Annotated in this window: 50 protein-coding genes (1 of these 50 running past the window's edge); 25 read left to right on the top strand and 25 right to left on the bottom strand. The window is 54.1% G+C overall.

The window, feature by feature from the left end; translation table 11 throughout:
- A protein-coding gene (gene ctaD, locus HGO37_RS25275; RefSeq protein ID WP_250985850.1) for a cytochrome c oxidase subunit I crosses the window boundary here: on the top strand, positions 1-2,159 show its 3' portion. 337 nt of this gene lie to the left of the window's left edge; 2,159 of the gene's 2,496 nt are visible here — the last part of the coding sequence; its start codon lies beyond the left edge, outside the window; the stop codon is at positions 2,157-2,159.
- 2 nt (positions 2,160-2,161) lie between these two features.
- Positions 2,162-2,485: a hypothetical protein gene (locus tag HGO37_RS25270; RefSeq protein WP_192490239.1), complete on the top strand. Its 324-nt coding sequence runs from the start codon at positions 2,162-2,164 to the stop codon at positions 2,483-2,485.
- 126 nt (positions 2,486-2,611) lie between these two features.
- Here the strand turns inward: HGO37_RS25270 and HGO37_RS25265 are convergent, their stop codons facing one another.
- The 5 genes from HGO37_RS25265 to HGO37_RS25245 all read right to left on the bottom strand — a co-directional run bounded on the left by HGO37_RS25265 (position 2,612) and on the right by HGO37_RS25245 (position 10,145).
- On the bottom strand, positions 2,612-3,301 hold the full coding sequence (locus HGO37_RS25265; protein WP_250985782.1) for a superoxide dismutase: 690 nt from the start codon (positions 3,299-3,301) through the stop codon (positions 2,612-2,614).
- A gap of 214 nt (positions 3,302-3,515) precedes the next feature.
- Complete coding sequence (locus HGO37_RS25260; protein WP_250985781.1) at positions 3,516-6,011, bottom strand: membrane-bound PQQ-dependent dehydrogenase, glucose/quinate/shikimate family; 2,496 nt, start codon at positions 6,009-6,011, stop codon at positions 3,516-3,518.
- 905 nt (positions 6,012-6,916) lie between these two features.
- A complete protein-coding gene (locus HGO37_RS25255; protein WP_250985780.1) occupies positions 6,917-7,477 on the bottom strand; it encodes a DNA-3-methyladenine glycosylase in 561 nt (186 codons plus the stop codon).
- Between the two features lie 61 nt (positions 7,478-7,538).
- Positions 7,539-9,608: a glycogen debranching protein GlgX gene (gene glgX / locus HGO37_RS25250; protein WP_250985779.1), complete on the bottom strand. Its 2,070-nt coding sequence runs from the start codon at positions 9,606-9,608 to the stop codon at positions 7,539-7,541.
- Positions 9,609-9,755: 147 nt separating this feature from the next.
- On the bottom strand, positions 9,756-10,145 hold the full coding sequence (locus tag HGO37_RS25245) for a cupin domain-containing protein (protein WP_250985778.1): 390 nt from the start codon (positions 10,143-10,145) through the stop codon (positions 9,756-9,758).
- Between the two features lie 217 nt (positions 10,146-10,362).
- Here HGO37_RS25245 and HGO37_RS25240 point away from each other — a divergent pair, with 217 nt between their 5' ends.
- The 3 genes from HGO37_RS25240 to HGO37_RS25230 all read left to right on the top strand — a co-directional run bounded on the left by HGO37_RS25240 (position 10,363) and on the right by HGO37_RS25230 (position 12,305).
- Positions 10,363-11,112, top strand: a complete 750-nt coding sequence (locus tag HGO37_RS25240) for a hypothetical protein (RefSeq protein WP_250985777.1) — start codon at positions 10,363-10,365, stop codon at positions 11,110-11,112.
- A gap of 88 nt (positions 11,113-11,200) precedes the next feature.
- Positions 11,201-11,524 (top strand): hypothetical protein, encoded by a 324-nt coding sequence (locus HGO37_RS25235; protein ID WP_250985776.1) that lies wholly within the window; start codon positions 11,201-11,203, stop codon positions 11,522-11,524.
- A 118-nt stretch (positions 11,525-11,642) separates the two neighbouring features.
- A complete protein-coding gene (locus tag HGO37_RS25230; RefSeq protein WP_250985775.1) occupies positions 11,643-12,305 on the top strand; it encodes a TetR/AcrR family transcriptional regulator in 663 nt (220 codons plus the stop codon).
- Positions 12,306-12,361: 56 nt separating this feature from the next.
- On the opposite strand, the gene HGO37_RS25225 is transcribed toward HGO37_RS25230, so the two are convergent.
- Positions 12,362-12,832, bottom strand: coding sequence for a BA14K family protein (locus HGO37_RS25225; RefSeq protein WP_250985774.1), 471 nt, complete (start codon positions 12,830-12,832; stop codon positions 12,362-12,364).
- Positions 12,833-13,018: 186 nt separating this feature from the next.
- Between HGO37_RS25225 and HGO37_RS25220 the strand changes: the two genes are divergently transcribed.
- The 3 genes from HGO37_RS25220 to HGO37_RS25210 all read left to right on the top strand — a co-directional run bounded on the left by HGO37_RS25220 (position 13,019) and on the right by HGO37_RS25210 (position 15,200).
- On the top strand, positions 13,019-14,104 hold the full coding sequence (locus HGO37_RS25220) for an alpha/beta hydrolase (RefSeq protein WP_250985773.1): 1,086 nt from the start codon (positions 13,019-13,021) through the stop codon (positions 14,102-14,104).
- A 198-nt stretch (positions 14,105-14,302) separates the two neighbouring features.
- Positions 14,303-14,791 carry a cupin gene (locus HGO37_RS25215; protein ID WP_250985772.1) on the top strand — a complete coding sequence of 163 codons (489 nt, stop codon included), beginning with the start codon at positions 14,303-14,305 and terminating at the stop codon, positions 14,789-14,791.
- A gap of 148 nt (positions 14,792-14,939) precedes the next feature.
- Entirely contained in the window at positions 14,940-15,200 is a 261-nt protein-coding gene (locus HGO37_RS25210) for a DUF2188 domain-containing protein (RefSeq protein ID WP_250985771.1), read from the top strand.
- Positions 15,201-15,254: 54 nt separating this feature from the next.
- Here HGO37_RS25210 and HGO37_RS25205 read toward each other — a convergent pair whose 3' ends face one another.
- The 5 genes from HGO37_RS25205 to paoA are packed head-to-tail and all read right to left on the bottom strand — an operon-like array spanning position 15,255 to position 20,510.
- Positions 15,255-15,881 carry a nucleotidyltransferase family protein gene (locus HGO37_RS25205; RefSeq protein ID WP_250985770.1) on the bottom strand — a complete coding sequence of 209 codons (627 nt, stop codon included), beginning with the start codon at positions 15,879-15,881 and terminating at the stop codon, positions 15,255-15,257.
- Positions 15,878-16,795, bottom strand: coding sequence for an XdhC family protein (locus HGO37_RS25200; protein WP_250985769.1), 918 nt, complete (start codon positions 16,793-16,795; stop codon positions 15,878-15,880). The genes HGO37_RS25205 and HGO37_RS25200 overlap by 4 nt, the downstream gene beginning before the upstream one ends.
- 47 nt (positions 16,796-16,842) lie before the next feature.
- Positions 16,843-19,041, bottom strand: coding sequence for an aldehyde oxidoreductase molybdenum-binding subunit PaoC (paoC, locus tag HGO37_RS25195; protein WP_250985768.1), 2,199 nt, complete (start codon positions 19,039-19,041; stop codon positions 16,843-16,845).
- 3 nt (positions 19,042-19,044) lie between these two features.
- A complete protein-coding gene (locus HGO37_RS25190) occupies positions 19,045-19,995 on the bottom strand; it encodes an FAD binding domain-containing protein (RefSeq protein WP_250985767.1) in 951 nt (316 codons plus the stop codon).
- A complete protein-coding gene (paoA, locus tag HGO37_RS25185; RefSeq protein WP_285201276.1) occupies positions 19,992-20,510 on the bottom strand; it encodes an aldehyde dehydrogenase iron-sulfur subunit PaoA in 519 nt (172 codons plus the stop codon). The genes HGO37_RS25190 and paoA overlap by 4 nt, the downstream gene beginning before the upstream one ends.
- A 265-nt stretch (positions 20,511-20,775) precedes the next feature.
- On the opposite strand from paoA, the gene HGO37_RS25180 reads away from it, so the two are divergent.
- Both HGO37_RS25180 and gst read left to right on the top strand, forming a co-directional pair.
- Positions 20,776-20,958 carry a hypothetical protein gene (locus HGO37_RS25180; protein WP_250985766.1) on the top strand — a complete coding sequence of 61 codons (183 nt, stop codon included), beginning with the start codon at positions 20,776-20,778 and terminating at the stop codon, positions 20,956-20,958.
- Positions 20,959-21,063: 105 nt separating this feature from the next.
- Positions 21,064-21,762 (top strand): glutathione transferase, Atu5508 family, encoded by a 699-nt coding sequence (gst, locus tag HGO37_RS25175; protein WP_250985765.1) that lies wholly within the window; start codon positions 21,064-21,066, stop codon positions 21,760-21,762.
- 125 nt (positions 21,763-21,887) lie between these two features.
- Here the strand turns inward: gst and HGO37_RS25170 are convergent, their stop codons facing one another.
- From HGO37_RS25170 to HGO37_RS25160, 3 genes are all read right to left on the bottom strand, one after another.
- A complete protein-coding gene (locus HGO37_RS25170) occupies positions 21,888-25,031 on the bottom strand; it encodes a PAS domain-containing protein (RefSeq protein WP_250985764.1) in 3,144 nt (1,047 codons plus the stop codon).
- A 67-nt stretch (positions 25,032-25,098) separates the two neighbouring features.
- Positions 25,099-25,482 (bottom strand): response regulator, encoded by a 384-nt coding sequence (locus HGO37_RS25165; protein ID WP_250985763.1) that lies wholly within the window; start codon positions 25,480-25,482, stop codon positions 25,099-25,101.
- A gap of 635 nt (positions 25,483-26,117) precedes the next feature.
- Positions 26,118-27,353 (bottom strand): benzoate/H(+) symporter BenE family transporter, encoded by a 1,236-nt coding sequence (locus HGO37_RS25160; RefSeq protein WP_250985762.1) that lies wholly within the window; start codon positions 27,351-27,353, stop codon positions 26,118-26,120.
- A 63-nt stretch (positions 27,354-27,416) separates the two neighbouring features.
- Here HGO37_RS25160 and pdxR point away from each other — a divergent pair, with 63 nt between their 5' ends.
- Both pdxR and HGO37_RS25150 read left to right on the top strand, forming a co-directional pair.
- Positions 27,417-28,952 carry a MocR-like pyridoxine biosynthesis transcription factor PdxR gene (gene pdxR / locus HGO37_RS25155; protein ID WP_250985761.1) on the top strand — a complete coding sequence of 512 codons (1,536 nt, stop codon included), beginning with the start codon at positions 27,417-27,419 and terminating at the stop codon, positions 28,950-28,952.
- A gap of 423 nt (positions 28,953-29,375) precedes the next feature.
- Positions 29,376-30,509 (top strand): glucoamylase family protein, encoded by a 1,134-nt coding sequence (locus HGO37_RS25150; protein WP_250985848.1) that lies wholly within the window; start codon positions 29,376-29,378, stop codon positions 30,507-30,509.
- Positions 30,510-32,138: 1,629 nt separating this feature from the next.
- On the opposite strand, the gene HGO37_RS25145 is transcribed toward HGO37_RS25150, so the two are convergent.
- Together HGO37_RS25145 and HGO37_RS25135 are read right to left on the bottom strand one after the other, a co-directional pair.
- Positions 32,139-32,408, bottom strand: coding sequence for a DUF1488 family protein (locus tag HGO37_RS25145; protein WP_250985760.1), 270 nt, complete (start codon positions 32,406-32,408; stop codon positions 32,139-32,141).
- A 271-nt stretch (positions 32,409-32,679) separates the two neighbouring features.
- Positions 32,680-33,228, bottom strand: coding sequence for a hypothetical protein (locus HGO37_RS25135; RefSeq protein ID WP_250985758.1), 549 nt, complete (start codon positions 33,226-33,228; stop codon positions 32,680-32,682).
- Positions 33,229-33,277: 49 nt separating this feature from the next.
- On the opposite strand from HGO37_RS25135, the gene HGO37_RS25130 reads away from it, so the two are divergent.
- From HGO37_RS25130 to HGO37_RS25105, 6 genes are all read left to right on the top strand, one after another.
- Positions 33,278-33,487 carry a cold-shock protein gene (locus tag HGO37_RS25130; RefSeq protein WP_250985757.1) on the top strand — a complete coding sequence of 70 codons (210 nt, stop codon included), beginning with the start codon at positions 33,278-33,280 and terminating at the stop codon, positions 33,485-33,487.
- Positions 33,488-33,621: 134 nt separating this feature from the next.
- Positions 33,622-33,846, top strand: a complete 225-nt coding sequence (locus tag HGO37_RS25125) for a hypothetical protein (RefSeq protein ID WP_192490323.1) — start codon at positions 33,622-33,624, stop codon at positions 33,844-33,846.
- A 174-nt stretch (positions 33,847-34,020) separates the two neighbouring features.
- The gene (locus HGO37_RS25120) at positions 34,021-34,830 is read left to right on the top strand and encodes a transglutaminase-like domain-containing protein (protein WP_250985756.1); all 810 of its coding nucleotides are present in this window, start codon (positions 34,021-34,023) and stop codon (positions 34,828-34,830) included.
- 121 nt (positions 34,831-34,951) lie between these two features.
- Positions 34,952-36,025 carry an AI-2E family transporter gene (locus HGO37_RS25115; RefSeq protein WP_250985755.1) on the top strand — a complete coding sequence of 358 codons (1,074 nt, stop codon included), beginning with the start codon at positions 34,952-34,954 and terminating at the stop codon, positions 36,023-36,025.
- A 267-nt stretch (positions 36,026-36,292) separates the two neighbouring features.
- Positions 36,293-36,559: a hypothetical protein gene (locus tag HGO37_RS25110; RefSeq protein WP_192490211.1), complete on the top strand. Its 267-nt coding sequence runs from the start codon at positions 36,293-36,295 to the stop codon at positions 36,557-36,559.
- Positions 36,560-36,997: 438 nt separating this feature from the next.
- A complete protein-coding gene (locus tag HGO37_RS25105) occupies positions 36,998-38,989 on the top strand; it encodes a BCCT family transporter (protein ID WP_250985754.1) in 1,992 nt (663 codons plus the stop codon).
- A gap of 160 nt (positions 38,990-39,149) precedes the next feature.
- Here HGO37_RS25105 and HGO37_RS25100 read toward each other — a convergent pair whose 3' ends face one another.
- The 8 genes from HGO37_RS25100 to HGO37_RS25065 all read right to left on the bottom strand — a co-directional run bounded on the left by HGO37_RS25100 (position 39,150) and on the right by HGO37_RS25065 (position 50,170).
- Positions 39,150-40,412: a glycerate kinase type-2 family protein gene (locus HGO37_RS25100; protein WP_250985753.1), complete on the bottom strand. Its 1,263-nt coding sequence runs from the start codon at positions 40,410-40,412 to the stop codon at positions 39,150-39,152.
- Positions 40,413-40,448: 36 nt separating this feature from the next.
- Complete coding sequence (locus HGO37_RS25095) at positions 40,449-41,300, bottom strand: 2-hydroxy-3-oxopropionate reductase (protein WP_250985752.1); 852 nt, start codon at positions 41,298-41,300, stop codon at positions 40,449-40,451.
- A 13-nt stretch (positions 41,301-41,313) separates the two neighbouring features.
- On the bottom strand, positions 41,314-42,090 hold the full coding sequence (gene otnI, locus HGO37_RS25090; protein ID WP_250985751.1) for a 2-oxo-tetronate isomerase: 777 nt from the start codon (positions 42,088-42,090) through the stop codon (positions 41,314-41,316).
- 9 nt (positions 42,091-42,099) lie between these two features.
- Positions 42,100-43,812 carry an ABC transporter ATP-binding protein gene (locus tag HGO37_RS25085; protein WP_250985750.1) on the bottom strand — a complete coding sequence of 571 codons (1,713 nt, stop codon included), beginning with the start codon at positions 43,810-43,812 and terminating at the stop codon, positions 42,100-42,102.
- Between the two features lie 11 nt (positions 43,813-43,823).
- The gene (locus HGO37_RS25080; protein WP_250985749.1) at positions 43,824-44,999 is read right to left on the bottom strand and encodes an ABC transporter permease; all 1,176 of its coding nucleotides are present in this window, start codon (positions 44,997-44,999) and stop codon (positions 43,824-43,826) included.
- Between the two features lie 11 nt (positions 45,000-45,010).
- A complete protein-coding gene (locus HGO37_RS25075) occupies positions 45,011-45,997 on the bottom strand; it encodes an ABC transporter permease (RefSeq protein WP_192490204.1) in 987 nt (328 codons plus the stop codon).
- A gap of 26 nt (positions 45,998-46,023) precedes the next feature.
- The gene (locus tag HGO37_RS25070; RefSeq protein ID WP_250985748.1) at positions 46,024-48,138 is read right to left on the bottom strand and encodes a family 10 glycosylhydrolase; all 2,115 of its coding nucleotides are present in this window, start codon (positions 48,136-48,138) and stop codon (positions 46,024-46,026) included.
- Between the two features lie 106 nt (positions 48,139-48,244).
- Positions 48,245-50,170, bottom strand: a complete 1,926-nt coding sequence (locus HGO37_RS25065; protein ID WP_250985747.1) for an ABC transporter substrate-binding protein — start codon at positions 50,168-50,170, stop codon at positions 48,245-48,247.
- A gap of 195 nt (positions 50,171-50,365) precedes the next feature.
- Between HGO37_RS25065 and HGO37_RS25060 the strand changes: the two genes are divergently transcribed.
- Positions 50,366-51,379 carry a LacI family DNA-binding transcriptional regulator gene (locus tag HGO37_RS25060; RefSeq protein ID WP_192490201.1) on the top strand — a complete coding sequence of 338 codons (1,014 nt, stop codon included), beginning with the start codon at positions 50,366-50,368 and terminating at the stop codon, positions 51,377-51,379.
- Between the two features lie 126 nt (positions 51,380-51,505).
- On the opposite strand, the gene HGO37_RS25055 is transcribed toward HGO37_RS25060, so the two are convergent.
- Positions 51,506-51,778 carry a hypothetical protein gene (locus HGO37_RS25055; protein WP_250985746.1) on the bottom strand — a complete coding sequence of 91 codons (273 nt, stop codon included), beginning with the start codon at positions 51,776-51,778 and terminating at the stop codon, positions 51,506-51,508.
- A gap of 590 nt (positions 51,779-52,368) precedes the next feature.
- On the opposite strand from HGO37_RS25055, the gene HGO37_RS25050 reads away from it, so the two are divergent.
- From HGO37_RS25050 to HGO37_RS25025, 6 genes are all read left to right on the top strand, one after another.
- Entirely contained in the window at positions 52,369-52,671 is a 303-nt protein-coding gene (locus tag HGO37_RS25050; protein ID WP_285201279.1) for a PepSY domain-containing protein, read from the top strand.
- A 27-nt stretch (positions 52,672-52,698) separates the two neighbouring features.
- On the top strand, positions 52,699-53,307 hold the full coding sequence (locus tag HGO37_RS25045) for a general stress protein (protein ID WP_250985744.1): 609 nt from the start codon (positions 52,699-52,701) through the stop codon (positions 53,305-53,307).
- Between the two features lie 75 nt (positions 53,308-53,382).
- Complete coding sequence (locus tag HGO37_RS25040; RefSeq protein ID WP_250985743.1) at positions 53,383-53,889, top strand: YciE/YciF ferroxidase family protein; 507 nt, start codon at positions 53,383-53,385, stop codon at positions 53,887-53,889.
- Positions 53,890-53,984: 95 nt separating this feature from the next.
- On the top strand, positions 53,985-56,129 hold the full coding sequence (gene katE, locus HGO37_RS25035) for a catalase (RefSeq protein WP_250985742.1): 2,145 nt from the start codon (positions 53,985-53,987) through the stop codon (positions 56,127-56,129).
- Between the two features lie 175 nt (positions 56,130-56,304).
- A complete protein-coding gene (locus HGO37_RS25030) occupies positions 56,305-56,865 on the top strand; it encodes a DJ-1/PfpI family protein (protein ID WP_285201273.1) in 561 nt (186 codons plus the stop codon).
- 102 nt (positions 56,866-56,967) lie between these two features.
- The gene (locus HGO37_RS25025; RefSeq protein ID WP_250985741.1) at positions 56,968-57,330 is read left to right on the top strand and encodes a ribbon-helix-helix domain-containing protein; all 363 of its coding nucleotides are present in this window, start codon (positions 56,968-56,970) and stop codon (positions 57,328-57,330) included.
- Positions 57,331-57,671: the final 341 nt, after the last annotated feature.

Below are 57,671 nucleotides of genomic sequence, written 5' to 3'. Positions count from 1 at the left end.
GAGACCTCGCATTTCCCCGCCTGTCAGCATACGGCTACTGGTGTTACCTGTTTGGCGGCTCGATGCTTGTTCTTGCCCTGCTGGGTGGCGTGGCGCCATCGGGCGGTTGGTTCATGTACACACCGCTATCGTCGTCAAAGTTTAGTCCTGGCATCAATGCCGACATATGGCTACTGGGCATCACCTTCGTTGAAATCTCGGCAATCAGCGCCGCTATCGAAATCGTCGTGACCATCCTGCGCATGCGCGCGCCTGGCATGTCGCTGGTTCGAATGCCAATTTTCGCATGGTATATGCTGGTCGTTGGCGGCATGATGCTGGTTGGTTTTCCGCCACTTATTCTGGGCTCAATCCTGCTTGAGGCAGAGCGGGCATTTGATCTGCCATTTTTCGATCCAGACAGGGGTGGTGACCCCTTGTTATGGCAGCATCTGTTCTGGCTGTTCGGGCACCCCGAGGTCTATATCATATTCCTTCCGGCAGCCGGCGCACTGTCAACGATTATACCGGTTCTGGCCCGCACGACATTAACGGGCTACCACCTGATTGTTGCGTCTCTAATCGCCATGGCATTTCTTTCGTTCGGCCTGTGGGTACATCATATGTACACGGTGGGCATTCCGCACGTTGCCCTCTCGTTTTTTTCTGCCGCCAGCGCTTTGGTTACCATACCAACGGCCATTCAGATTTTCAGCTGGCTGGCGACACTTGCCCAGGGGCGCCCTCAACTCAACGTCCCGATGCTTCACGTCTTCGGGTTCTTTTTCGTCTTTATCATCGGCGGCTTGACCGGCGTCATGCTGGCAATGGTGCCGTTCGATCAACAGGCCCATGATACCCACTTTGTCGTGGCTCACCTGCATTATGTACTGGTTGGCGGATTCCTGTTTCCCATGCTTGCAGGCCTCTATTACTGGGTGCCCCACATGAGTGGTCGCCAACCCGTTCAGCACCTCTCTCGTGCGGCATTCTGGATGATATTTTCAGGTTTCAACCTGACATTTTTCATGATGCATCTGACCGGTCTGCTTGGCATGCCGCGCAGGATTTCTACCTATCCCGAAGCGTCACCATGGGAGTGGCTGAACCTGTTGTCATCCTTTGGCAGTTTCGTCATGGCGATGGGCTTTGTTCTCGCCGCCCTGGATATCGTGCTGATCTTCCTCTACGGCAAACCCTTCAGGAGAAACCCCTGGAAGGCCGGAACACTTGAATGGGCAATGCCTACGCCGCCAGCGTCCTACAGTTTTGCATCGATCCCGCATGTTTCAAAGAGAGCGGACGATTTGCCAATCGATCAATTGGGAGCAGAGTTGGCAGCGGGAAAGGGCTACCTCGGTTTCGCACGAAACGGCTGGATGGAATCCATCGGCGTGGATGCGGTATCCGGAGAGGCCAATCAGATCATCATCTTGCCCAGACCGACCTACCTGCCGCTACTGACAGCTATTGCGACTGGCGGATTTTTCGTATGTCTCCTGTTCAAATTATACGGCCTCGCGGTCGTGTTTCTGCTCGCCACGCTCGGCATCTTTCTGCTGTGGACAAGAAATGGCGATGCGCGCCGGGATCGCGGCCCTGTGTCTGCGTCACCTGAAAGCACGCTTCCCTTGAACTTCGAGAGCCGGGATGCGCCCAGCATACTTGCAATGCGCCTGACACTGGTCGCTAACTCCACCTTGTTTTCGTCCCTGCTGTTTGGCGGTCTTTTCCTCTGGGTTTCCGCAGCACCGGCGACAAGCGCGATCGCGTCCGAAAACAACATTATCTGGATCACGGCCACCGCCATGGCCGCGAGCCTATCCGGAATACTGGCCGGATATCGCAAAACATGGAATTACGCGTTTCCGGCAGTCGCTTTTGTCGGTTATCTGATCGCGTCGGCCCTGACGTTGAATGAGTTGCTTCAACAGACATTGGCAACCTCGCACGCGCTTGAGGCGGTGAAGTTCGCCGTTTTCACCTATTTGACAATTCATCTCATGCTGGGGGCGGTGTTTTCCGCCTTTTGCGGCTTCAGACTGTATCGCGGCTACATTTCGTCAGTCCGCCAAAATGACCTGCTGATTGCACGCCTGTGGCACGGTTACTGTCTGGCAGTCACTATCGTTGCAGCCATCTACCCCTTCATTTTCACGGTCGCGCTGAAGGGGAGCTGACGATGACGCGTTATCGAATCATGATGATTTTGATCGGACCTCTCCTGCTTTGGGCCATGTTCTTCAGCCTGTTTTATGCAGTGCAATCCGTTGGCTGCCGCGCCGGTTGGGATCTCGTCTTGTGGGGAGACATCAGCCAGTTGCGCGTCCTCATCGTCGCCGTGCTGGGTTTGGCCTTGATCGTGTCGGCCTATGCCTATTTCGCGGTGATCAAAAGCGAAGCGGCAAGCGGCGGCATCAACCGTATAGGACGGTATTGCGCCATCGCCGGAATGGCATCGACCATACTGGTGTTCCCGGGGATATTCTGGCTGCAACTGTGCTGATAGATGGCGGCCGGGTGGCGCAGAAGACCGTAAACATGCTTTAGACGGGAGCCGTCAAAGCCGGTTACGATAATGCCCTCGGCGGCATGGTGTCACCGAGGGCATACTAAACCGTGGCTTTTGCGGCTAGGCAGCATTGACCCGATTAGCGACAGTTTTCCAATTGATCAGATTGGTCAGCACAGCTTTGATGTGTTCTGGTTTTCGATTTTCATAATCAACGTAATAGGCGTGCTCCCAGATATCGATGCCAAGATAGGCCGGGCGTCCGACTGCCACGGGATTGTTGCCGTCTTCATATCCGACAAGTGCCAGTTTGTTGCCATTGTCTCGTGTCAACCACACCCAGCCGGTCCCAAATACCTCGTCGGAGGCCGCCACGGCCTTGTCGATAAAAGCTTCATAATCGCCGAACGTCGAGGTCAGCTCTTCTGCAAGTTTACCGTCGGGCCTGTTGGGACCACCCGGTGTGAACTGCTGCCAATATACAACGTGGTTCCAAGCCTGTGCAGCGTTGTTGAAAATCTTAGTGTCCTTGTTCTTGGCGGAAGCAACGACGATGCCTTCCAGGTCCATATCCGCGTAGGGCGTGCCTTTCACCAAGGGGTTCAGCTTGTCAAAATATCCCTTGTGATGTTTTCCGTAATGCAGGGCGACGGTTTTGGCCGAGATATGCGGCGCAAGCGCATCCTCCTTGAACGGAAGGGCAGGAAGCTCAAACGGTGCTGCGGCAGCAGCTACATGTGGACTGCTCAAAATGCCAGCAGCCGCAGCTGCACTTGTGACGACCATCAGGTCGCGTCTCGTCATATGCATGGATCTGTCTCCTGTTCCGGTTCTAGCAGTAGGGCTAACCATTCTGCGGATCAAAAGTTCGCCATTTCTTTTTGTCTCACCGAAAAACCTGACAGACCGGGCACGATCGCAAGTTCTACGATGGCTGTATATTCCGATATGCGACTTTAGACCGCGTTTAAGCTGCTTTTGCAGCCCATCCAATCTTTCAGGTTTAAATGGCTGCAGGACTTCGCTAGTTACTTGCGGCAGGTAATGCGTAGGCTATGAAATAGTCCCCTATCGGGGTTTCCATGAAATCGTGACCACCCGCGTTGATAACCACTATTTGTCGGCCGTTGGCTTCGTAGATCATCGGCGTTGCCTGGCCACCAGCCGGGAGCTTTTCCTGCCAAACCTCTTTACCCGTGCGGATATCCACGGCACGCAGTATGTCATCCGTCGCGGCAGCGATGAAAAACAATCCTGATGCAGTGACAACCCCACCCCCATTATTTGGTGTTCCGATATCCACTGGCAACATCGAAGGGATACCAAATGGCCCATTCTTTCGAGCGGAACCGAATGGACGATCCCACAGAACTTTTCGGGTGCTGAGGTCGATCGCTGTCAAACCGCCATAGGGGGGCTGTTTGCAAAGAAGACCTGTCAACGGCACCCGCCAACCTGCATTCACACGAATTCCATAGGGCGTAAGGGCTTGCGGATTGATGCTGCCGTGCGAACCGGAGCCGGCGTCAGGATTGTAGTTGGGATCGGTAATCGGCAACACACCCATGGCATCAACTTCCTCTCGCGGAACCAGCTGATTGTAATTGGGCATATTGTTGTAATTGGCGATCATAATGTTGTTGACCGGATCCACGGCAACGCCGCCCCAATCCGAGCCGCCGTTGTAACCGGGAAACTGTATCCAAGGCCTGTTGACCGTCGGCGGGGTGTAGACGCCATCATAGGCAGCCTGGCGGAACTGTATCCGGCACCAAAGCTGATCAAGTGGTGTTGCACCCCACATATCGGCTTCAGTCAGCTGTGGTTTGAGTAGGTTCGGAAAATCGGTGACAAACGGCTGGGTGGGCGACAAACGCTCCGGCTCCACACCACCGGTCGGTGCAGCTCGCTCCTCGATATTAACGAGAGGTTCACCAGTCGCCCGATTGAGAATGTAGAACTGTGCCTGTTTCGACGGCATCATGATGGCTGGTACCGGTCCATTCGGTGTAGGGAAATCGACCAGACTTCCCTGTCCACCCAAGTCATAGTCCCATACGTCGTAGTGCACGGTCTGATAATGCCATGCGACCTGCCCTGTCTCGACGTTCAAGGCAACGATGGCAGTCGAGTAGGTGTTTTCTTCGTCGGAGCGATCACCACCCCAATAGTCGACAGCTGAGTTACCCATGGGAAGGTAAACCAGTCCCAATTGGTCATCGCCAGAGGCTATGGTCCACACGTTGGGTGTTCCCGGCGTGTAGATTTCACCCTCTGGCGGAGCTCCGGTCTGCCCGGGCTTTCCCATATCCCAGGCCCATGCAAGTTCGCCCGTCACTGCATTGTAGCCACGGATAACGCCTGAGGGGGCTTCCCGTGTTTGTCCGTCACTGACCTGGCTGCCGACAACCAGGATGTTTCGAACAAGGGTTGGTGGTGATGTGGGCGAATAAAAGCCTGGCGCAGAGTCGCCGATGCCATCCATCAGGTTGACGATGCCCTCCTTACCAAAGCCGGAGCAAAGTTGACCGGTTTCCGTGTCGAGGGAAATCAAGCGCGCATCAAGGGTTTGAACAACTACACGAGCAGCACACAGTTCGTCTGTTTCAGCTGCCGGGTTCTTGTAATACGCAAGACCACGGCAAGTGGCGTTGTATCCAATTGCGTCCGTGGACACTTCGGGATCGTAGGTCCAGAACTCTGTTCCCGTTGCAGCATCAAGTGCTGTTACCTTGTTCAGCGCTGAACATACGAACAACCGACTACCAACTTTTACCGGCGTGTTCTGATTACCGAAAGCTTCATTTCCCTCGGGCAGGTCGCCGGTCCGGAACTCCCATATTTTCTCAAGCTTTCCAACATTGTCAGGTGTTATCTGATCAAGGGGCGAATAGCGCTTTGCTTCATGCGTCCCGCCATAGGCGGGCCAGTCAGATCCGGCTTCCAACACTTCATAGTTTGCCTGTGTGGCGGATGGCTGAACAGCGGAAGAAGGTGGTTGAACACCTTGCGCGTCGCTTGGTTCAGAGTTGTCGGGCTGCGGCTGTGAGGGGGAGACATCTTGCGCAAGTGACGGAGGAGCGCCGACGTCCCTCAGGACTATTGCACCTCCCAGAAGGAAAAAACCGATGCCTATCGAAGTCAATGCGGTTCGCAGCCTGGTTGGGCCCCGTAACATCGGAAATGCAGACACGACAAGAAGAAGAACAACAGTCGGCGCAACGAGCCTCGGAACTTGTGCCCACCCGTTAAAACCGGCTTCCCACAAAGCCCAAATGACCGTCGCAGCAAATGTGACGAGATAGACCCAAAATGCCGCTTTGTCCCGGCGTATCAAGAAATAGGCGGTCGCCAGCAATCCCAGTCCAGCCGGCACGTAATACCAGGACCCGCCGAGTGTTATAAGCCATATGCCACCCGCAAATATCGGGACACCGAAAAGTATCAGGACAATTGCGACGGCGACTGGCCACCAAGATCCATTACGCGCGTCTCGAACCGTTCCTGTCACTTCCGACATCATCCACCTCCAGTTGTATCTTTTTGCGAACGTCGCAGGACTGACATTGTTCCGACTTTTTTTGTTTGACTGGAGGATCATCCTGTTATCGTGGTTGTCAGAGGAGAACTTGGCGAACATTCCGAATAATGTCGCCTAGCATACCAAGCCTCTTGTATTGAAGGGCCGCCGGGAACCAACCACGGCCCCTTCAGTTACCCTAGAGAGCGCGAACCGTGTCAACCGGACGCGACAGGGATGGTGAACATCGCGGTTTTTCCGGTTTCTCGCGATGGCCAACGAAACGGCAGACGAGCGCCCCACCTGTCCGGCTTCGCACTCGACCCATCATGGAAGGGTAAGATTACATCACCAAGTTGATACATATCCTGGGGCTTGCATCACGTGTCACACTATCATCTGGATGCAACCCCTTGACGAAGGTTTCGAATGAAATCGTTTCCGTTGGCGGCAGCCGAACAATTTACGACATCCGCCGTCCCCGCAGCATTTGATGCCGGCGATCAAAGTCAAATGTTTCAACACCAATTGCCTCAAGGGGGCGCGAGTTTCTCCAGTTGTTTTCGGAGTTTCCGGGCAGTGACATCTCTGGCAATTCCAATAAAACCTATTGGTTTACCCTAGTGATAGAGCTAAAACTCTCCCTTTCGCGCGATCCCTGTGATTTCACCGCTGTCAGCTTTGCGAATACAGTACTTCACCTCGGTGGCTGCATCGCCATAACGTGACCTTGATGGGCGGGATACCAAGCTATCGTCGTTCATTTATCTGTGCGAGCAAGCGGAAATTCATCTTCGTCAGCGAAATGACGTGTTTTGATCGGCCTCTAGCACCCCCACAATTTGCCACTCGGGTGGATATGACGGCCTAAGGCATCGATGCCGAGCGGAGCGAGCTTTGCAAGTTCAAACCGTGCATGGCGGGAAAGACTTGCTGAGATAGTTGGATCCGCTCAGTCCAAACCGCCAGGGCACATCTTTGGCCTTTGAAATTCCTATCCGAGGTCCGCATTGCAGCGGCGAGTGCGACACAGGGATCGTCAGCGAAAAAATTGGCAACTCGAGCGACAGGCCATTGAACTTTCCGGTGATGTCCAGTGCCTGGCACAGTCTGCCCGGCCCTGCACACAGTAGTGTATCATTATGCATTTTCCTGCGCGCATACATCTGGGCCAGTCCGTGCTCGGGTGCAATTGCCCGGATCAGGACGGCACTTGCAGGTAGGCAAACGAAATTGAGACACCAATGAAGGCCATAGGAACGATAGACATAAATATCCCCCGGCTTGCCAAACATCACGCTGTTGCCTGGCGTTTTACCCCTGAAGCTGTGAGAGGCCTCGTCATCGGCTGTATAGGCTTCTGTCTCGACGATGACGCCGCCAACCTTGTCGACGGTGAAAGTCGCACCAACAAGGTCTCTCGCGACATCAGCAGCATGTCTGGCAAAAAACTGTTGGTGTGACATCGACCTTAACCTCGCCCGGTTTGCCTCAAGCAAGCATGTGATCCCCTACATATTTCACGCCTCAGTCTGATCGCAACAAAACAACACTGCGATCGGCCACCACATACTCATTGGCGTCTAGCTGCTGCTCCTTGACATCTGGATCGGTCGTGGTCAGCACCGCCGTCCATTTCCCGTTCGCTTGAGGAAGAACGAAGGGCACAGCGGCATCATGAGGATTGAACAATATCAGAACGTCTTTCCAGCCCTCTTCGTCACTGTCATCTCGCGATAGACGCAGCGCCATGGTCCTGCTTCTCGCATCTGCCCATTGTTCGCCACCACGCTCACTTCCATCGGGATTATACCACGTCACGACTGTTCCGTCGTGCCAGCTGTCGCGCCGGAGGATGGAGTGATTTTGCCGCAGCGAAATGACCTCCCTGGTGAACTCGCGCAAGCCATGCGTGCTTTCAGGAAGGTTGTCCCAATGCACCCAGCTCAATTCGTTATCCTGGCAATATCCGTTGTTGTTACCCATCTGGCTGCGGCCGAACTCGTCGCCTGCCAGGAGCATGGGCGTGCCGTGAGAGAAAAGGAGCGTCAGGAGGAAATTGCGCTTCTGTCTTTCGCGTACCGCAATGATATCCTGATTATCGGTAGGGCCTTCCGCGCCGTAGTTGAAGCTGCGGTTATGGTCGTGGCCGTCCTTGTTGTCTTCGCCGTTGGCGTCATTGTGCTTGTCATTATACGAAACGAGGTCGTGCAGCGTAAAACCATCATGGGCCGTCACGAAATTCACACTGGACCACGGACGCCGGCCGCGCTGGTCATAAATATCGGCTGAACCCAAAAGTCGCGACGCGAATTCCGGGGCAGTGCCATCTTCATTTTTCCAGTATTCGCGCACAGTGTCCCGGTATTTGTCATTCCATTCTGCCCATCCCGGTGGAAAACCACCGACTTGGTAGCCCCCTGGGCCAATATCCCACGGCTCTCCGACCAGTTTCAGGCGAGAAAGCACCGGGTCCTGCCCGACCGCATCGAAAAATCCGCCGCGTTGATCAAAACCCTCAGGTTCACGTCCCAGAACCGTCCCAAGATCGAAGCGGAAACCGTCGACATGCATCTCCTGCGCCCAATAACGCAGCGAGTCCGTAATCAGCTGCAAGACGCGCGGATGCGAGGTGTTTACCGTGTTCCCGGTCCCGGTATCATTGATGTAATACCGCGCCTCATCGGGCATCGTGCGATAATAGGAAAAGTTGTCGATGCCTTTGAATGAAAGCGTCGGCCCAAGCTCGTTACCCTCGGCTGTGTGGTTGTAAACGACATCGAGGATCACCTCGATCCCGCCGTCATGGAAGGCACGTACCATATCACGGAAGCCCGCAAGGCCGCGCGGCCCGTAATAGCGGGGTGCGGCGGCAAAAAATCCAAGCGTGTTGTAGCCCCAGAAGTTTTTAAGCCCATTGTCGAGCAGGTGCGCATCATCTGGAAACCAGTGGATGGGCAGCAACTCGACGGAGCTGATGCCAAGACTTTTGAAATAATCCACGATCTGTCGGTGACCGAGGCCCTCGAAAGTGCCTCTCACATCCTCCGGCAATTCAGAGAAGAGCTGCGTGAACCCTTTGACATGTGTCTCATAAAATATGGTCTTGGACCATGATATTCCGGGCGTGATATCGCCCGCCCAATCATAGTCCCTGGGATCGATGATCCGCGCCTTCGGCATAACGGGCGCGCTGTCCGTTTCATCGAATGACAGATCCTTGTCTTCACTGTCGAGACCATAACCAAAATGCGGTTGGCCCCACTCAATGTCGCCAACAATTTCGCGTGCATAGGGGTCAACGAGCAGTTTGTTGGCGTTGAAACGGTGACCCTTTGCGGGCTCATAGGGGCCATGGACGCGGTATCCATAAAGGGTGCCCGCCTTTAAAGCGGGGACAAAACCGTGCCAGACCTCGTTGGTGTATTCTGGAAGCTCAATGCGTTCGATTTCACTTTTTCCATCCTCACTGAAAAGGCAAAGCTCGACCCGTTCAGCATGGGCGCTGAAAATTGCGAAATTCACGCCGTCATCATTGAGCGTTGCCCCTAAGGATGTGTAGTCTCCCGCCGTTATGCGGGCATTGTTTTTCGGCATCGATCGACCTCGCGTAGATCCAACAAGAAAGAGATGAAGACACGCGAAGCTGATCAGCCTGCGATGAACCGAAAGACAGCCGGTTCACGGTTGGCATAACCACATCAGGCGAAAATGGTTCCCGCGATGCAAACGCGACAGCGGTTCTCACTCCAGGTCTGTCTGAATCCAGCGCGGCGAATGGTGAATGTCGATCGTCTGAAGTCGACCAGGCCCAAGATTGATAAAACGATGCGGTAAGCCTGCTGGTCCCAGAACTGCCTGCCCGGCTTCGGCCTCGATGACCTGATCTCCGACAAAAAAGCGGGCTCGACCGGCGACAATGACGAAGGTTTCATCATAGGGGTGAACGTGAAGGCGCGGACCTTCACCCGGCGTGTCGTTACCATAGGCCAAAACGGTAACCGGTGAGCCCAGCATTTCTCCAGGCAGCGAGCCACGCCATGGACCATCTGTTTCGAGACTGAAAAGCGTAGCTTTAGCCGCTGGCCGACCATCTTGTCTGACTGTATCGGGATCAAAGTCCTTACGTGCCATCGCAACCGTCCTCCGCACTGGTTTCCATCCTAAGCGGAATTTCGCCAACAGCGAAGTGAATTGATCATGGCGACCAAAAGCTCAACTATAGAAAGTCGAACGTGAGTGGAAGTGGGAGGATGTGTTGGCACCACCCCATTCCTCAAAGAACGACTGTATCCGACGGAACAGAATGCCTCGCATCCGGTTTGTTGTTCACAACAGGAGGAATGCCCCCATGAGTATCAGCTATAACAACGATGCGCCTCGATTGGGAGACGCAGCGACCACGAGCAACCTGACCGCCCTATTCGATAATCGCGCCGATGCCGACAGTGCCGTAAAGCGACTGAAGGCGGCTGGAATTCATGAAGTCCGGCTACTGCCCGGATATGAAGCCAGCGAAGGCGCGGCAACGACGCTCGATCAAAGTGGCTTTTGGGCCAAGCTGGAGGACTGGTTTTTTCCGGACGATGACCGGGCGACTTATGCTGAAGGATTGAAACGAGGCGGTTTCCTTGTTTCAGTCGATGTCGATCGCGAAAGATACGACACCGCCCATGACATCCTCGATGATGACGGCACGATCGACATCGATGACCGGGCCGATCTCTGGCGGCGTGAGGGCTGGGATACCGACAAGGCAATCTCGGAATTCAGACAAGTGCAAACGGACCCGGTTTCCACTGTCGCTGACGCGGACCGACGTCAACAAGCCGCAGGCGCGACGGATGATATTTTTGCCGGAGATCCATCAGGCAATGCTGGCGTCGGGCGGCTTACGCGCACAGCAGAGCCCCGCTCGGGGCGGGTCAGGTCTTATGATGTCGATATTTCGGAGATCCCGGACGATCTTAGAGACGATATCCTACCGACTGGCCATCAGCTTTCGGTAGACGAAGCTAACGACACGGCCAAGAGGGAGATGCGTCAGTCTCAGGACATTGACGGACTGCGGCAGGATCAAATCCTCAACCGTGATCGATGACAAAATATCGGGCGTTCACCCGTCAGTGAGCGCCCGACATTGTCTGCTGGTAAACAACCCGAACGAATTCTTGACTGGTGAGGTGAGGATGATTGAGAAAGTCGAGGCCACACGAGGCACAGAGCGATCAACCGCAACACGGGTCGGCGAGAGCATGTCGATCACGTCAGAGCCGGACAACACTTGGTTTGCCAAACGCCAGTCGACAATAAATGAAAATCTGCACAAGCGTTCCGTGCTGGCAGACACTGGTGATGATCGCTCACCCAGTGAAGAAAATGACGCCAGTCAGAATTCAGCCGACGGCGACAACTCCAACGACGATAAACTGTTGTCAGGCGAAAGCCCTCGAATTGGAACTGGTAATTGGGATGACGATGTTCCGGATGGCGAGCACGTTGGATATCTGTAATCTCCGCCTTGGATACGAACCGGGCACACCAACCTCGTGACGAATTTACTCATCATAGACGGATAATATTGCTATCATTGATGTCTCCCGCCAAGTTGGAGAAAAAGGGGCGGCAGATATGATTTCGACAAAAGCCATCGCAAAAACGCACATAAAGAGTGCTCTTTCTTGCCGACCTCGTGGTCGACCTGTCAAAGGTAGTGAGATGGCGGTGGTTCAGGACATCGTTACCGCAGCCCAGACATTATTTTTCCAGAATGGTTATGAGCGCACAAGCATAGACCAGGTGGCAGCGCTCGCGAAGAGTTCAAAGAGAACTGTGTACTCGAAATTCGCGACCAAGGCTGAATTGTTTGATGCCGTGGTCCGACGCTTCATCGGAGAAAAACAGGCTATTGCAGATCCGTATGTTCTATCTGGAACGACGCTGCGAGAACGGCTGATGAACATGGCTGAAAAATCGGTTGAAGGCTTTTTGCAGGAGGATGTAAGGGCACTGTACTTTCTCGTGCATCGGGAAGCCGACATGTTTCCAGAGTTGGTGCGGATCGTCGAGGAGGCAGGGCGTAAACCCGCTCAGAGGCGGATCATGATTTTACTCGCCGAAGGTGGAATTGAGGGGGACCACAGCTTCCTTGCTGAGCAGTTTTCATCTCTCCTCTATTGGCCACTGACGCGTCGCGTCATTGCAGGCGACACAGACGTCACCGATGAGGTGCTCGCGAGTGCCCGATCATCTGTAGAATTTTTCTTACGAGGCTGCGGCTATGGCGACCCTTGAAAACCCCGGCCCTTACAGACCGAGGTCATAATCACGACTACTGGTAATCAACGTAATCAATAATAGGGCGACTGGCACGTTGCACGGACGCCAACTCGCGGTACGTATGTGTTATCGTAGGCGCGATATGTGCGGTAGCGCGCAGAGCACCACTGATAATGACGTGGGTTTACACCAGAAGTTGATGGCCGCGAGTTACTGATTGCACCACCGATCACCGCACCTGCTCCGAAGGCGGCCAGCGGATACCACCAGCCATCGGAATGACGACGATAGCCGTGGCGATACTCGCGGTGTCCGCGGTGACCACCATACCAGCCTCTACGATCATGACGATCATGGCGTCGGAAATCTCGGTGGTCTCGCCGAAAATTACGATGGTCGCGACGGTACTGAACAGTCTCCACGTCCTTATGGTCTGAGATTACCGGCTTCATCACAGTCATTGGTACCGCGGATGCGGGAATGACAGATGTCATCACGGTGACAGCGGACAATGCTGCGATCAAAGTCTTCTTGAAAAGCATCTCGTTCTCCTGATTTCCAAGTCCCTAACTATCGATGGATAAATATTGTTCCCGACAATATAAACTCATCAGTACCTTTTTTATGTCACGTTACGGTGAGCACCGTATTTTTGCCGATCCCAACGAGGGGTTCTTTTTTCAAAAATTCGAGATAGATATCAGGCAGTTTCAGTCAGAGGTTTTTTCGTGCTCCGTATCGTGGTCCTGTTCTGCGTTCTCTTCCTCAGTGCATGCGCGCGTCCTGGGCCAGCCACCCTCGCCCTCGTGGCACCACTCCCTGATGCGAAGACCGTATCGATCCTCGTGGCTTCAAATCGCGTTCCCGCCAAAGATGACTTCCAGTCTTTTACCTCCGGCAGGTCGGATCGGCTCCGCTATCTGGAAGTGACGGTGTCCATCCCGCCGGGCCACAAGGCGCCGAACATCGAATGGCCTACCGCCAAGCCTGATCCCCGCACATCTTTCGCAGTCGTCTCGCACCGGAATCTTACGAAGACCGAGTTCATCTCGCGTGCGAAAGAACGCGCCAAGGCAACTCCAACCGGAATATTTGTGCACGGCTATAACTACAGCTATCAGGAGGCTCTGTTCCGGCTTGCGCAGATGGCCGCTGATTCTTCCGCCGCAGATGTTCCGATTTTGTTTGACTGGCCGTCGCAGGGATCCGCGACCGGGTACCTCGCCGACAGAGATTCTGCTGCATTTGCGCGAGATGATCTCGCATCCGTACTGACCGATCTTGGCAGAGCAGATGTTCGCAGCATCGTGCTGGCCCATAGCATGGGAGCCTGGCTTGCCGTTGAGGCGGTCAGGCAACTAAGCCTGACAGGACGAAAGGATGGCCTCAGTAAGATCGATCAAATTGTATTGGCGGCGCCAGACATCGATGTCGATCTTTTGAGCAAACAACTTGCCATGACCGGTCGCCTGAAAAACCCGATCGTCATTCTGGCGGCCAAGGACGATCTCGCACTTAATTTGTCACGCAGGCTCGCAGGCTCGGAATTCAACGCTGGGGCTCTTGATGTAAATGACCCACGAACTCGCGCTCTTGCCGTACGGGAAAACCTTCAGATCATTGATATTTCAAGCCTTCCATCTGCCAATGGGAGTAACCACGACCGGTTCGCAGCACTGGCGGCAGCTTACCCGCAACTGCGGAATGAAAGAATTGCCAATCCCGTGGCCGGAACCGGCTCGCTTGTCCTGAATGGAGTGGGTGCGGTTGTCTCTGCTCCGTTCCGGTTGGGCGGCGCGCTACTCAGCCAATGACATCGATCGATTATCGCGGGAGCAATCTTCGCTCTACTTGGATCTCACAGCAAGTATGACCAACTACCGACCTGCGAGGGCGCATTTCGATCTTGTGACGGAACTGCAAACATCTTCCGAGGGTTATGTCTGCTTCCGAAGCAAGCCGGCGGCTGACAATGTGAAAATTCCGGCCGACTTTATCTCAAACGGGGCCATATGAACGTTGAACACGTAATTTTTCAATCAAGCGCCTGGGTCCCGAACAATCCAAACCTCCCGGTTTTACTTTATCGAGCCGCGTTGCAGGAGTTAGACTGGTCGGACTTCGAAACGGCCTTCGCCGCCAACGGCTGGACGGGAATATGGCGAGACGGCGTATTTGATTTCCAGCATTATCATTCTGGCGCTCATGAAGTGCTTGGTGTGGCCAGCGGTGACGCAGAGCTGTTGATTGGTGGTGTTGGTGGTCACGTCTTCAATGTCGTGAAAGGTGACTGTCTCATTCTGCCAGCAGGTACCGGTCATCAGAATTTGGGAGCATCACCCGACTTCGAGATTGTTGGGGCTTATCCGAAGGACCAGTACGCGGATATTCAAACGGCCGCCCCTACGCAGGCAATGCAAACGACAATTTCAACACTGCCAATTCCCGATATAGACCCTGTGTTTGGTTCGAACGGTGGGGTGCTGGAATACTGGCGCTAGAACGACAGAATCTGGTCGGAGAGAACGGGCCCGTCATTAGCTTCGCCACAACCAGCGCAGCCCTTCTTGTCGTACTTTATCGCTTAACAGGAACCACAGCATTAGCGCGAGCATTATAAGTGGGGAATATTGCAAAGGAGCGTATTGAATGGCACTTGTTACCTATCACGTCGACGAGCATGACGGCGGTTACGCATACCGGTATGGCGATGTCTGGTCTGAAACATTTCCAACTCACGATAATGCGCTGGCCGCTGCCAGATCTGCGGCGGAGCGACAGCAGCTTGAAGGCAGCGATGCAGAAATTTCATTCCAACTCGCCGACGGTAGCTGGAAGACCGAACATGCATCGGGTGGCGACCGGCCAGACACAGAGATCGTTGACGACACTAAGGCAAGCAGCGAATGAAAGCCGTCAGGTTCTTACAGTAGCCCTTCAAAAATGGAGCGACTGACAGGGCTGCTACATACGTAGCAGTCCGCCAGTCGAGGCGATAGCTTGAGCGGTATCTACGTCACACGTTGCAGCGGATCCGATATCGACCAGCCTGGTATCCAACCCACTCCTTTTGATCGCCATTTTACCCCCATCTTCGTCCCCCAGCGTTTGCATGGCCCCAAACAATGTCATTGGAATGATGACCGGGTGGCCGGGGATACTGCCATTGGCTCCTCGCACAACAACTTGCCCGTCAGTCGACGTGAATGCTAGCAGCAACTGATCGATGTGCTTGGCCTCTATGATGGGCATATCCGCCAGCATAATGAGGACACCGCCACAGTCGGACAAACCCTGATACCGAAATCCGCTGGCGATCGATGTTCCGAGGCCTTTCGCAAAATCGGGGTTGTTCAAGGTGATGACAGGGAGTCCACGAAGGGCCGCTTCTACCTCATGTCCCCGATGCCCGGTAACGGCAACAACAGGCGACAGTTTGCTCTCCAATAATGTTGATGCAGACCGCCGAACAAGGGGTATGCCATCAAACTCAGATAGCAATTTATGAAAGCCTCCTGCGACCCGACTTGATTGTCCCGCAGCGAGAAGTAGTCCTGCGACATTGATACCATCTGGTCTCATCGACGTCATGCAAATGCCTCAAGCCGGGCTGCGGCGACGTCGGCCAGGATCGAAATGGCCAGCGAAACGGCATCACGTGTCGGCCCAAATATACCGATAGGTGCTTTGATCCGGTTGAAACTCTCTGCGGGTACGCCAGTGCACCGTAACCTTTCTACACGAAGGCGATGGGTACGCGTACTGCCGAGCGCCCCGATGTAAAACGCCGGCGATGAGAGCGCCCGATCCAGAACGCGCGTTTCCCGATCGAGATCATGATGCAGTAGAACAACCGCAGTAAACGGATCAATATTCAATGGTACTCCCTGATCACCGCAAACGACTTGATAACCCGCAGCTTCAGCAAGGCGGCAGACCACCTCCACCTCCGCGGTCTGGCCTGAAACGACCAGACGCGTCTGCGGGCGATAAACCGTCAGAAACTCGCCTCCTCGCCATCCGCATCTGGCAGGTATTCTGTCAGAGAGCGTAAGCTGCTGGGCCTCAGTGTCCAGGACAAGTCCGACCGACTGACGTTCGGAAATTGCCGCAAGTATTCCAGAGATAGGGTCAATCGTGCGCAGCACATGGATCGCCACCGTTATGCCTCCACCGCAGGGCAGAGCGATGTCGAAAAACGGCGAGCCTTCACCAAATTTGACGATGCGGTCAACACCCTCAGCAATGGCTTCCAAAGCTTCTGCAGCAACAGCGGTTTCAACGCAGCCCCCTGAGACATAACCGCAATATCTGCCGTCGGCCGCGACCACAACGTGCGCACCAAGTGCGCGAGCGGCACCTCCCCTGATTTCAACAAGAGTGGCAAGCGCCGCCCCGCCACACCGCATTGCGTCCACAGCGAACTGCAGAATCTCTGCAGGATCATCTCCAGCACGAGCTCGAACAGGTATAACTCTCGTCGTTGATGTGACATCACACAACATGTTGCCTCCGACACTTGACGCTTGTTCGGTCCACTCCTTGAGTCCAATCATCCGACTTCGGGCAGCTTGCTTATCAGCTTATCCAGCGTGATGGGGTACTGCCGAACTCTGATGGCGGTAGCGTTATAGATAGCGTTAGCGATTGCGGCTGACACACCACACAGGCCAAGCTCTCCTATGCCTTTCGCTTTCATGGGTGATGAATACGGATCCGTTTCATCCATGAAAATAACGTCCTGGTGTGGAATGTCTGCATGGACAGGCACCTCGTAACCAGCGAGGTCATGATTGACGAAGAAACCGTGGCGGGTATCGACAGCCAGTTCCTCCGACAAGGCCGCTCCGGCCCCCATTGTCATTGCGCCAATGACTTGGCTTCGAGCCGTGATCGGGTTCAAGATACGGCCCGCTGCACAAACCGCGAGCATGCGCCGGATCCGCGTTTCGCCGGTTGCGATATCCACGCCAACTTCAACGAAGTGACTACCGAAAGTCGATTGCTGGTGCGTTTCGGTCAACTTCCCCCATTCAATCGTGTCTTCGCCAACCAGCCCCTCAGCTCCCGCAGCATCTGCCAGAGCTACCATACGGTTGCCACTTCTCACCTGTCCGTTTTCGAAAACAACCTCAGAGGAGTTGAAACCGAGTTTGCTCGCGACGGCCTCTCGCAACTTTACACAGGCAGCGTACACGCCAGACGTTGCAGAGTTGGCACCAAACTGTCCACCTGACCCTGCCGACACTGGAAAGCGGGAATCCCCCAGCCGCACGTCGACACGTGTAACATCAACGCCGAGCATTTCTGCTGCGGTCTGCGCAATGATGGTATAACTGCCAGTTCCAATATCGGTCATATCGGTTTCCACGGCGATCATTCCGGTTTTATCGAGCATCACCCGAGCGCCGGAAGGCATGACAAGATTGTTGCGAAATGCCGCAGCAACTCCCTGCCCGATCATCCATGTACCTTCGCGCCGTTGAGCAGGTAGCATACGCTTTTTCCATCCGAATTCTTGGGCACCACGCCTGAGGCAGCCGACGAGGTCACGATGGGAAAATGGCCGTTTGGGATTTTCGGGGTCCACGAGTGTGTCGTTTAAAATACGAAACTCGATCGGATCCATGTCGAGCTTCTCAGCCATCTCATCCATTGCAATCTCGAGCGCCATCAATCCCGGAGCCTCGCCGGGTGCACGCATTGCATTGCCCTCAGGAAGATCAAGCGTCGCCAGTTTCGTCGCAGTCATCCGGTTCTCGCCTGCATAGAGAAGGCGTGTTTGCATGACGGCTGTTTCCGGTCCACCGCCTGGCAGATCGCCTGACCAGCTCTCGTGTGCGATTGCCGTGATCTTCCCGCTGTTTTCGGCGCCGATGCGAATTCGTTGAATTGTCGCTGGCCTGTGGGTGGTGTTGTTTGCGATCATCGGGCGTGGAAGGGCAACTTTGACCGGGCGCCCCACTGCCTTTGCTGCAAGGCACGCGAGAACACAATCTACCCTGAGAAACAGTTTGCCCCCAAAACCTCCGCCGATGAACGGCGACTTCAGATGAATTTTTTCTTTGTCTACTCCAAGCGTCATTGCCAGGTCAGATCGCCACCAATCGATCATTTGACTAGAAGTCCAAACGGTAAGCTCATCGCCGTTCCACTGAGCGATAGATGCATGCGGCTCCATCATTGCGTGAGATTGGTCAGGCGTAAAATATTCCGCGTCTAGCGTCACCGGAGCAGTGGCAAACGCACGTTCAAAATGTCCGAAAGATGTATCAGGCTCCAATGAGGGGTCTGGCGTGGTCGCATTTTCAATTTCAGATCTGAGGTCAAATCTGCCTTTTTCTGGCGCATACTCGACCTTGAGCAGGGCTGCAGCAGCACGCGCCTCCTCAAACGTGTCGGCAACCACCACCGCAATAGCCTGATGATAATGCTGAACTTCACGTCCACCAAACAGCTTCGCGGTATTGAGTTTGCCCTTGTTCAGCTCAGGTCGATCAAGTGTTGTAACGATGCCCAGAACGCCGGGGGCGGCTTCGGCGGCAGATGTGTCTATTGAGATGACATGGCCTTTGGCGATGGTGGAACCGACGGGATAGCCATAGGCATAAAGCAGGTCTGGATCTGACCACTCGTAAGCATAAACGGCTCGCCCACTGGTTTTCAGCTCGCCATCGACACGGTGGACAGGTCGTCCAACCACTTTGAGCTGATCGATTGGGTTGATTGTGGCTGGCTTGTCAAATTGCATGACTTATCCCCTTGCCTCGGCCAGAACGGCCGCAATTGTCCGTTGGACCAGCTCGATCTTGAATTGGTTCTGATCTGTGGGACGGGCACCCGCCATGAGCATGGCGTTCACGGCACGTGATCCCTTTGAAATCTCCTCGTCGGCGGCTTCGATCCGCCATGGTTTGTGCGCTACGCCCCCAACGGCGATTGCGCCTTTTGCATTGGGTTGGATAATTGCAGCGACCGAGACCAGGGCAAAGGCGTAAGAGGCGCGATCACGAACCTTTCGGTAAATCTGGCGACCACCAACTGGTGGCGGCAATACGACGCCGGTAATCAACTCATCTCTGGCCAGTGCGGTGTCGATGTGGGGTTTATCTTCTGGCAGCCGATGGAAATCGGCTATTGGAATTGAGCGTTTCTGGCCATCAGGCTTCACGGTTTCAACCAAGGCATCCAGAGCCCGCATGGCAACTGCCATGTCGCTTGGATGCGTCGCAATACAAGCCTCACTGACGCCCACAACGCCAAGCTGGCGACTAATCCCGCCGATTGCCGAACAGCCACTTCCGGGACTACGTTTGTTGCAAGCTTGGGCAGGGTCGTAAAAATACGGGCAGCGTGTGCGCTGCATAAGATTGCCCGCGGTGGTGGCCTTGTTGCGCAACTGACCAGAGGCTCCGGACAAAAGGGCGCGAGCCAACACGCCGTAGTCGCGCCGGACCGTGTCATCGGCAGCAAGATCGGTATTGCGCACGAGCGCCCCAATTCGAAGGCCACCGTCCGAGGTCTTTTCCACTTTGTCGAGACCGAGACCGTTCACATCGACGAGGTGGCTTGGGGTTTCGATTTCCAGCTTCATCAGATCCAAGAGATTGGTACCGCCGGCGATAAATTTTGCATCCGGATTATTTGACACCGCAGCCGCAGCTGCCTGCGCAGATGAAACTCGCTCATACGAAAACGCTCTCATGCCGGCACCTCTGCAACTTCGTTGATCGCGTCAACAATGTTTGAGTAGGCTCCGCACCGACAGATATTGCCACTCATACGTTCCCGGATTTCCTCCGATCCTATAACAACCGGATCTGTCAGGCTTTCGGTGACGTGGCTGGGGATATTTGACCTCATTTCTTCCAGCACCGCCACGGACGAACAGATTTGTCCGGGCGTACAGTAACCACACTGAAAACCGTCATGCTTGATAAATGCCGCCTGCATCGGATGAAGGTTGCCGGGGGCTCCCAATCCTTCGATCGTGGTGATTTTATCGTCCTCATGCATCACCGCCAGCGTCAGGCAGGCGTTGATGCGACGCCCTCCTACGATCACCGTACAAGCGCCGCATTGGCCATGATCACAGCCTTTTTTTGTCCCAGTCAGGTGTAGATGTTCGCGCAATGCGTCGAGCAGTGTCGTTCGATTATCCAGTGTGAGATGAACGACGTTTTCGTTGACCTGGAAGGAAACCTCGGTTTTCGTTTGCAATATTCCCACTCCCTAAACGGGCGCGCCAAAGAAGTTGCCGATGGCGCTGAATTTCATGACCCTGGACAAAAGCAGTTTCGGTCCCGAAAGTTCCATGAAGCGCAGGCTGCGCTTAAGCCATTTCAATGGAAGCACCTCTTTGGCCGAGAGCGGCTGAAAGCCAAGGTCCATCACGCTTGGCGATGGAACAATCCAATACGCAAAACAATTTAGCCTCGAAGATCAGTCTCTAAACTGACTGAAGTGTTTTGGAGGAAACATCATTATGATTTTTAACCAGCCCACATCCCCTGACGAACAAGATACTGGCACATTTCCCGACGGTCTGATCCGCTTCGACAAGCAGCAAATTGTACCAAGCAATCAGTTCAAGCGCCGCGAAACGGCACATGAGCGTGACTATGGAGAGCGTCGCACTATCAACACGCGCGCTGTCGGATTTGTTTGAAACCCGCCGTGACTGTTAAATTACGGCTAGTCTCTCTCTGAATGGCAATTGCTCTTTCCGCGTGCCGACAAGTGCGGAGGAGCCCCCCACCCACGGACGTAAAACATGGCGGATTTCGATCTTTACTACTGGCCGGTTCCTTTTCGAGGACAATTCGTCAGAGGCATTCTGGCACATGGAGGATGCTCTTGGGATGAACATGATGCCAACGCCATTGAAGAAATGATGGGCCGTGACGTCGACAAGCAGCCGATTGGCTTTATGGGACCACCAGTTCTCATTGACCGAGACCGTGGATTTGCAATTTCTCAGATGCCGACCATAGCGATGTATCTTGGAGAGCGTCTTGATCTTCTTCCTACCACCTCAGAAAGTCGAGCCCTGACTGCGAAAATCGTAAACGATGCTAATGACGTCCTTGATGAGCTCACCCTCGACGGCGGACGAGAAATGTGGACGATCGAAAAATGGGATAAATTTGTCCCCCGTTTACAGAGGTGGATCAATATTTTCGAGGATACCGGAGCCCGAAATGGTCTTTCGGCAGGATCAGGGTTTATGCTTGGCACTGAAAATCCCGGTGTTGCTGATATCGTTACCTCCATCCTATGGATAACTGTCGCTGACCGATTTTCTGTCATAAGGCGTATAATCGAAGACACCTCGCCGACTATATGGTCACTTTCCAAACGAGTTGGAGATACCGCACGCCTGGCTGCGTTAAACCAAAAAAGTTTCCAGGATTATGGAAATGCCTATTGCGGCGGGGAGATCGAAAAATCTCTCCGCCATGTATTGGCCTAGTTAGCCAATAGAAAACTCAGCGCCACAGGCAGTTGAGTGATAGGATCACCCACGTCCTGAAAAGCACCGCCCCTAACAGACACAAGATCGCCGGCATAGACAGGAGAAAAAACTCCCGTCTTTTGTCAACGATCAGACTCCTCCTCTTCTTTCAGAGGCACGGGGTTGGCCACGTATAATGCGCTCGCCTTCGACAAAGTAACCGTTAAATCTGCGTGATCGTAAGGTTTTGCGAGAATGAGCGCGTCATGCTGCCCCTTCACTGCCGTCGGATCGCCAGTCGCAAATACAATTATTATGGATGGCCGTAGTTTCCGCGCCTCGCTTGCCAGCTCAACGCCTGACGCGCCCGGCAGATTGAGATCAGTGACCAGAATATCGACCGGCAACGTCTGCAGTGCCGTGAGGGCATCTTCAGCACTTGCGGCATCGACGACTATATAGCCTGCATCCTGCAACATTTCAGCTGTCGTCAGTCGGATCAGTCCATCGTCCTCGACCAGCAGCACCGTCTTTGCGTCAGCTGTAAGCCGAGCCGATGTGATTGGCGTGGCAGTCTGCTCCACGGTATCTGACACCGGTGTCGAAGTCTTCTCTACGGCCCGCTGTTTCTGGTTTGCCAATACATGGCGGAACTTCCGAGCGAGCGCCTCACGGGTATAAGGCTTGGACAGCAACTCGACCCCCGCATCAAGCTTGCCCCCATGCACGATTGAATTTTCAGTATAGCCGGATGTGAACAGTACGGCGATATGAGGCAGGCGTTCTTTGGCCTTGCGTGCCAGTTCCGGGCTTTTCAAGGTCCCGGGCATGACAACATCGGTGAACAGAAGGTCAATCGGTATTCCGCTGTCGATTACTGTCAAAGCACTGGCCGCGTCCACTGCTTTCAACGTGCGATATCCGAGGTCAGCCAACAGTGCTACTACCGTTTCCCGGACTTCCTCGTCATCCTCAACAACAAGAACGGTCTCCGTTCCACCGGTGATCGGACCATTGTCGACGACAACCTCGATATCCTCGGCTTCCAGTGCTCGAGGCAGGTAAAGTTTGATCGTCGTGCCGTGGCCTACTTCGGAATAGATTTTGACATGGCCGCCCGACTGTTTGACGAAGCCATAGACCATGGAGAGGCCAAGCCCCGACCCCTTTCCCTCTCCTTTGGTGGAGAAAAACGGCTCAAAAACCTTGTCAATGATGTCTGGCGCCATCCCGCTGCCAGTGTCTGTCACAGCCATCATAACATACTGGCCGGGGGAAACTTCGTCGTGACTGCGTGCATAAGCGTCGTCAAGATGTGCATTGCACAGCTCGATCGTCAGTTTACCTGTTCCCTGCATCGCATCGCGAGCGTTAATCGCCAGATTGAGAAGGGCATTTTCGATCTGGTTGGGGTCGATAAAGGTATTCCACAGACCGCCTGCGACAACGGTTTCAACCTCGATAGCCTCCCCGATCGCCCGGCGGATCATGTCATCCATATCACGCACAAAACGACTGACGTTCACAACCTTGGGCTCAAGTGCCTGTCGTCGACCAAACGCAAGAAGTTGGCTGGCGAGCTTCGATCCGCGACTAACACCCGCCAATGCATTCGAGATCCGCATTTCGGCACGTTCGTTGCCGACAACTTCTTTCGACAAGAGCTGGAGATTGCCAGACACGACCTGAAGAAGGTTGTTGAAATCATGCGCAACTCCACCCGTCAGCTTGCCCACTGTCTCCATCTTCTGCGCCTGGGCGAGTTTGGTTTCCGCTTGCCGCCTTTCGGAAATCTCTGCGATCACCCTTGTTTCAAGAGTATCGTTCAGTTGTCGAAGCTGCTCTTCAGCTCGCTCCCGATGTCGAATCTGACGCGACAGGTTTTCTGCCTGTTCACGGAGTGCGCTTTCGGCAGCTCTTTGATGAGTGATGTCCGTATGGACGCCGACCCATTCGACAATTCTGCCAGACGAGCCTAACAAAGGCAGTCCTCTGATTGCGAATTGCCGCCATTCGCCGTCATGCCGACGCACGCGATGCTCATGCACGTACATGGATTTGGTGGCTACCGCATTATTCCATGACACGGTCGACGCTTCTCGATCGTCTGGATGAACCGCATTTACCCAGCCAAACCCTTGGTATTCATCAAAGCTCTGACCTGTCAGTGCCGCCCAACCCGGTTGTTCGCCGACCATTTGCCCATCAGCGGAATTGGTCCAAAGGACTCCATGAACCGCATCCATGGCAGTTCGGAAACGGCTATTGCTGATTTCGAGTTCGGCCTCGCGTACCGCACGTTCCTCAATATCAATGCCAAGGATATGCACGCCTGGTATCGAACCGTCAGGCTCGACATGAGGAACATACCGGATTTCCAGCCGGCGGGGCGCCCCCCCGCCATATGGCATATCTGCTTCTGCAATACATGCCTCTCCGGCGAGAGCGCGATCAAGGTCCGGGCGGCGATTGGAATAGGCCTCATCACCGACAACTTCCGACACATGTCGCCCCACCATATCGGCAGGTTTTGACCCAAACCAGCTGTCGTAAGCCGCATTTGCGAAACGATAGACATGGTCCCGGTCCACATAGGCAATCAGCATGGGAATAGCGTCAGTCACGCGACGAAGTTCTGCTTCATTTGCCGCAATCTTGGCTTTCATCGCAGAGCGATCGCTGTTGTCAACGACTGTACACAGCACGCCACCAACCGACCCATCCGCTTCGTAAACTGGCGTGTAAAAGAGATCGAAAATAAATGTTTTCGGAATGCCTTCTCGGACGAGTTCCATGGGCTGGTCACGGTAGGAACGGAGTTCCCCGCGAAAGCCGGCCTCAAGCATTTCCCTGTTCCAGTCCCATATCTCAGGCCATATGCCGGGGACGGTTCCACCCAGAGCATGTGGATGGTTGGCACCGGCTATCTCTGCGTAACGATCATTGTAGATCATCACGTGGCTCTCACCCCACATTAAAACTTTTGCCACGGGTGAATTCACGACATTTGCAACGGTGGTCCGCAGTTCAGCAGACCATGTCTGAACAGCTCCAAGCGCCGTTGACGCCCAATCAAACTCGCGGATCAGCTGGCCACACTCCCCGCCGCCGATTGGCCAGTCTATTGTGCTAACTGGCTTTGCTTGAACTGGTGCAGCACGTAGGGTTTGAAGAGCCGCGCAAACCACTTCGCTTGCGTTGGCATACTCCCCTTTTTGAAGGCATTCATCAATGAACGCCTCGAACTCGGAGGTCAGCAAAATGTCGTATGAGAATTTATTGGCCATGAGCTTTCGTCGCAGTTGGATGGTGGTGTGTCAATAACCACCGGACACGAGAAAATGCCAGCCGGATTTATTTCACACCTTGTCTGGCGTTGCGCATCCAAACACTCAGTTCGGAAAGGTCGTAGGGCTTTTCAAAAAACTTGACGCTACCTGGCAGAGCAGACTGTGATGGCCGAACCATGCCAGAAGTCATAACCACGCTCATCGAGGGCCACCGCTGCCGGATGAGCCCTGCCAGTTCCATTCCGTCGATTGAACCAGGCATGTTCACATCGGTAAACACGACCTCAATATCTTCGCGATGCTCGAGTATTGAAATTGCTTCGTCAGCATTCGCAGCTTCAATGGTCACAAACTGATCGTCAGACAGATAATCTGCGACATCCATGCGTATAAATGCCTCGTCCTCGACGATGAGAACCGTGATGGGGGGAGAGATCGCTTCTTTCAAATCTTGCATCCGTACCAGTTCTTTTCTCGAAAATCGCGATTCGAAGACATGACTGCGATTTGATCGCTTGCCACAACGTGGAAGCACACGAATGGTTCCAGCCCTTTTTTGATTAAGCAATCAATATTCAAAAACCGTTGATGTTGCCAACCAGGCTCGTCGATGTTTGCGGCACGAAAGCGCGATGTCGTTGCAGGTAGGCCACTGAGCCACTTCGAGTTTTTGATCGTTAATAACGGCATCACTATTAAACAGTGTTAGTGCACACCATGTCACGACAACTCCAGTGAACAATACTTGCAACGATCGGGACTGGTGGAAACATCTGCCCGTGTCGATAACCGCGTTCTCCACACCATTTGCGATTATTCGATATCCCGTCCTGAAGAAACGGACATGCAGGCAACTACCCTCACCTGATCAACAAACAGCTTTCAGGCGTCTCCACGAAGAGCATTGATGTAATGTTCAGTAGCACTCCCTCGTCCGCCTTCCAAACGTAGAAGCCACGAGAAATGGCCATGTCGGCACACAAGCCTCCTATCTTCGCCAAGCGAATGGGTCACGGTGCCCAGTTGTCTTCGGGCACCGTGTTCACGCAGCTGCTATCGATGTTTATATTCATGACAGGTCCGTCATTTGGCAGTCTCTTGCTTCATCTCGGCTATGCTTCGGTCTCGGGCCAGCAAGCGGCCGTTCAAGCCGACATAGGCGACGAGGCCGATAACCAGTCCCCAGAATGCGCCGCCAATCCCAAGCAGATTGATGTTCGCCGCCGACGCGAGGAAGGTTATGAGTGCTGCCTCACGAGTGACGGGGTTTGCCATGGCGGCAGCAAGGCTGTTACCAATGGTACCTAGCAAGGCAAGCCCTGCCAGCGCAGTAATGAAGGTCGAGGGAAACGCCATGAATACGGCCGCCAGCGTCACACCAAATACGCCGACCAGCACGTAGAAGAAGCCCGCCGCAATACCGGCGATCCAGCGCCTTGAAGGGTCTTCATGGGCCTCCCGTCCTGTTGCGATGGCGGCGGTGATCGCGGCAATGTTGAACGCATGCGATCCGAACGGCGCCATAATGAGCGAGCCAAGGCCGGTCACCGCGATGATGGGATTGGCACTCGTCCTGAAACCATCACTCCGTAAAACAAGCATTCCCGGCATGTATTGACCTGTCAGAGTAATGAGAAACAGTGGCAGCGCGACGCTTAACAAGGAATTCAGAGAAAAGACCGGCACGGTCAAGACAGGTGCAGCGAACTGAAGCTGCAGCCCGGACAGATCAACTCGCCCCAGCATGACCAGCAACCCAAGCCCCAGACCGAGAATACCGACAACTGCATATCGAGCAGAAAACCTCTTCAGCAGGACGTAGGCGACAATAAGAAGACCGACCAGTAGTGGGTCGACTGTTACACCGGCGAAGGCACCAATGCCGAATTGAAGAAGAATGCCGGCGAGCAGGCCCGATGCGATACCAGGCGGGATCAGGCGGACGATTCTCTCAAAGCCGCCCGAAAGCCCCAGCAGGACAAACGCAGCCGCCGATACGATATAGGCGCCGACCGCTTCGGCATAAGGGGTTGTACCGAGTGCCGTCACAAGGAACGCCGCAGCCGGCGTAGACCATGCGGTGATGATGGGCTCACGGTAGCGCCAACTGAGGATCACCCCCGTCACACCAACGCCGATCGAAACCGACCAGACCCAGGATGCGGTGAGGTCGGGTGTGAGACCCGCGACGCGCGCGGCTTGAAATACCAGAATGAAAGTCCCTCCGTAATTAACGATGACGGAGATCAGTCCCGCAACGATCGGGTGCACGAGATCGGATATGTATGTGAGATATGGTGATTTCAGACGAGTGGACATGGATTTTAGATGTTCCTTCAATCGCGGCGTTCGCAATTCTTCTGCTTGACTTCTAGGCGATAAATGGACGGATATTCCCATCCATTTATCGAGAGAGATGCAGACCAATTGTTCAGGCATTCACAACTTGAAACCGTACAGGCTTGGCTGGCCCATCCCGGCCATGCCGCGATGCCTATTCATGCCAGGATACAGCGGGCAATCCGCCAAATGATCATCGACGGGGCACTTCGCGCTGGTAAACCACTGCCCGCATCGCGGTCGCTCGCACGATCACTTGGTGTTTCACGAGATACTGTCGAATCGGCCTATGCCCAGCTTCATGCAGAAGGTTTTATCGAGCGGCGTGTGGGCAGCGGCAGCTTCGTCTCGGCGATGACTGAGTTTGCACAGCAGCACCGGCTCAAGCAGCGTGGCACTCTATCGCGCAATCAGGCCCCTGACCTCAGCAAGCGTGGAGCGGCCATGTCGCACAGCGGTGGCGTGCGAGAGATTCTGGCGCCTCGCCCTTTTGCGCACGGTGTTCCAGAAACACGCAATTTTCCGCTGCAGCTCTGGGAACGACTGGAGCGGCAGGTGCTGAAAGAGCATGGCACCAGTGCACTTCTCCACAGCGACCCGCAGGGAACGGAACCCTTGCGACGCGCTATCGCCGATTATGTAAATCTCGAGCGAGGTGCTTGCGCGACAGCCGACCGAGTACTGGTACTGACCAGTTCGCAACAAGCGATGACGCTCTGCGCAAACATGCTGTTTGATTCTGGCGACCGAATATTCATTGAAGATCCGGCCTATTATGGCGCGCGAAAAGCGCTCGACGCCGCGGGTCTTGAATGTATTCCAGTCAGCGTTGATCATCACGGGATCGTTGTCGACCAGATCAAGGCGGAGCCACGCAAGGTCAGAGCGGTATTCCTGACCCCGTCCCATCAGTTCCCGACCGGCGCCACGCTTTCCCTGGACCGTCGCCTGGCCTTGATCGACTGGGCCGCCCGGCAACGGGCATGGATCATCGAAGATGATTACGACAGCGAGTTTCACTATGCCGGGAAGCCAACCGCGTGTGTGCAGGGTTTGGATCCTCATGACCGGACAATCTACATCGGCACCTTCACAAAGGCACTCTTCCCGGGATTGCGCATTGGTTACGCCATCCTTCCATCGCAACTCGTCAAGCCGATGACCGTAGGGCGCACCCTTCTGGACGGTCATACCGCTTCCATAGCGCAACTGACGCTAGCCCGTTTCATGGAAGGTGGACATTTTGGCTCGCACGTACGTGTCATGCGCAGCATGTATGCGCAGCGGCTAGACGTTGCTTCGCAACTGGTTCGCAGACATCTTTCGGATTTTGTTGAACCGCAGCCACCCGCCGGTGGCTTGCAAATGCCTTGTCATCTCATCGGCGACCTTTCAGAGCAGGCTGCCGTCAACGCCGCGCGGCGCATGGGAGTGGAACTTCTGGGTCTGTCTGCGCTTTATGCCACCGGATACGCCAAGCCCGGGTTACTGATGGGCTTTGCCGCCTATACACCGCATGAAATTGAAATTGCCGTCAGGAAGCTGTCTATTGCATTCAGATCGCTCAACCCTTCATAGCCGCGCTTTCGCCAAACTGATGGTCCCCCTTGTCTTGGAAACTGGCACATCGGGGACGACTGGAGGCAAAGAGTTGCGGATGGTAAATGACGCCTGCGATGCTTGTCTGGAAAAGTGCGGAGTATTTAACCTGCTTGCACTTCAAAAACCATTCTGGAATCTGTGGTATCTGAGAAAAGTACATAATCAGCATTTCGGCATTTGAAAGCATAACGGCATGGGATCCGAAAGTGTTCGACCACACATCATAATCACCCCACACAATCGATGACCTCACATTTGTCACTTTTCAATCCACCCAGATCCGTTGAACCCTCCCATGTCACGCGCGCTTTACCGGAAGAAATCCATGCGCTGCAGCGCAACACGTTCGAGTATTTCTGGTCGGGTAGTCAGCCCAACACGGGTTTTCCGCGCGATCGGCTGCGATCGGATGGAAAGCCCATCCACGAGATCGCCTCTATCAGCGGGATCGGTTTTGCATTTATTGCAATCGTCGTTGGCGCGTATCGATCCTGGATCACTGCTGCCGATGCCTTGGAGCGGGCAAACAAGATCTTGTCATCGCTTGGGAAGGTAAAGCGTTACCATGGCGCCTTTCCTCACTTTGTGAATGCCGAGACATGCGAGTTGATACCATTTGCGAAATTTGATGACGGTGGCGATCTCGTTGAAACCGCCTTCCTTATGCAAGGTCTTATCTGCTCACGTGAATTTTTTTCAGGATCGACGCCCGCTGAACGCAAACTACAGACCGCAGTTGACGAGTTGGTGCAGGCTGTGGAGTGGGACTGGTACACAAAGGGAGAATCCGGGCCTTTATGGTGGCACTGGAGCCCTCGCCACGCTTGGGCTCGTAATCTGCCTATACAGGGCTGGAATGAGGCTCTGAGCTGTTACGTCCTTGCTGCCGGTTCCTGGAAATATGGGATTGATCCCGCCTGCTATCATTCAGGGTGGGCACGAGATGGAGCAATATTGAATGGCAACGAATATCTGGGCGTTCGCCTACCGCTTGGCGACCCTTTTGGCGGTCCGCTTTTCTTATCCCAATATTCATTTTGCGCCTTAGATCCAAGGGGCCTGGGAGACCGCTATTGCAGTGATTATTGGATACAAATCCATGCACATGCCGAAATCAACTATCTGCATTGTCGATCTCGATACAAATATACCGACGGATGGGGATTGTCTGCCTGCGACGGCCCGAGAGGTTACTTGGTCAATTCGCCTATCAATGACAGCGGGGTAATTGCTCCGACAGCCGCCCTCTCCAGCATTCCGTTTTTGCCAACGGAAGCAATCGAGGCCGCACATCAATTTCTGCATTGGAGAGGCGGACGCCTTGAAGGCCGCTTTGGCCTCATGGACTCTTTCAAGCCGTCTACGGGATGGGTGTCCAAAACTCATCTTGCAATTAATCAAGGCCCAATTGTCGCGATGATAGAAAACTATCGCAGCGGCTTGCTTTGGGACTTGTTTATGGGCGCGCCGGAAACGAAATCTGGTTTGAAACGGCTTGGATTTAGCAGCCATGGACAACAGCTCATGACTTGATCATGCGGAGCGATGTTTGCTGCAACTGACGCTCTGTTATCGTTGCGCAGTACTGACCCTGTCGATGTCTGACGCAGGTGCCCGAGAGCACGTGCCCGCCCGAACCGCGACACGATTATGCTGCTGTGAAAGAGCAGATTATTCACCGATTTCTTCTTGAGATGACACCATTCGATCATCCGGTCGATGAGATGGAGCACAGATATCACCGCCTGGTAGCCTCAACTCACCAGTATCTTGTTCCTCGGGCCGTGATCAAGCGCGCCTTTCCTTTGCCACTTCGAGTGACCATAGCGACCTTCGCGCAAAACACTTGTCAGCGGAAAGATGGACTCGGGAAGAACACCACCATGCGACCGAATGCGGTGCCCTGCACGTTTATTTGCAGCTGAGGAACGATATGTTTGCCATGGCGTTTGCTAGTGCCGCATCACGTGGCAAGGAGTACGTCTTATGACTGACACTCGCAAACCTGATCAAAAGACCGATCAGAAATCGGACCAACGCTCCCAGACTGCCAATCCGTCGAAAAAAGACCACAACCAAAAATCGGGTGGAACAAAGTCTGATGAACAAAAGCGTGGCCCTGACGAACGGTAGGCCCCGGTGTTGGCTGGGTACAACCCCAGCCGGAATGTTTTTCATACTGATGTTGGTAGATCACCAGTCACCGATGTAAAACGAAGTTTGCCAATCCGATGATAGGGAAACGGGATAACATGCGCTACTATCCCTAGACGTTTTTGTTCACTGCTGGCTCGTTTTTGGGCATCTCGTTTGTTCCGATAACCAAACATCAGTGTTTCGAAGCCATCAACGACTTCAACCATCCAGGCATCGTGAGATCTATAGAGAACCACGCTGGAATTCACACGTATACGCGTTACCATTTGTCCGTCCTTTTGTGAGAAAAGGCGAGACAATGCTCCCGCAGTCGGCAACGTCCTGATGAATTTGCTGTCGATTGCCAGAGTATACACATTCTCAGTCAGATAACCAATCCGATGGCTCTTACAACAAATCACTAATCCTGAGGTGTCGTTGTTATTTTTGCAGTACCAATAGAAACCAGTGGAGGACCTCCATGCGCGCTTATATAATTGGCAGTATAGTCATCTGGTGCGGGGTGTTTCTGGCTTGGTATTGCTTGACAGTCTTTACACGCCAGGACAGCCCTCAGGACGCAGCTTCCCCCGCAGCAAACGTTGCAATCCTGTCCGCCTCACAGTGCCGTGTTGCAGTTGAGACGCTTTTTTCGATGACCGACAAACTGTTGCAAGCCGGCGGCCCGGAAGTCCCCACGGAGTTACGTCGAAACATCGAATCTTGCATTTCGTCGGATTCTGTCACCCGCGACAAAATCACAGCAACACAACTCATCCGACTTTTTCCGTGAGATATACGGCACACGGTCAAAGCTGCGGCTTCCCCTAAGTCATCACCGAATGAACTAAGGTAGAAAATGATTGAAACATATGCCCACCCGCGTCCACACGGTGTGCTGACACGACGTTTACATCATATGTGATGGTTTGATTGCTTGTATCTCGCCCAGACATTCACGAAGAGGACGCTTTCCGTTCCCATGGCCGAGGAAATGAGCGCCAAGAGAAGGTCAGCCAATCTAAGTTAAGCAAGATCGCTGATTGTCAGAACATTCAAATTGCGCCCGTATTTCGCATATACCTTCTTGGCCGCCTCATGGATGGGCTTGAGCATTGTGTCAAAACTCGAGAGATACTGGGCTTCCGACATTCGCGTTCTAGGCGTCGTGCCCTTGGCCAAGGCCTCGGCTTCAACAAAAAAACGAATTTCGAACATGCCATCATAGCCGAGAAACCGCACGGCGTTTCGCACGTCATCGAAGCTGCGCGCACGGTTGGGGAAAGCCAGTGTCATGATTGACACCTGCTGCGCTCTTGTCTGAGGGTAGCGTTGCGTCGATTGAGTGACAACATGCCGTCAGTCGCCTCAGATATGCTCAGGTCAATGAGCGTGCAGTCCCCTATTCGTACCGGCACTCCCGTGAACACATGGTAGATCGTCCATGAGCGATCTCTCTCGATCCTTCTGCCGTATTGGTTATCAGGTGTATCCGTGACGCAGGCCCCACCCTCGTTTTCCCAACGCTCTACGCTCAGTGCTTGACGTCTGTGTTTGCCGTTCGTGTTCATGGTTTTGGCCTTTCTTTAGCAGTTCGAACAAATTCGTCCGCGTAGAGCCAGTTTTCAGCAAGAGCGCGCGCACTGGAGAAAGTCCAGCACAAGACGAGCCGATAAAAAAAGCAGATCAAAAGCGCGTGTAATTCATACAATGCGGCTGTATTGGAAAGAAGTTCCGGCGAGATATCACAAGACACGCCGGTGTGTTTTCCAATCATGCGCCCTGATTGCGCACAAAACAAGGCCGTATTGAAAGTATTTGGGACCAACCACTTGCGATCATTGGCCATTTCATCGGGAACAATCTCTTTCAGTTCAGCCCCTGTGCAGCAGAATGCTTCGGTAGCCACAGCGGCCTGGGGCGCAAAAGAGTTCTTCAACTCACTCACGCGGATCGCCACTTTTGCGCGAACAAAATAACGACCAAAAACTTTTGGTTGACAATCATTGCAAGACACTTTACGAAGTGTGATCGAGTTTGCTTGCTTAGCTTTGATTATCTCGCGATTGGCACCGCGGTCTGAACGAACCTCTCCTTTCAAAATCGTTATCATCATATACGGCACCGAGTGCTGTGTTTTCTTTATCGTTATGAAAGGGTTCATCATGAACACTGGCACAGTAAAATGGTTCAATTCCACAAAAGGCTTTGGCTTCATACAGCCTGACAATGGGTCCGCAGATGCGTTTGTGCACATCTCCGCCGTTGAGCGCGCTGGGATGCGCGACCTCGTCGAAGGCCAGAAGATCGGCTTTGATCTGGAGCGGGACAGCAAGTCCGGCAAAATGTCGGCCTGTAATCTTCAGTCAGCCTGAGGAGATCGTGCTTTCCCTTGACCACGGATGTGCTGGCACTTCTGAAAGCACGTCACTTTTTTTTATAAAAGGCCAGGCAAATCACCTAGCTTTTTAGCTCGGCCTCGTTGGCCAACTTTGCAACAGGAATTCAAATGACCGAAAAGTACAGCATTTCCCGACAGAAAGCGGAAATTGCTTTCAACGATATCCAAACGCCCTTCTTCGGGAAGGAAAAAGCGTTTGATGAGCTTGAGGCAATAACGCAGAACCGCGAAGCAAAGACTTTGCGGCTCAGGCAAGCACGCCTTGAAAAAGAGCATTCTGATCGTGTATCTGCAACATCCGCTCTCGTCGCGAAACGCAAACGCACAACTTAAATGTGACAAGGCTCGACCCGCCAAGAGCGCAGGCGATGGCCACACCTTAATGCGCTCTCGACACTGAGCACGCCAAAGCCGCAAGGCGACACGGCGGTCGTCCCCCGATGGAACGTCCCTTACTTGAGTGCGTTGCAATTGATCGGCTTGATGCCTTTCACTAGGAACACCTCTATGAAAATACGTGCCGGCTTTAATATCGGTTATCAGTGCGAGCATGAGACGGCGATGCTGCTCGTCCTCAATATTCACCCCAGCCGGCGCGCCGACCTACTTACTGAACAAACGCTCACCTTTGATCGGCCGATTGAGGCCTGGGGTTATCTCGACATATTCGGTAATGTCTGCAGTCGTATATCTGCTCCACCCGGCCTTACGACGATTTCTACCAAGTTCGATATATATGACAGTGGCCTGCCAGATCCGGTTCCTGAAAATGCCTTTCAGCACGACATAAAGGATCTACCTGATGATGTGCTGGTTTTCCTGCTAGGCAGCCGCTACTGTGACACCGACAGATTGGCAGACTTCGCCTGGGAGACATTTTCCGGTACCCCGCTTGGCTGGCAACGCGTGAAAGCAATTGTTGATTTTGTCCACGAGCACATAACCTTCGATTATGATAGAGCAGATCCACTCAGAACAGCTCACGGAGGGTTCACTGACCGAAAAGGTGTTTGCCGGGACTTTGCCCATCTGGCCATTACGCTATGTCGTTGCATGAATATCCCTGCCCGTTACTGCACTGGATACCTTGGAGATATCGGCGTTCCCAAGAACCCGCACCCGATGGATTTCAGCGCATGGTTCGAGGTCTACCTGAGTGGACGGTGGTACACGGTCGATGCCCGCCACAACACACCACGCGTAGGACGAATACTGATGGCCATAGGGCGGGATGCGACCGACGTTGCGCTATCGACCGCTTTTGGCCCCGCGATTTTGACGAGCTTCGAGGTCTTTACAGACGAACTTCCATCATGACCGAAGCCATTTGAGACAGACCGAGCCGTGTTGCTCGGAAAATCACGGCACTGCTATAGTACTACCAAAATCTGTACTTGCTGAAGAGAAAGCTAGGTTCGGCTAGCCAACAAAGGCACACATGTCTATTCAACGAACAAGCTTCTACATCTTGCTGGCGGTAGTGACGATCGCGTTTTTCTGGCTTTTGTTGCCATATTACAGTGCCGTGCTATGGGCAGTTATTCTTGCCATCATATTCTTTCCGGTACACAGGCGGGTCGAGCATGCATTAAAAGGGAGGAGCGGGATAGCGTCGTTGCTAACCGTATTGTTGTGCATTTTTCTCGTCATCCTGCCGTCCATGATTATCTTGGGGTCGCTCATTCGTGAAGGCTCCAACCTTTATCAACGGATAAATAACAACGAGATTGATTTTAGCGCCTACTCCACGCGCATCGAGGAGGCTTTGCCCGCGTTTGCCAACGACTTGCTAAGATCAATTAGGCTGGATGGCTTCACAGATTTGCGGGAGAGTGTCTCTGCTGCCTTTATGCAAGCAGGACAGTCGATTGCCGGAACAGTTCTCAGCCTGGGCCAGAACACACTGCAGTTTTTTATTGGTTTCGGCATAATGCTCTATCTCATGTATTTTTTGTTCAGGGATGGTGCGGGACTTGCCAGAACAATCCAACAGGCAATTCCATTGAGCGATGACTACACGCGCCAATTCGTCGATAAATTCGCAGCAGTTGTGCGCGCTACCGTGAAGGGTAACATCATCATCGCGATCATTCAGGGAACGATTGGCGGTATTGCTTTCCTATCTCTTGGTATCGAAGCGCCTGCATTGTGGGGTGTGGTAATGACCTTTCTGTCAATGCTGCCGGCCGTTGGAGCAGCTCTTGTCTGGGGTCCAGCTGCTATCTGGCTTTTCCTCACCGGAGCATGGTTGAAGGGGCTCGCCATGGTACTCATCGGAGTGCTGGTCATAGGGCTGATCGATAACCTCTTGCGACCATTGCTGGTAGGTAAAAGCACCCGGTTACCAGACTACATTGTTCTGGTTTCCACTGTCGGCGGCATTTCACTTTTCGGAATTAACGGATTTGTCATCGGGCCGCTCATTGCCGCCCTGTTTATGTCGGCATGGTCGCTTTTTGGCCGACAACAGAACGCCAAAAAAAATGAAGCAGCCGACGAAGTGATCATGTAGGGCCGCAGACGACTGGCTCGCCTTTTTGCATCCCGGTTTTGCGATCTGAGTTTGACGACAGACGATTTAATTGTCCGGAGAAGACAATTTGGAACACAACAGCAAGAAACTATGTTGAACCGACGAATGGTGCGTAATGCACGCGCTTTGTACTTGAGGCCGATAGCCGCGGCAAACTACCCAAAAAAATATTAGCTTCACTGCCTATTTGTAGTGCTGCCGGGCGACCGAGAGTGAAAACCGTACTCACCGTCGAAGGGAACTATAATGACCGATAATAAAGAGTTTTCAATCAGCAGTAATGGTGATCGTTGGTCGATTGAGACAAATGACGGAGACATAGTTGTCCTGCACACAGCCAATAAGCCTTCCGGAGGTCAGCAGACCCGCAAGGCACTTTCTGATTTCCTTGAAGAGAGTGTTGGCAAACCTGAGCACACGGCGCTTCTTCAAATTTTGGGGCAATCCAAAAACGAGATCAACGACCAACTGGGGAATGAAGTCGTAGATCCGTCTGTTTTCGATAAAGGATGATCGGAAATGAATGAGGCCGTTAGCGAACTCAAGTGTCGTCACACTCTGACAACGCAAACGCAGACATCATAAACCTAACCGCCAGATAGGATCTCATAGGGCGAAGCTGCGTCTATGGCATGGTTGGTCATATGAACACCGTCTCCGACAATACTTCCCTATGATCTGCACAACCGCTTGGATATTTAGTCCGGCCGTATCATCGATAAGAACCTGGACACGTGCGCCTGTCGTCACAGCGTTCTCCCCTTCTTTTACGGGTCAGTAATTGGGTGGAACGCAGTCCCCTTCAAAGCCGTTCTATCCACCGATACTTCAAAGACTTTCAGGCATATTGATTACAGTTCGGGAATTCGTCGTGAGTAACATCCGCGCGTCAAAATACTTCGTAGTAGACATGATTTCCTGGAAAACCAGACGCTGGAAAGATCAAAACCTATGAAGCCTTTCGTCATAAACCCTCCAGTCTTTTATGGGTCACTCTTCATCATTGGTATCTTTCTCGCCATCGGTGTCTTTATGCCGGGAGAGGCCGGGTTGCTGTTCAGTGCGGTGCAAAAGTCAATTTTGAGCGCTTTTGGATGGTTTTACCTTCTTGCAGTTGCAATATTTCTGCTTTCTGTCCTGGTACTGGCATTCGGACGTTTCGGGCAGCTGAAACTCGGTCCTGACGATTCAGTTCCTGATTTTCGTTTCACGTCATGGGTGGCCATGCTGTTTGCAGCCGGGATGGGCATCGGCCTCATGTTCTATGCGGTAGGTGAACCCATGACGCATTACATGGCACCTCCCACAGCAGAACCTCGTTCGATTGAAGCCATGCGGGAAGCGATGACAGTGACGTTCTTCCACTGGGGAATTCACGCCTGGGCAATCTACGCTGTCGTGGGTCTGTCTCTAGCTTATTTTGGCTACCGCTATAACTTGCCACTCACGATCCGTTCCGGCCTCTATCCCCTTCTCAAAAATCGGATAAATGGGCCAATCGGGCATGCTGTAGATATTTTTGCAATTGTGGGAACAATGTTTGGCATAGCAACCTCTCTTGGAGTAGGCGTTGCGCAAATCAATGCGGGGCTAAATCACCTGCTGGGCATCCCTATTGGCACAGAGATTCAGTTGCCTTTGATCGCCGCTGTGACCCTGGTTGCGACCTTGTCAGTGGTCTCTGGCCTCGACAAGGGTGTGCGGATCCTTTCCGAAACCAACCTGCTACTTGCAATACTGCTGATGATCTTCGTGCTGATCGTCGGACCAACTGGCCAGATTTTCAGGGACTTCGTGCAAAACCTCGGAATGTATCTGGACACGATCGTTTTGCGCAGCTTCAACATATATGCCTACAAACCCACTCCATGGATCGACATTTGGACATTGTTCTACTGGGCTTGGTGGATTTCGTGGTCGCCATTTGTTGGCATGTTCATCGCCCGCATATCGCGAGGTCGCACAGTGCGCGAATTCGTGATGGCGGTACTTTTCATACCGGCCGGCTTCACTTTTTTCTGGATGACGGTGTTCGGCAATACAGCTATGTTTATCGATACCGGTGTGGCATCTGGCGCCTTGGGCGATGCTGTGGCCAATGATATGTCGGTCGCGCTTTTCCGGTTTTTCGAATATCTCCCCCTTCCCGCTATCACCTCAACCCTGGCGGTAGTTCTGGTTTCGATCTTCTTTGTCACGTCCGCAGATTCTGGTGCACTTGTCGTCGACGCTATAGCAGCAGGCGGCGAAACCACCACAACCACGGGGCAACGCGTCTTCTGGTGTATGATGGAGGGATTGGTAGCGGGTTGCCTGCTTCTGGCCGGTGGCCTTGCGACTTTGCAGTCCGTTACAGTTGCGAGCGCGCTACCCTTTACAGTGGTGATGCTCGCTCTGGTATGGTCCCTGTTTAGGGGTATGAGGGAAGATCTCGCACAGCGGGAGGCTCATCAAGGCCAGAGTGTCCTTCCACCGGCGCAGCCTGCCAGCGGACAAACATGGCAACGTCGTCTTGGTTTAATGTTGACTGCAGCCACCGAACAAGACGTTCGCCGCTTCATGGAAACGAATGTGCGGCCTGCTCTTGTGCAGATGGCGGAAGAACTCACGGCACAGGGCAGAATTTCAGAGATTTTGACAGAAGACGACGATGCAATTGTCCTTCGATCACCAGCTGAAGGCGTGCGCGACTTCGTATATGGCGTGTCCCTGACGAGCCACCGTGTTGCTAGTTTCACAACGATACGTGCAGGACAACCGGAGCTCAGATACGAGGCAAGGACTTATTTTTCGAGTGGTAACCGGGGGTACGACCTGATGGGAATGTCACGAGATCAAATTCTAGCCGATGTGCTTATCCAATTTGAACGATACCTGCATCTGGTAAACTCTCCCGATATGCAGCTTGTCCACGGTGCCCCGGAACATCCCTCGGGAGTTTGATACAATCTCACAATGCAGGAAATCAACAACAGGGTTTTCCAAAAACATCCAGTACCTCTATAGACCAACGGTCCCATATGCTGATCGAAACTGGCATGCTGTTGTTGCAGCGACAACTAGCTCAGCCGTACAAGTGCCTTTAACCCCCACAGGGCCCATATCAGGTGATCAGGATAGCGCGAAAATCGTTGACGTTAACACCGGTTGGCCCACAGACGAACAAATCCCCGGCGAGGGAGAAAGCCGAATAACTGTCGTTGGCGGCAAGCAGGGCCTGCCCATCAATGTGTTTCGCGCGAAAGCGCTCCATACTGGTTCCGTCGACAAATGCTCCAGCATTATTTTGCGAACCATCGATGCCATCAGTATCAGCTGCTAGGGCGTGCACCTCTAAACCGTCGATGGAAAGCGCCAGCGAGAGAGCAAATTCGCCATTGCGCCCTCCCCTGCCACCTTTAGATTTTAATGTCACGGTAGTTTCTCCGCCTGAAAGCAGCAGGCAAGGTTTTGCAAATGGACTGTCACGTGTGGCAATTTCACGGGCTATGGCAGCGTGGACGCGCGCAACATCCCGCGCCTCGCCTTCGATGGCATCGGACAATATCACCGCGTTAACACCACCATGCTGTGCAAATTCTGCGGCAGCATCGAGCGCCACACGCGCCGAAGACAAAACGTGCCATGTGTTGCCCTCAAAGACAGCACTTTTTGGACATGGAGCATCCGCAGCGGGCGTGCTGAGAAAATCCACCAGTTTCGATGGCAGCTCCATGCGGTAACGCCCAATTATGTCCAGTGCCTCTTGACGGGAACTGTCGTCGGGAATCGTTGGACCAGACGACACGAGAGCAGCAGTGTCCCCGGGAATATCCGAGACGACAAAAGTGACGACGCGTGCTTTCGTCGCCGCAGCAAGCCGCCCGCCCTTGATCGTGGAGAAATGTTTTCGTACCACATTCATTGCTGAGATTGGTGCGCCTGACGCAAGAAGTACCTCGTTCAGACCTATCTCGTCGGCTAGGGTAAAGCCATCCGGTGGTGATGGCAGAAGAGCTGAACCTCCTCCGCACACCAGAGCAATTACGAGATCGCAAGCAGAAAGGCCTGACAGGATCGTTTTCAGCCGCTTTGCAGCGGTAAGTCCGGATTCATCAGGCACCGGATGAGCCGCCCCGATTACTTCGATATCACGCGTTTCGCACTCGTAGCCATAAGGCGTCACGACAAGGCCGCTGAGCGGACCGTCCCAGACCTGTTCAAAAGAGCGTGCCATCTGGGCGGCTCCCTTCCCGACACCGATCACCACGACGCGACCATTGGCTGGTGGCTCAGGCAGGAATTTCGTCATGCCATTTGCGGGATCTGCCGCTTGCACAGCCACATCATAGAGAGATGTCAGAAAGCGGCGTGGATCTAAAATCACAGCAGGTTCCTTTCTAAGGCCATCAGCGGGGATCGACTACAAAAGCTCAAACAACGCCGAGTGATCCTTGTCTCCGAAGCCTTTGGCCAACGCACTGTTCATGAGCTGTTGCACCAACGCTGCGTTTGGCAACATCAACTCGAGAAGTCGGGCTGATTCCATAGCAAGCGACAAATCCTTGTGATGCAGACGCATGCGGAAGCCTGGTTCAAACGTTCCGTTGATCATACGTTCGCCGTGCACTTCAAGAACACGAGACGCGGCAAAACCACCCATCAATGCCTTACGTACAATCGCGGGGTCGGCGCCTGCCTTTTGAGCAAACCTCAGTGCCTCTGAAACCGCCTGGATATTGAGAGCAACAACGATCTGGTTCGCAACCTTCGCAATCTGGCCGTCCCCGACGCCACCAATCAAGGTGATGTTCTTGCCCATACGCTCAAAAAGCGGTCTGGCACGCTCAAAGACCTCAGCCTTTCCACCAACCATGATGGTCAGAGACGCTGCCTTTGCGCCAACCTCGCCACCCGACACAGGTGCATCCAGATAGTCGCAGCCTAGGGCTTCAATTCGAGCCGCAAAGTCTCTGGTTGCCAACGGCGAAATGGAGCTCATATCGATGATGAGCTTGCCGCTGCTGAGACCTTGCTGAACGCCATCCTGCCCAAACAGAACTGTTTCGACATCAGGCGTGTCGGGCAGCATCAGAATGATCACCTCGGCCGACTTCGCAACCTCCGCCGCTGTGTCGCAGGCAACCGCACCGCTCTCAACGAGATGCGAGGAGACGGGCTTGACCCGATGCACATAAAGGTCATGACCGGCTTCAATCAAATGCTGCGCCATCGGGCGACCCATAACGCCCAGTCCAATAAATCCAACTTGCAACGTACCTTCTCCCTTATTGATATGCCTTCAGCCAGCCGAGCCCCTGGCTGGTATCGCCCGCCGGGCGATACTCACAACCAACCCAGCCATCGTAGCCAAGCGCGTCCAGACGTTTGAAAATGAAATCGTGATTGATCTCGCCTGTGCCAGGTTCGTGGCGCCCTGGATTATCGGCGACCTGAACATGGCCAATGGAGCTCTGCAGCCTCTCGAACGTTCTGACGATGTCGCCCTGCATGATCTGCATGTGATAAAAATCGTACTGTATCAACAGATTGGGATGGTTGACGCGCCCGATGATACGTTCGGCATGATCTGTGTTGGTCACATAATAGCCAGGAATGTCGCGGGTGTTGATCGGTTCGAACACCAAGGTCACACCTGCATCTGCAAGCCGCGTTGCCGCATAACGCAGGTTTTTTACCAAGGTCTCCTCCAGAATGTCGGGAGCCACATCCTTGGGAGCGACACCGGCAAGACAATTGACTTTTTGACAATCAAGAACACCCGCATATGCCAGTGCAGTGTCCACCGACACCTCGAACTCGGCGACCCTGTTGGGCAGGCAGGCTAAGCCACGCTCTCCTGCCGCCCAATCACCGGCCGGCAAATTGAAAAGAGCTTGTGTTAAACCGTTTTTCTTCAATTCGGCGGCGACCGCCTCGGGTGTCTCCTCGTACGGGCTGACATACTCGACGGCCTTGAAACCGTCCGCAGCGGCGGCAGCAAAACGCTGGATGAATGGGTGCTCCGTATAAAGCATGGAGAGATTGGCTGCGAATTTGGGCATGTGCTGGCCTCAGGTTTGCTCTGCGCGCAGACGATGAAGCATGCGCTTGTTGCGTGGATCGGGATTTGGAACGGAGGAAATCAACCGCCTCGTATAGGGCTGCGACGGGTTGGTGCAGATCGTCTGCGCATCTCCAACTTCAACAATCTTTCCCTTGTGCATCACCGCCACGCGATCACAGAAGTAGCGCACGACCGAAATATCATGAGAAATGAAAATGAAGCTGAGATGCAGCTGCTTCTGGATATCAAGCAGCAGATCGAGGATCTGGCTACGGATCGATACATCAAGTGCAGAGGTTGCCTCGTCTGCAACGATCACTTTGGGATCAACTGCCAGCGCTCTTGCTATGCCGATGCGCTGCCGTTGGCCACCAGAAAAGGCGTGCGGATAACGCTCCATCGCCAGTGGGTCCAGGCCCACTTTTTCAAGCAGTTGGGCAACGCGTTCTTCGACGGCTTTCCCGCTCATTTTTCCCGATACGATCAGTGGATCCGCAATGATCTGCTTGACTGTCATTCTCGGATTAAGAGATGCAAAGGGGTCCTGAAAGATCAGTCGCACATCCTGATGGTAGCGACGCAGATCAGTTTTACCGAGCGAGGTGACCTCAACAGGTGCAGTGTCACCATCGGGGCGGAAATGTACGCTGCCCGCGGTGGGCTCTATCACACGCAACATCATGCGCCCTAAGGTCGTCTTGCCTGAACCGCTTTCGCCAACAATGCCCAGATTTTCACCCGGAAAGAGTTCAAGAGTGGCATTGTCCACCGCGACCAGTCCCTGACCAGCGCTTGCGCCGAAAAGTTTCGATGCCCCACCGTAAATTTTCGTCAGTCCGCGTATCGATAGTACCGGCTCGACCGAAGAACTGAGCGACGAAGGTAGCGCTCGTTTTTCGGCAGCGCCCTCTAGCTTCACTGTCGCGTTCAAAAGTTGGCGCGTGTAGGCATGCTGGCTGGTGTGGAAGATCTCATCGACTGGTCCCTTCTCAACGATCCGCCCAAACCTCATCACCGCAACATCGTCAGCTACCTCGGCGACTACGCCCATATCATGGGTGATCAGCAGCATTGCCATGCCACGCTCGTCTTGCAGGCGTTTAATGAGGTCAAGGATTTCCGCCTGGGTGGTCACGTCCAGTGCTGTCGTAGGCTCGTCAGCAATCAACACTTCAGGATCGCAGGCCAGAGCCATGGCGATCATAGCTCTCTGGCGCATTCCGCCCGAGAACTCGAAAGTGTATCGCTTGGCCATCAAAGCTGGCTGCGGGATCTCGACCTGCCTCAACAGATCGATACAGCGCTCCCAAGCTTCTTTCTTCGAGACCTTGTTGTGCAGTCGGATAGCCTCGACAATCTGCGATCCGATCGTGTGGACGGGCGAAAGTGAGCTCATCGGTTCTTGAAAAATCAACCCGATGCGACCGCCACGAATGGCAAGCACCTCGCGACTGCCCTCTGCCATTTTTGCGACGTCAACCGGACCGCCTGGTCCGTCGAGAAGGATCTCGCCGGCGATCATGCGACCTGGCTTGTCGATGAGCCTCATCAATGAGCGGGCAGTAACCGATTTTCCCGATCCACTTTCCCCGACAAGTGCCAGTGTCTTGCCGCGTTGCAAATCGAAATTCACGTCACGCACGGCATGAAGGATGTGTGTTCGCAAATGGAAATCGATGGAGAGATTGCGCACCGAGAGCAATGTTTCAGATTTTATCATCGTGATGCACCTCATGTGTCATAAGGGTCGGCCGCGTCGCGCAGACCATCGCCAAAGAAATTGAAGGACAGCACAGCCAGCACGACGGCCAGGCTTGGCCAGATCAGCAGCCACGGGGCTGTTGCAACCGTACGGACATTTTGTGCGTCCTGAAGCAATACGCCCCAACTGACGACAGGCGGTTTGAGGCCGACCCCTAGAAATGACAGCGACGTTTCAGCAACGATCATCGTGGGAATGGCGAGCGTCACGACAGCAAGGATATGGCTGGTAAGCGACGGAAGAATGTGACGAAAGATGATGCGGCGCTCGTTTGCTCCATCCAGCCTGGCGGCCGTTACAAAATCTTCGCCACGCAGCGAGAAGAACCGCCCCCTGACCTCGCGGGCAAGTCCTGTCCATCCCAACAGTGAAACGATCAGCGTGACCATGAAATAGACAGATAAGGGTGACCATGTCAGAGGAATGGCGGCGGCCAGCCCCAGCCACAACGGTATTGTCGGCATGGCGCTGACAATCTCGATGATACGTTGTATCAGGGTGTCGACCCAGCCTCCGTAATATCCCGATACCGCTCCCATGATAACGCCAAGGGTAAGCGAAATGGCCACACCCACGAGGCCAATCGACATTGACACTCGAGTTCCGTAGATCAGTCGGCTCATCAGATCTCGTCCAAGACGATCCGAGCCGAGAAGATACATCGGTTCCCGCTGGTCGAGCGGTCCCATCAAACGAGTTTGCATCGGGATAAGCCCCCAAAGCTTATAGGGCGAACCTTCCACAAACAGGCCAATGGGAATGATCTTTGTTTCGTCAACGACAAAGCTGCGGCGCAGGGCCTTCGGATCAATCTCGATCTTGTAACCTTTGACATGGGGAAGAAACTTGCTTCCGCCATCCGCCGAGGGGGCAAACAGGGCAATTCTCTGCGGCGGGGCAAATGTGTATTGCGGCCTTGATGCGTTGGGCAGACCCGGTGCCAGGAACTCGGCAAAAACACCAATGACGTAAAGAATGAGAATGATCACACCAGCAACGGCGGCGACCTTATGTCTGAAAAAGCGCTGGCGGATCAGTGTCCATTGCCCAGCCGCCACCAGGCTCTCGACCTTACCGCTGCGTTTCAAAGGACTGATTGCGGGACCTGTTTCCAGCGTGGAGACGCTATTTGTGTCACTCAACATGGAGAGCCCCTTCAGTTGAAACGGATGCGCGGATCAAGCGCAGCCAGAAGAATGTCGGAAATCAGCATGCCAACCAGGGTGAGCACGCCCATGAGAAGAATGAAACTGCCGGCGAGATACATGTCCTGCCCCACAAGCGCCCGAAGGAGTAGCGGGCCTGCGGTTGGCAGATTGAGGACGATTGCAGTGATGGTCACACCGGACACAAGATCGGGCAAAACCCAGCCAATTGAGCTGACGAAGGGGTTCAGCGCGATACGCACCGGATATTTTACAATGACTTTCCGTTCGGGAAGCCCCTTTGCACGCGCCGTAATCACGTAGGGTTTGCTCAATTCGTCGGAGAGATTGGCACGCAGAATGCGGATCATTGCCGCAGTACCGGACATTGCGATGACAATGATCGGTATCCACATGTGACTAAGCATGTCCGTGAATTTGGCAACACTCCACGGTGCATCTACAAATGCAGGAGAAAAAATGCCTCCGACGCTTTGGCCCAGAAAACGGTAGCTCATATACATCAAGGTCAGTGCCATGATGAAGTTGGGCACTGCCAGGCCGATAAATCCAAGCAGGGTAAAGGCGTGATCACCGAACGAATGCCTTTTTACCGCTGAGTAGATACCGATGGGCAGTGAAATGGCCCAGACCATCAACAGACTGGCAAACGAGATGAGCAGGGTCGAGCCCATGCGATCCCAGATCAGCGTTGATACCGGCTGGTTCCACTCGAACGAGTAGCCGAAATCGCCCCGCGTCAGAATACCCGTCATCCAAACGAAATACTGGACATAGACGGGCTGATCGAGACCATACTGCGCGCGAAGGCGGGCGATGGTTGCTTCATCCAGGTTCTGTCCCCCATCAGCCATGGTGGACAGAAGCGAGGTCAGATAATCGCCAGGCGGCAATTGAATGATCATGAAGGCGATTAACGACATGCCGAACAATGTCGGTATCATGTAGAGAATACGTTTCAGCACATAGGCCAGCATGGCTTCCTCCCACTGGTTTTCTCGGCTTATGAATGCCAGGTCAGGTGGACCGTCTCCATGGCCTCGACCGATGGCACCTCCATTTCGACCCGGCCGCCCACGATACGGCAGGCGCACTCCTGACCTTTCACCAGCATCTTTGCGACGGCAGACCGCTTTCCTTTCGGCAGTGCTACTGAAAGCGTCTGGACCCCAATGGGGTACACCTCTCGCAGCGGTCCCTTCATCATCATTGGGTTTGTCAGATTGACAAGGAATACCACCAGTGCGTCTTCCTTTTCGTAGATCGCAATATCGATGATCCCCTTGCCATCAATTCTAACACGATGATCTTCACCGAAAGCCCAGTTGACTGCATTAGCAATCAACCGCCCGTGGTCCGGTGCCAGCACTTTCCAATAGACTTCACCGAGGTTGAAGGGGATGTAAACCACGCGACCGCCATACCCTGTGTCCCTCGCGACAACGGCTGCGCCCGTCGGCTCTTGTCGCGGATAGACCTCTTCCATAGGCAAATCAGGAAAGTCGGGAACGTAGAGAAACGGTGTTTCTGCAGTTTTTTCTGCATTGACGGCTATCAGGTGCGTACCACCGATGATGCGGGCAGCACCGTCGTAACCGATGTTGATTGGATGGGTACCTGAAAGAGCAATGTAGGTGTTTTTGACCGGCCCGCGGGTCGAAGAGGTCAAATGTGCCCCAAAGACGTCTGCCAGACCAAAATCAGCGCGCGGCTTGCCCACCTGGTCGTAAAGCGACGTTTCGTATGCAGCAACAACCGATCCGCCGCGTTGGACGTAGGCTTCGATGGCGCTACATTGTTGATCGGAAAGGTAGGCGGCGTTTGCCAATATGATTAGCTTGAAGCGATCCAGCGTTTCTGCTGTCATGACCTGATCGGACACAAACTCGAACGGAATACGTGCCTCGACCAGAGCATGATAGAAGCCGAGATCGTTTTGCTCGGCAATATGCCGTTCTTCTGGCGCCCAGTGCCGAAGCGTGGTTGAAGGATCGATAATCGCAATCTCGGCAGTTGGTTGCATGCCGTCGATATGCGGCTCGATGTCAGCATGAAGATTGAAGGCCTCGACGACCGGCTGTACCCAGCGATCGTCTGGAACACATGCATTGAATTTCGTGAACCAGGGGAAAAGTCCCTGCGCCATGCCGTCATGGATCCAGAGCTTGATTTCTTCTCCGCTCTGAACGGAATCCTTCCAGCGATATTCCTCCTCTGGCCCGATGGACGTAATCAAGCCAACAGGCCGATCTCGAAATGTAGCGCGGATGCGTTTGCCGTTTCGCCCCGCGGACCAGCCAACCTCAACGCCTTGACGTGCCTGATGGTCAACGAAAAGAATCGGGCAATGTTTTTGAATAAGTGAAAGGTCAAATTCCATGAGCGATGAGCCGCTCATGTTGGGGATGAAGCTGGCATGCGGCCGAATGCCTTTGACGGTTTCGTCCCAATAAACAACCAGTTCAGTCAGAATACGCCTGCGCCACGCAGCCCATGCCTGCCAGGCAGGATCACTCGCATCCGGTTTTAGCGGCAGGTCAAAGCCGGTCTCATCCTTGAAACGCCGCTGGTTGTCCTCGCTGTAGGACACCCCATGACCTTGCCATCTATTGGCAAACACCGCGTCAATGTCGTATTTCGAAACAATCTCACGAATGACGTCTGTCGTAAAATCGCGGTTGTAGCTTCCCAGTGCGTCAGTCACATAAATGCCGGGAAATGCCCAGTGCTCGCGCGGACTGCCATCCTTGTTGATTGCAACCCATTCAGGGTGGGCCTGCGCTGCATCCGCATGAATTGCATGTGGATCGACACGTGCCATCACGTGCATTCCCAATTTGCGTGCACCCTCAACGATCGTGCCAAAAGGGTCTGTGCTGCCAATGAACTTGGACACATAGTGCAAAGGGATTTCGCTGGGGTAATAGGCAATGTAACCGCCCGCCGAAAGGCATAAGGCATTCGATTTCGTGCGCCGGAAAACATCGATCCAAAATTCTGGATCGTATTTTTCCGGATCGTCCTCCGCAAATGTAAGCTGTGTCCATCGGGTGGCAGATTTGTACCACTCATGGGAGCGGCTGGCTGTATCGGTGGACGTATTTGGTCGGTGAAGCATATTGATATCCATGGCAATAGGTTGCTGCCGCGCCGGGGACGGCACGTGCGACACGTGGAGATTTACTCTCCCCGAACCGATTTCTCAGTCCGGGGAGGGAGAGCGATCAGGCTTTGAAAAACGTCTCGGGATTGGCTGGAGCAGGTGTCGGATAGCCCCATGAATTCGGCATGGTTTCAGGAACGTTGCGCATGTCCTTCTTGACGACCCCGTAACTGTCCGTTGGCAGGCATATGCCAAAAACGTAGAATTGATCGGCTGCAATTTCCAGAATCTCAGCCATCAGTTTCTTCTGCTCGTCAGGATTGGCCGAGCCAAGTACGCGGTCATAAAGGGCCAACGCATCCTTGACCGGTTGAGGTGGCTCGACTGCGCCCTTGGAACTGGGATCTCGATACCACAACTGCCATCCCTTGGCGTAAAGCGCTTCGGTGGTATTTGGAATGTAGTAGCGAGGATCAAGAATGGCGGCAATTCCGCCATTACCGCCGAAGCGGTGAGCCGTCGCATCATATTCGATACCCTGACGCACCCTTACTTCCCACAACGAGCGGTCCATCGTTCGCATTTGAACATCAACACCAACAGCCTGGAACATAGGCAGCGCCAGCTGAAAAATGTCGAGGAAGGTTGCGCGCGCCTGATCAATTTCAAATATGACCGTTAAACGTTTACCGCTGTCATCCAGACGGTAACCCTCACCGTCCTTGTTGGGAAGGATCTTGTCGAGAAGGGCAATTGCGCCTTCCGGGTCATATTGCGTGAACTGCGTTGCGAGGCGCTCGTTGTAGAGCGGATCTTCTGCTCTGAGTGCGGGTTGCGATACTGTGCCCTGGCCGATGAAAACCGTGTCGATGATGGCTTGGCGGTCAAGCGACATCGATAGAGCAGCCCTGAAATCCTTGTTGTTGTAAAGCTGGCGCTTGAACTCGTTGGGGTGATTGAGGTTGAGCTGGAACACCATCTCGTTCGTTTCGGTTGACGTCAGGGTGTAAAAACCGAAGTTGCCCTGCTCCTGTGCGTCATAAAGTACGGCGCGATTCGCCGGGGTTGCGATGTACTGGTCCATCAGGTCAATCTCGCCCTGCATCGCTTTCAAAAGCAACACCTGGGGATCGGCGACCATCTGGTATACAATGCGGTCCAGATAAGGCAGCTGCTTGCCGTCAGGATCGACCTTCCAGTAGAAAGGATTGCGCTCGGCAATTGCCCTATCGGTGCTTTGTCCGGGAGCCACGGTCATCTTCCAGGCGTGGATGACGGGGCGTTGCGAATTCTGGAAGAATTCATTGTCGACAACCAGCCCGGCCTCACGCTGGAATAACTGGATCCAACCGGAGGCGCCCTTTTTCTTCGCCTCTTCCTCAGCATTCTTATTGTACTTGATGTGGAACTGTTTGAGATAGTGCTTTGGCGCCCGGGTCGTCTGATCATCATTCGCCCACGCCAGTCTCAACGGGAAAAGCCCGTTTGGCGCGGCGAAGATTACCTTGAATGTCACGTCGTCAACGGCTTCAAACCGTGCTTTCTTTCCACCGGAACGCAGGTGGTTCTGGCCGACGTCATCCAGCCCCTCATAGTTGAAGATATCTTCGTACCAAAACAGGATGTCTTCGGTGGTAAAGGGTTCACCGTCCGACCATTTCATACCCTTCCGAAGCCTGAAGGTGAATTCTGTCGCATCAGCATTGGCTTCATAATGTTCGGCGACATTTGGCACAACGCCCGACCAGTCTGGTGAATATCGCAACAGCGGTTCATAGGCTTGGTACCGGAAAAGCATCGACAAGGAACCGCCGCCAACAATGGCACTGTTCCAGTCGCCACCGTGTGAGCCGACGCGCTCAAGCGGTGTGACAATCAACGGGTTCAACGGCAAACGATCCGCCAGCGCAGGCAGTTTTCCTTCGCCGACAAGGTCTTTCAGCATTTCAGCTTCAGTGAAAGTCATTTGAGCCCAAACAGGTAGGGCAGGCAGCAAAACAGCTGCTGTTCCCGCAGCGAGAAACGCGCGGCGTTTTAATCCTTGCATGTTTTCCTCCTCGTTTCATACGCCGAGTGAATCTCCCCTCCTCCGGGCCGACACCTCAGCTTTCTTGCAGATCAATCTCCATTGAGTATTTGTTTTGTTATTTTGTTAGCTTGCATTATGTATTTTGTTAGGTAAAGCGTTATGTTAAATTTTTTTATTCACTGCGCGATGCGTCAATATTCAGGAGGGTTCGACATGGGTCGGGTCACGCTGCAGGACATTGCCAGCTACACCGGGCTGTCCAAATTTGCCGTCTCCCGCTCCCTTGCGGGAAAGGAAGGTGTGAGCGAAAGCACGCGACAGCGGGTTGAGGAGGCTGCAACCGCACTCGGGTACAACCGGCAAAAGCCGATTGAGGAACAGCGCGAAATCACCCTCATCTTTCATGATAAAGTGGATAGTGTGAGCTATGAGCTGCGCACGATGCTCCAGGATGGCATGCAACGGGAGGCCCACCGGCTCGGCCAGCCGGTTCGGTTGCAGTGGACCCACGATGCCAATCGCGTAGAGGCAATGGCCAAAGATAGCGCTGGCATCATTCTTGTTGGCCCTCACGAGCAGACCACGCTCGACATCGTCAAAGCTTCAGGTGTACCCGTGGTCCGGCTGGGCTGGGTTTCCCCTTTGGAGCAGGCGGATCATGTGGGCGGAACCGATCATGAGGCCGGAATTGCTGTGGGTGAATATCTGCTTGGTCTTGGCCACCGCAAGATCGTCTTTCTTCAGGGTGAAGAAGGATATCGCGGACGACGGGAGCGATACTATGGTCTGAGGGAGAGCCTGGAGGGTTGCCCGGATGCTGAACTCCATGACCTGCGTTTCGCAGAAGACGGCGGCTTTATCCCGGCCCTCTTAACACTCCAGAAATCCGGCGTCCTCCCCACGGCAATGTTTTGTGCTCATGACGGGTTGGCACTGACCGCGGTTTCCGAGCTTCTAGCCCGCGGGTTCAGGATTCCCGAAGATATGTCGGTTGTCGGCTTTGGCGACTTCTCCGCTGCAACCCAGATATCTCCACAACTTACGACGATTAAAGTACAAGGCCTGGAAATGGGTGCAACGGCGCTTCGGCTTTTGCTGGAGCGGCTTGAAACGCGCGACCTCTCGGTTCCGGCACGACGCATTCTTATTGCATCGACATTCATTGAGAGGAGATCATCGGGGCCGGCTCCCGTGCAAGCGAAACAACTCAATGAGGCTTCGAGGTAACTTGCCTTTGGCCGGGTTCGAACCGGCAATCCAACAGCATGTTGGTTAGGCCATGGAAGCAGGAGGCGTGAAGAACTCACGATCATCCAGCGAGACACGATGGCCATTTTCACTCGTGTGGTGAAATCAATCGCCAGAGGCGTAGAGTAAAGAAATATCGCGGTGGTGTAGCTGACAGTTGGCACTTTCACTCTTCACCACAGCACGCTTTGGCTCCAGTAGGACCAAGCAACCACTTCGATAAGCATATTCCCGATCTCCGTTCGGCAGGGTCTTTTGAACTGGCACTTCGTCCATCGGCCGTACTTCCTGCGCCGTTTCTTTTTGCACATCAGCAGAGGAGCAAGCGGCGAGCGTTGCCATAATCGGGAGGGCAAAGATGAGGCTATATTTCAGCATGTCTGTTTCCTTCTTGATGTCTTACGCTAGGAGCAAGATGAGGCGAAAAGACGAGCGCGCCCGCCTCTCGGTAAATCATCGATCGCCGGGCCACACAGCTCAAATCGGCGGCACTGGCATGTGCAAAGCACTCCGACACTGACGTCGCCGATCGGAGCAAGGTTTTCAGCAGGCTAAGCTGAGTTGGAACAAGCCGTGTCCCATCTCAACTGGTTTCGGCCATTCATGCCGTCCTCGCCCAACGAAGTAGTCGCGCCAGGGGTACGAGAGAATCGAGACGATGCGTCAGCACTCCACGCGTCCACCATGAAACTCGATGAAAGCTTTTATCCCCTTAGATCTTCGTCAGACACATGGTCAAAGCACCAGTGGTCGGTCGCCCTGGCGTCCCCGCGACATCCGTGCCCCCCATTATTTCCGCTGTTGGTCTGTGAGCGCTCTTCAAAACCGGGCGTGTGGCCCGCTCAGGTCAGTCGGCAAGTTAAACTAGTCTCCAGCAGCATGGAACAATTGCCGGGTCCTGGGGTTAGGGACTGAGGAGTTCGTAACTACGAGCTCCAAACGAGAGGAATACCCCAGTGAAAAATTATATGCTTGCCGCGGCGCTGCTCAGCGCCAGCGCGGTTTGCGCATTCGCTCAGACAGCGCCGACCGCGAACTCTGATGCAACGACACCAGCTATCGCCACACCGCAGCCTAGGAATGCCACTGCACCCGTTGAAGGGGCAAACAGCTTCACCGAAGCACAGGCGAAAAAACGGATCGAAGAAGCAGGGTTCTCCGTCAAGGACCTGAAAAAGGATGACAATGGCATCTGGATGGCCACCGGCGTGAAGGACGGCAAGTCCGTTTCGGTCGCACTCGACTATCAGGGCAATGTCGTCGCGAAGTAACCCAATATAACAATAGGAATTTCAATTATGAAAACTATAACCGGCCTTTTCGACAACTATTCCGATGCAAGCGCAGCTGTCGGCGCTCTCGAGTCAGCGGGCGTAAAATCCAGCGACATCAGTATCGTTTCTCACAATGCGGACGATCGGCACGCGGATAATTCAAATGCAGCCGAGGGCGCTGGCACAGGTGCTGGCATAGGTGCCGCCATCGGCGGCACTGGTGGCCTGCTCACGGGTCTTGGTCTGATGGCAATCCCTGGCGTTGGACCGGTCGTGGCCGCCGGATGGCTTGCAGCCACAGCTGCCGGTGCGGTTGCAGGCGCAGTCGCAGGCGGCGCGACCGGCGGGATAATCGGCGCCATGACAAGCTCGGGCGTAACCGAAGACGACGCGCACGTCTATGCCGAGGGCGTTCGCCGCGGCGGAACGCTGGTAACGGCTAAAGTCGAAGACACACTCGCTCCACAAGCAGACGCAATTTTGAAGCGTTCGAACCTGGTTGATCCGACAGAGCGGCGAGCCGCTTACGAGGAGCAGGGTTGGACGCGTTTCGACGATACCCTCGACCCCTACCCCGCCGAGGAAATCGAGCAGGAACGTAACCGCTATCGCCGCACAGGCGCTGGTCTCTAGCCCAGACAAAGCCCGCCCATAAGAGGCGTGTTTTCCAATTTTAGTTCACCCCTTTTAAAAAACAGGACAACACCAATGGCTAACGAAAAAACATTGAACGACCTTTTCCTTGATACCCTCAAGGACATCTACTTCGCTGAAAAACAGATCCTGAAGGCCTTGCCGAAAATGGCGCGCGCCGCGCAATCAGAAGAAGGCAAGGCTGGATTCCTCCAGCATCGCGACGAAACTCAGGTTCAGATCGAGCGTCTGGAGCAGATTTTCGAGCTTCTTGGCAAGCCCGCTCGCGGCAAGACATGCGAAGCGATCCAGGGCATTCTCGCAGAAGGCGAAGAGATCATGGAGGACTACAAAGGCACGGCAGCGCTCGATGCCGGACTGATTTCTTCCGCGCAGGCTGTCGAGCACTATGAGATCGCCCGTTATGGCACGCTGAAGTCCTGGGCCAGCCAGCTTGGAATGAAGGAGGCAGCGTCGTTACTGGATGCCACCTTGCAGGAAGAGATTGCCACGGACCAGAAGCTCACGGCGCTCGGTGAATCTTCAGCGAATGCCAAAGGCACGATGAAGAAAGCCAGCTAGACTGCCGACACTACGGATCAGGCCGCCCTTCGGGGGCGGCCTTTCTGCTTTCGGGCCGCAGGCGCCCGTCGAACCCAGTTCATCAGGAGCCCACCATGGCCAAGAACACAACCGCTAAATCGCCGCATTCAGCACCCGATACCGCCACGATACACGATGTGACGCTACAGCGCGGGCCGGGTGGTGAACTACACCAGATAGCCGAAGGCGACACACCCATATTGACGACCGCCCAGGGCGGACCAATTGCGGACGACCAGAACTCGCTGCGCATCGGGGCCCTGGGACCACTCGTCGTCGACGACTTTCACTTCCGTGAGAAGATGTTTCATTTCGACCATGAGCGGATTCCCGAACGGGTCGTGCATGCGCGCGGTTATGGTGCGCATGGATTCTTCGAGACGTACGATTCATTTGCTGCCTATACGAAAGCTGATTTCCTGCAGCGTAAAGGTGAAAAGACGCCCGCCTTCGTACGTTTCTCGACCGTAGCCGGAAACAAGGGGTCTGCCGACCTCGCACGCGACGTGCGCGGGTTTGCCGTTAAGCTCTACACCCAGGAAGGCAACTGGGATCTGGTGGGCAACAACATTCCCGTCTTTTTTATCCAGGACGCCATCAAATTCCCGGACCTCATTCATGCGGCCAAGCAGGAACCGGATAGGGCCTTCCCCCAAGCGCAGACGGCCCATGACAATTTCTGGGACTTCATCAGTCTCACTCCCGAAAGTATGCACATGGTCATGTGGACCATGTCCGATCGTGCCATACCGCGGTCTTTCCGCTTCATGGAAGGTTTCGGGGTGCACACCTTCCGCCTGGTGAATGCCAAGGAGGAGTCGACTTTCGTGAAATTCCACTGGAAGCCAAAACTGGGCCTTCAGTCCGTGGCCTGGAACGAAGCGGTCAAAATCAACGGCGCCGACCCGGACTTCCACCGTCGCGATCTCTGGAACGCCATCCAGTCAGGCAACTTTCCGGAATGGGAGCTACAGGTCCAGCTTTTCGATCAGGCCTTCGCCGACAGCTTTGATTTCGACGTACTCGACCCGACGAAAATCATCCCCGAGGAAATCATCAAGCCTCAGCCGATCGGGCGGCTGGTCCTTGACCGCATGCCAGACAACTTCTTCGCGGAAACCGAGCAGGTTGCCTTCATGACGCAGAACGTGCCTCCGGGCATCGATTTCAGTAACGACCCTCTTCTGCAGGGCCGCAACTTTTCTTACCTCGACACACAATTGAAACGCCTGGGCGGGCCGAATTTCACGCACCTGCCTATCAATGCCCCGAAGTGTCCGTTCGCACATTTCCAACAGGACGGTCATATGGCAATGCGCAATCCTGTCGGTAAGGTCAATTACCAGCCGAACTCGTTTGGCGAAGGGCCGCGGGAATCACCGACCCGTGGGTACCGACATTTCCCCGCCGAGGAACAGGGAGCAAAAGCCCGGCTACGTCCGGAGAGCTTTGCTGACCACTATAGCCAAGCAAGGCAATTCTTCATCAGCCAAACACCACCGGAACAGCGCCACATCGCCGCTGCTTTGACATTTGAACTCAGCAAGGTTGAAATCCCGGTCATTCGCGAACGCATGATATCCCATCTTTTAAACATCGATGAGACGCTTGCCACGACCGTTTCCCAGAAGCTCGGCATCAAGAGAATGCCAAAGCCTGCTGACGCTGCGGTACCAACGCGCCAGGATCTGGAGCCATCCCCCGCGCTCAGCATCATCGAAAACGGGCCCCAGCGCTTCGAAGGGCGAAAACTTGGTATTCTGGTCACCGATGGTGTGGATGCCAGGCTACTGAAAGGTCTGACAGATGCCATCATAAAGGAAAAAGGTGTTGTCGAGCTGATTGCACCCAAGGTCGGCGGGGTCGAAGGGTCTGATGGGAGTTGGATCGAGGCTCAGCATATGATCGATGGCGGACCGTCGGTCCTGTTCGATGCCGTGGCCATTCTCACGTCGACCGATGCGATTGACGACCTAGTGAATGAGGCGACTGCCAGAGACTTTGTGGCCGACGCTTTTCAGCACTGCAAATTCATCGGTTACGATCAATCAGCGCTCCCGCTGCTTGAAAAAGCGGGGATTGCAGACCTTGATGAAGGCGTTCTGGCTTTGCCCGGAGAAGAGGGCCTGTCAGCTTTCGTTTCGGAACTTGGCAAACTTCGTGTCTGGGGCCGTGAGCCATCGGTAAAGCTTGGTAAGGCTTCTCCGCCAATCAAGTAGCCTAGATGGGCGGGGTTGTCCCCGCCCATCAACCAGCAAACGATCGCACATCCAAAGTGACACACGGAGCGCTGCGAGCATGAAAATATTACGGTCGTAGTATTGGAATAACACCCGTTTCAATGGACTTCGTCTAATCTGTTGCTGCAATCATCGCGGCTATAGGGAGGGATGTATGATGGCGAAGATTCTTATGATTACCGGTGACTTCACCGAGGACTATGAAACGATGGTTCCGTTCCAGACGCTTCTGGCCTGCGGCCACAGCGTCGATGCCGTATGCCCCGGCAAAAAGGCGGGCGACAAGGTCAAGACCGCGATACACGATTTCGAAGGCGAACAGACCTACTCGGAAAAACCCGGCCACAATTTCACTTTGAATGCCGATTTCGCATCGGTCGATCCAGCGCATTACGATGCGTTAGTCGTCCCGGGCGGCCGTGCACCGGAATATCTCCGGATGGACCCCGATGTCCTCGCCAAGGTGAAGCATTTTTTTGACGAGGGAAAACCGGTTGCCGCAATATGCCACGGGGCTCAGTTGCTCGCTGCAGCAGGCGTTCTGAAGGGTCGTATCTGCTCGGCGTACCCGGCCTGCGCTTACGAAGTAACGGCATCGGGTGGAACATTCGCCGAGATTGCAGTGACAGAAGCCGTCACCGATGGCAATCTGGTGACGGCGCCAGCATGGCCCGCACACCCGGCATGGCTCAAGCAGTTTCTTGCGATTCTTTAAGAGCAGTCTCCAACTCCGGGCGAACCAGTGGGCAGTAGGATTGTTGCCAGCTCGAGGAATGTTCACACTGCTCTAACATTAATGGGAAGGGAGGCCCTTGCGATGTGCGAACTCTTTATCAAGGCCGATGCCAGTCAGTGGCAAAGCTGCACCCATAGTCTGCGCATCGATGGTGTGACCACTTCGATCCGGATCGAAAATCATTTCTGGTATACGCTCAGCGAAATCGGCCTGCGCGACGGCATGACTGTCGCGCAGCTCATAACAAGGCTATGGCATGAGGCGATGGATGCCGATCATGATCTCGGCAACTTCACCTCATTCTTGCGCGTATGCTGTGCCCGTTACCACGCCCTCATCGCTGCGGGCGAAATTTCGGCAAATCTAAGCATCCCTATTGCCGATCACGCGGCCCGCGAAATACTTGCCCGGGAGGCACAGCAGTATAACACGATAGTCAACTGACAAGGGTGCTCTGCCGTGATTTGCCTTCTACCACGCACCTCAAGCAACTGGCCTGCCCGGACGTTTCAGATCCTGGGTGGCGAAAGTGCTGTTTCGTCAAATCCCGATCTGCCGATCACCGACGAGATGGAAATGACGTGGCGGCCGCATTGACACCCATAGGTAGAATTGCCTGCTCGCAAAACTAAAAGTTGACAATCAGATTAAGATCCACTATCTATCCATTATCGATATTTTCTTGCTGAGCTTTGGTTACCGCGCGATTAGCACCGCGCTTTCAACGAACCCTCCCTTTAAAACAATCGTTATCATCATCCGCAGCGCAGTCGCGCTGAGGTCAT

Origin of the sequence: Rhizobium sp. CG4 (assembly GCF_023701965.1) — a bacterium.
GTDB lineage: Bacteria > Pseudomonadota > Alphaproteobacteria > Rhizobiales > Rhizobiaceae > Agrobacterium.
The sequence above is the reverse complement of the archived record's forward strand: the minus strand, read 5'-3'. Positions and strand labels throughout refer to the sequence as shown.

Bases quoted from the DNA above. Each gene is read 5' to 3' on its own strand.
- HGO37_RS25200 (WP_250985769.1), bottom strand. From the start codon at position 16,795: ATGTTGTGTGATGTCACATCAACGACGAGAGTTATACCTGTTCGAGCT.
- HGO37_RS25085 (WP_250985750.1), bottom strand. From the start codon at position 43,812: ATGATAAAATCTGAAACATTGCTCTCGGTGCGCAATCTCTCCATCGAT.
- otnI (WP_250985751.1), bottom strand. From the start codon at position 42,090: ATGCCCAAATTCGCAGCCAATCTCTCCATGCTTTATACGGAGCACCCA.
- HGO37_RS25060 (WP_192490201.1), top strand. From the start codon at position 50,366: ATGGGTCGGGTCACGCTGCAGGACATTGCCAGCTACACCGGGCTGTCC.
- HGO37_RS25230 (WP_250985775.1), top strand. From the start codon at position 11,643: ATGATTTCGACAAAAGCCATCGCAAAAACGCACATAAAGAGTGCTCTT.
- HGO37_RS25235 (WP_250985776.1), top strand. From the start codon at position 11,201: ATGATTGAGAAAGTCGAGGCCACACGAGGCACAGAGCGATCAACCGCA.
- HGO37_RS25120 (WP_250985756.1), top strand. From the start codon at position 34,021: ATGAAAATACGTGCCGGCTTTAATATCGGTTATCAGTGCGAGCATGAG.
- pdxR (WP_250985761.1), top strand. From the start codon at position 27,417: ATGGACGGATATTCCCATCCATTTATCGAGAGAGATGCAGACCAATTG.
- HGO37_RS25045 (WP_250985744.1), top strand. From the start codon at position 52,699: ATGAAAACTATAACCGGCCTTTTCGACAACTATTCCGATGCAAGCGCA.
- gst (WP_250985765.1), top strand. From the start codon at position 21,064: ATGGCGGATTTCGATCTTTACTACTGGCCGGTTCCTTTTCGAGGACAA.
- HGO37_RS25240 (WP_250985777.1), top strand. From the start codon at position 10,363: ATGAGTATCAGCTATAACAACGATGCGCCTCGATTGGGAGACGCAGCG.
- HGO37_RS25065 (WP_250985747.1), bottom strand. From the start codon at position 50,170: ATGCAAGGATTAAAACGCCGCGCGTTTCTCGCTGCGGGAACAGCAGCT.
- HGO37_RS25180 (WP_250985766.1), top strand. From the start codon at position 20,776: ATGATTTTTAACCAGCCCACATCCCCTGACGAACAAGATACTGGCACA.
- HGO37_RS25260 (WP_250985781.1), bottom strand. From the start codon at position 6,011: ATGTCGGAAGTGACAGGAACGGTTCGAGACGCGCGTAATGGATCTTGG.
- HGO37_RS25255 (WP_250985780.1), bottom strand. From the start codon at position 7,477: ATGTCACACCAACAGTTTTTTGCCAGACATGCTGCTGATGTCGCGAGA.
- HGO37_RS25210 (WP_250985771.1), top strand. From the start codon at position 14,940: ATGGCACTTGTTACCTATCACGTCGACGAGCATGACGGCGGTTACGCA.
- HGO37_RS25215 (WP_250985772.1), top strand. From the start codon at position 14,303: ATGAACGTTGAACACGTAATTTTTCAATCAAGCGCCTGGGTCCCGAAC.
- HGO37_RS25070 (WP_250985748.1), bottom strand. From the start codon at position 48,138: ATGCTTCACCGACCAAATACGTCCACCGATACAGCCAGCCGCTCCCAT.
- katE (WP_250985742.1), top strand. From the start codon at position 53,985: ATGGCCAAGAACACAACCGCTAAATCGCCGCATTCAGCACCCGATACC.
- HGO37_RS25135 (WP_250985758.1), bottom strand. From the start codon at position 33,228: ATGATGATAACGATTTTGAAAGGAGAGGTTCGTTCAGACCGCGGTGCC.
- HGO37_RS25115 (WP_250985755.1), top strand. From the start codon at position 34,952: ATGTCTATTCAACGAACAAGCTTCTACATCTTGCTGGCGGTAGTGACG.
- HGO37_RS25270 (WP_192490239.1), top strand. From the start codon at position 2,162: ATGACGCGTTATCGAATCATGATGATTTTGATCGGACCTCTCCTGCTT.
- paoC (WP_250985768.1), bottom strand. From the start codon at position 19,041: ATGCAATTTGACAAGCCAGCCACAATCAACCCAATCGATCAGCTCAAA.
- HGO37_RS25050 (WP_285201279.1), top strand. From the start codon at position 52,369: ATGCTTGCCGCGGCGCTGCTCAGCGCCAGCGCGGTTTGCGCATTCGCT.
- HGO37_RS25145 (WP_250985760.1), bottom strand. From the start codon at position 32,408: ATGACACTGGCTTTCCCCAACCGTGCGCGCAGCTTCGATGACGTGCGA.
- HGO37_RS25130 (WP_250985757.1), top strand. From the start codon at position 33,278: ATGAACACTGGCACAGTAAAATGGTTCAATTCCACAAAAGGCTTTGGC.
- HGO37_RS25160 (WP_250985762.1), bottom strand. From the start codon at position 27,353: ATGTCCACTCGTCTGAAATCACCATATCTCACATACATATCCGATCTC.
- HGO37_RS25245 (WP_250985778.1), bottom strand. From the start codon at position 10,145: ATGGCACGTAAGGACTTTGATCCCGATACAGTCAGACAAGATGGTCGG.
- HGO37_RS25030 (WP_285201273.1), top strand. From the start codon at position 56,305: ATGATGGCGAAGATTCTTATGATTACCGGTGACTTCACCGAGGACTAT.
- HGO37_RS25125 (WP_192490323.1), top strand. From the start codon at position 33,622: ATGACCGAAAAGTACAGCATTTCCCGACAGAAAGCGGAAATTGCTTTC.
- HGO37_RS25075 (WP_192490204.1), bottom strand. From the start codon at position 45,997: ATGCTGGCCTATGTGCTGAAACGTATTCTCTACATGATACCGACATTG.
- HGO37_RS25190 (WP_250985767.1), bottom strand. From the start codon at position 19,995: ATGAGAGCGTTTTCGTATGAGCGAGTTTCATCTGCGCAGGCAGCTGCG.
- HGO37_RS25265 (WP_250985782.1), bottom strand. From the start codon at position 3,301: ATGCATATGACGAGACGCGACCTGATGGTCGTCACAAGTGCAGCTGCG.
- HGO37_RS25105 (WP_250985754.1), top strand. From the start codon at position 36,998: ATGAAGCCTTTCGTCATAAACCCTCCAGTCTTTTATGGGTCACTCTTC.
- HGO37_RS25040 (WP_250985743.1), top strand. From the start codon at position 53,383: ATGGCTAACGAAAAAACATTGAACGACCTTTTCCTTGATACCCTCAAG.
- HGO37_RS25170 (WP_250985764.1), bottom strand. From the start codon at position 25,031: ATGGCCAATAAATTCTCATACGACATTTTGCTGACCTCCGAGTTCGAG.
- HGO37_RS25205 (WP_250985770.1), bottom strand. From the start codon at position 15,881: ATGACGTCGATGAGACCAGATGGTATCAATGTCGCAGGACTACTTCTC.
- HGO37_RS25225 (WP_250985774.1), bottom strand. From the start codon at position 12,832: ATGCTTTTCAAGAAGACTTTGATCGCAGCATTGTCCGCTGTCACCGTG.
- HGO37_RS25110 (WP_192490211.1), top strand. From the start codon at position 36,293: ATGACCGATAATAAAGAGTTTTCAATCAGCAGTAATGGTGATCGTTGG.
- HGO37_RS25080 (WP_250985749.1), bottom strand. From the start codon at position 44,999: ATGTTGAGTGACACAAATAGCGTCTCCACGCTGGAAACAGGTCCCGCA.
- HGO37_RS25055 (WP_250985746.1), bottom strand. From the start codon at position 51,778: ATGCTGAAATATAGCCTCATCTTTGCCCTCCCGATTATGGCAACGCTC.
- HGO37_RS25025 (WP_250985741.1), top strand. From the start codon at position 56,968: ATGTGCGAACTCTTTATCAAGGCCGATGCCAGTCAGTGGCAAAGCTGC.
- glgX (WP_250985779.1), bottom strand. From the start codon at position 9,608: ATGCCGAAAAACAATGCCCGCATAACGGCGGGAGACTACACATCCTTA.